At 49.3% G+C, this 55570-nt stretch carries 57 protein-coding genes, 1 tRNA gene and 1 pseudogene (1 of these 59 cut by a window edge); 35 read left to right on the forward strand and 24 right to left on the reverse strand.

Translation table 11 applies throughout. The features are described from left to right. Nucleotides 1–546: 546 nt before the first annotated feature. Complete coding sequence (locus G9409_RS10325) at nucleotides 547–762, forward strand: hypothetical protein (protein ID WP_166808686.1); 216 nt, start codon at nucleotides 547–549, stop codon at nucleotides 760–762. Between the two features lie 117 nt (nucleotides 763–879). Here G9409_RS10325 and G9409_RS10330 read toward each other — a convergent pair. Beyond that, nucleotides 880–953 (reverse strand) — tRNA-Val (locus G9409_RS10330). A 166-nt stretch (nucleotides 954–1119) separates the two neighbouring features. Here G9409_RS10330 and G9409_RS10335 point away from each other — a divergent pair. From G9409_RS10335 to G9409_RS10345, 3 genes are all read left to right on the forward strand, one after another. Beyond that, nucleotides 1120–1356: a hypothetical protein gene (locus tag G9409_RS10335; RefSeq protein WP_166808687.1), complete on the forward strand. Its 237-nt coding sequence runs from the start codon at nucleotides 1120–1122 to the stop codon at nucleotides 1354–1356. A gap of 383 nt (nucleotides 1357–1739) precedes the next feature. Further along, entirely contained in the window at nucleotides 1740–2594 is an 855-nt protein-coding gene (locus G9409_RS10340) for a bifunctional methionine sulfoxide reductase B/A protein (RefSeq protein WP_235923308.1), read from the forward strand. A 306-nt stretch (nucleotides 2595–2900) separates the two neighbouring features. Continuing rightward, complete coding sequence (locus tag G9409_RS10345) at nucleotides 2901–3239, forward strand: Rap1a/Tai family immunity protein (RefSeq protein WP_166808689.1); 339 nt, start codon at nucleotides 2901–2903, stop codon at nucleotides 3237–3239. A 60-nt stretch (nucleotides 3240–3299) separates the two neighbouring features. Here the strand turns inward: G9409_RS10345 and G9409_RS10350 are convergent, their stop codons facing one another. Genes G9409_RS10350 through chlG form a run of 3 tightly spaced genes read right to left on the reverse strand, consistent with a single transcriptional unit; the run spans nucleotide 3300 to nucleotide 5440 of the window. Further along, nucleotides 3300–3839 (reverse strand): LOG family protein, encoded by a 540-nt coding sequence (locus G9409_RS10350; RefSeq protein ID WP_166808690.1) that lies wholly within the window; start codon nucleotides 3837–3839, stop codon nucleotides 3300–3302. Nucleotides 3840–3845: 6 nt separating this feature from the next. Next, nucleotides 3846–4475 (reverse strand): glycosyltransferase family 2 protein, encoded by a 630-nt coding sequence (locus G9409_RS10355; protein ID WP_166808691.1) that lies wholly within the window; start codon nucleotides 4473–4475, stop codon nucleotides 3846–3848. Then, nucleotides 4472–5440 carry a chlorophyll synthase ChlG gene (gene chlG, locus G9409_RS10360; RefSeq protein ID WP_328700141.1) on the reverse strand — a complete coding sequence of 323 codons (969 nt, stop codon included), beginning with the start codon at nucleotides 5438–5440 and terminating at the stop codon, nucleotides 4472–4474. Before chlG ends, G9409_RS10355 begins: the two co-directional genes overlap by 4 nt. Before the next feature lie 783 nt (nucleotides 5441–6223). Here chlG and G9409_RS10365 point away from each other — a divergent pair. From G9409_RS10365 to G9409_RS10380, 4 genes are all read left to right on the forward strand, one after another. After that, nucleotides 6224–7447 (forward strand): TRC40/GET3/ArsA family transport-energizing ATPase, encoded by a 1224-nt coding sequence (locus G9409_RS10365; protein ID WP_166808693.1) that lies wholly within the window; start codon nucleotides 6224–6226, stop codon nucleotides 7445–7447. Between the two features lie 107 nt (nucleotides 7448–7554). Next, nucleotides 7555–8946 (forward strand): B12-binding domain-containing radical SAM protein, encoded by a 1392-nt coding sequence (locus tag G9409_RS10370; RefSeq protein WP_166808694.1) that lies wholly within the window; start codon nucleotides 7555–7557, stop codon nucleotides 8944–8946. A 95-nt stretch (nucleotides 8947–9041) separates the two neighbouring features. Then, entirely contained in the window at nucleotides 9042–10058 is a 1017-nt protein-coding gene (bchU, locus tag G9409_RS10375; RefSeq protein WP_166808695.1) for a bacteriochlorophyllide d C-20 methyltransferase BchU, read from the forward strand. Nucleotides 10059–10183: 125 nt separating this feature from the next. Beyond that, a complete protein-coding gene (locus G9409_RS10380; RefSeq protein WP_166808696.1) occupies nucleotides 10184–11017 on the forward strand; it encodes an alpha/beta fold hydrolase in 834 nt (277 codons plus the stop codon). A gap of 35 nt (nucleotides 11018–11052) precedes the next feature. Here the strand turns inward: G9409_RS10380 and G9409_RS10385 are convergent, their stop codons facing one another. Further along, nucleotides 11053–11262 (reverse strand): hypothetical protein, encoded by a 210-nt coding sequence (locus tag G9409_RS10385; RefSeq protein ID WP_166808697.1) that lies wholly within the window; start codon nucleotides 11260–11262, stop codon nucleotides 11053–11055. A gap of 341 nt (nucleotides 11263–11603) precedes the next feature. Here G9409_RS10385 and G9409_RS10390 point away from each other — a divergent pair, with 341 nt between their 5' ends. The 6 genes from G9409_RS10390 (at nucleotide 11604) to G9409_RS10415 (ending at nucleotide 16178) form a co-directional block, all read left to right on the forward strand. After that, nucleotides 11604–12095 carry a GNAT family N-acetyltransferase gene (locus G9409_RS10390; RefSeq protein WP_166808698.1) on the forward strand — a complete coding sequence of 164 codons (492 nt, stop codon included), beginning with the start codon at nucleotides 11604–11606 and terminating at the stop codon, nucleotides 12093–12095. A 64-nt stretch (nucleotides 12096–12159) separates the two neighbouring features. Next, nucleotides 12160–12786, forward strand: coding sequence for a LysE family translocator (locus G9409_RS10395; protein ID WP_166808754.1), 627 nt, complete (start codon nucleotides 12160–12162; stop codon nucleotides 12784–12786). Nucleotides 12787–12863: 77 nt separating this feature from the next. Then, complete coding sequence (locus G9409_RS10400) at nucleotides 12864–13976, forward strand: Rieske 2Fe-2S domain-containing protein (RefSeq protein ID WP_166808699.1); 1113 nt, start codon at nucleotides 12864–12866, stop codon at nucleotides 13974–13976. A 108-nt stretch (nucleotides 13977–14084) separates the two neighbouring features. Continuing rightward, on the forward strand, nucleotides 14085–14330 hold the full coding sequence (locus G9409_RS10405) for a type II toxin-antitoxin system Phd/YefM family antitoxin (protein WP_166808700.1): 246 nt from the start codon (nucleotides 14085–14087) through the stop codon (nucleotides 14328–14330). A gap of 123 nt (nucleotides 14331–14453) precedes the next feature. Next, complete coding sequence (locus G9409_RS10410) at nucleotides 14454–15845, forward strand: D-alanyl-D-alanine carboxypeptidase family protein (RefSeq protein ID WP_166808701.1); 1392 nt, start codon at nucleotides 14454–14456, stop codon at nucleotides 15843–15845. A 30-nt stretch (nucleotides 15846–15875) separates the two neighbouring features. Further along, complete coding sequence (locus tag G9409_RS10415; protein ID WP_166808702.1) at nucleotides 15876–16178, forward strand: Dabb family protein; 303 nt, start codon at nucleotides 15876–15878, stop codon at nucleotides 16176–16178. Between the two features lie 92 nt (nucleotides 16179–16270). Here G9409_RS10415 and G9409_RS10420 read toward each other — a convergent pair whose 3' ends face one another. The 6 genes from G9409_RS10420 to G9409_RS10440 all read right to left on the reverse strand — a co-directional run bounded on the left by G9409_RS10420 (nucleotide 16271) and on the right by G9409_RS10440 (nucleotide 19472). Then, complete coding sequence (locus tag G9409_RS10420) at nucleotides 16271–16459, reverse strand: 4Fe-4S binding protein (RefSeq protein WP_006366506.1); 189 nt, start codon at nucleotides 16457–16459, stop codon at nucleotides 16271–16273. Nucleotides 16460–16628: 169 nt separating this feature from the next. Then, nucleotides 16629–16817, reverse strand: coding sequence for a 4Fe-4S binding protein (locus G9409_RS10425; RefSeq protein ID WP_166808703.1), 189 nt, complete (start codon nucleotides 16815–16817; stop codon nucleotides 16629–16631). Nucleotides 16818–16850: 33 nt separating this feature from the next. Beyond that, nucleotides 16851–16976 (reverse strand): hypothetical protein, encoded by a 126-nt coding sequence (locus G9409_RS12125; RefSeq protein WP_268896869.1) that lies wholly within the window; start codon nucleotides 16974–16976, stop codon nucleotides 16851–16853. Next, complete coding sequence (locus G9409_RS10430; protein WP_006366504.1) at nucleotides 16963–17922, reverse strand: PhoH family protein; 960 nt, start codon at nucleotides 17920–17922, stop codon at nucleotides 16963–16965. Before G9409_RS10430 ends, G9409_RS12125 begins: the two co-directional genes overlap by 14 nt. 19 nt (nucleotides 17923–17941) lie before the next feature. Then, on the reverse strand, nucleotides 17942–18937 hold the full coding sequence (rfaD, locus tag G9409_RS10435; RefSeq protein ID WP_166808704.1) for an ADP-glyceromanno-heptose 6-epimerase: 996 nt from the start codon (nucleotides 18935–18937) through the stop codon (nucleotides 17942–17944). A 112-nt stretch (nucleotides 18938–19049) separates the two neighbouring features. Then, nucleotides 19050–19472 (reverse strand): RNA polymerase subunit sigma-24, encoded by a 423-nt coding sequence (locus tag G9409_RS10440; protein ID WP_166808705.1) that lies wholly within the window; start codon nucleotides 19470–19472, stop codon nucleotides 19050–19052. 194 nt (nucleotides 19473–19666) lie between these two features. On the opposite strand from G9409_RS10440, the gene hisC reads away from it, so the two are divergent. From hisC to G9409_RS10455, 3 genes are all read left to right on the forward strand, one after another. Continuing rightward, on the forward strand, nucleotides 19667–20734 hold the full coding sequence (gene hisC, locus G9409_RS10445; RefSeq protein ID WP_166808706.1) for a histidinol-phosphate transaminase: 1068 nt from the start codon (nucleotides 19667–19669) through the stop codon (nucleotides 20732–20734). A gap of 2 nt (nucleotides 20735–20736) precedes the next feature. Then, nucleotides 20737–21279, forward strand: a complete 543-nt coding sequence (locus G9409_RS10450; protein ID WP_166808707.1) for an RNA methyltransferase — start codon at nucleotides 20737–20739, stop codon at nucleotides 21277–21279. Between the two features lie 63 nt (nucleotides 21280–21342). Then, nucleotides 21343–22173, forward strand: coding sequence for an alpha/beta fold hydrolase (locus tag G9409_RS10455; RefSeq protein WP_166808708.1), 831 nt, complete (start codon nucleotides 21343–21345; stop codon nucleotides 22171–22173). Between the two features lie 5 nt (nucleotides 22174–22178). Here the strand turns inward: G9409_RS10455 and pth are convergent, their stop codons facing one another. Then, nucleotides 22179–22751 (reverse strand): aminoacyl-tRNA hydrolase, encoded by a 573-nt coding sequence (gene pth / locus G9409_RS10460; protein WP_166808709.1) that lies wholly within the window; start codon nucleotides 22749–22751, stop codon nucleotides 22179–22181. 310 nt (nucleotides 22752–23061) lie between these two features. Between pth and G9409_RS10465 the strand changes: the two genes are divergently transcribed. Further along, nucleotides 23062–25542, forward strand: coding sequence for a sodium-translocating pyrophosphatase (locus tag G9409_RS10465; protein ID WP_166808710.1), 2481 nt, complete (start codon nucleotides 23062–23064; stop codon nucleotides 25540–25542). Nucleotides 25543–25659: 117 nt separating this feature from the next. Here the strand turns inward: G9409_RS10465 and mreB are convergent, their stop codons facing one another. Beyond that, the gene (gene mreB, locus G9409_RS10470; RefSeq protein WP_166808711.1) at nucleotides 25660–26712 is read right to left on the reverse strand and encodes a rod shape-determining protein; all 1053 of its coding nucleotides are present in this window, start codon (nucleotides 26710–26712) and stop codon (nucleotides 25660–25662) included. A gap of 410 nt (nucleotides 26713–27122) precedes the next feature. Here mreB and G9409_RS10475 point away from each other — a divergent pair, with 410 nt between their 5' ends. From G9409_RS10475 to G9409_RS10490, 4 genes are read left to right on the forward strand one after another with little or no spacing between them, the layout of a single operon-like run. Then, nucleotides 27123–27575 (forward strand): LexA family protein, encoded by a 453-nt coding sequence (locus G9409_RS10475; protein ID WP_166808712.1) that lies wholly within the window; start codon nucleotides 27123–27125, stop codon nucleotides 27573–27575. Nucleotides 27576–27581: 6 nt separating this feature from the next. Beyond that, the gene (locus G9409_RS10480; protein WP_166808713.1) at nucleotides 27582–28862 is read left to right on the forward strand and encodes a Y-family DNA polymerase; all 1281 of its coding nucleotides are present in this window, start codon (nucleotides 27582–27584) and stop codon (nucleotides 28860–28862) included. After that, nucleotides 28859–29173, forward strand: a complete 315-nt coding sequence (locus G9409_RS10485) for a helix-hairpin-helix domain-containing protein (RefSeq protein ID WP_166808714.1) — start codon at nucleotides 28859–28861, stop codon at nucleotides 29171–29173. Before G9409_RS10480 ends, G9409_RS10485 begins: the two co-directional genes overlap by 4 nt. A gap of 13 nt (nucleotides 29174–29186) precedes the next feature. Continuing rightward, nucleotides 29187–30161, forward strand: coding sequence for a DUF1848 domain-containing protein (locus tag G9409_RS10490; protein WP_166808715.1), 975 nt, complete (start codon nucleotides 29187–29189; stop codon nucleotides 30159–30161). A 53-nt stretch (nucleotides 30162–30214) separates the two neighbouring features. On the opposite strand, the gene bfr is transcribed toward G9409_RS10490, so the two are convergent. The 3 genes from bfr to G9409_RS10505 all read right to left on the reverse strand — a co-directional run bounded on the left by bfr (nucleotide 30215) and on the right by G9409_RS10505 (nucleotide 31528). Continuing rightward, nucleotides 30215–30682: a bacterioferritin gene (gene bfr / locus G9409_RS10495; RefSeq protein ID WP_166808716.1), complete on the reverse strand. Its 468-nt coding sequence runs from the start codon at nucleotides 30680–30682 to the stop codon at nucleotides 30215–30217. 100 nt (nucleotides 30683–30782) lie between these two features. Next, nucleotides 30783–31109, reverse strand: coding sequence for a nucleotidyltransferase domain-containing protein (locus tag G9409_RS10500; RefSeq protein WP_166808717.1), 327 nt, complete (start codon nucleotides 31107–31109; stop codon nucleotides 30783–30785). Continuing rightward, nucleotides 31106–31528: a nucleotidyltransferase substrate binding protein gene (locus G9409_RS10505; protein ID WP_166808718.1), complete on the reverse strand. Its 423-nt coding sequence runs from the start codon at nucleotides 31526–31528 to the stop codon at nucleotides 31106–31108. Before G9409_RS10505 ends, G9409_RS10500 begins: the two co-directional genes overlap by 4 nt. Before the next feature lie 230 nt (nucleotides 31529–31758). Here G9409_RS10505 and G9409_RS10510 point away from each other — a divergent pair, with 230 nt between their 5' ends. From G9409_RS10510 to G9409_RS11960, 6 genes are all read left to right on the forward strand, one after another. Then, complete coding sequence (locus G9409_RS10510; RefSeq protein ID WP_166808719.1) at nucleotides 31759–34938, forward strand: SUMF1/EgtB/PvdO family nonheme iron enzyme; 3180 nt, start codon at nucleotides 31759–31761, stop codon at nucleotides 34936–34938. Between the two features lie 167 nt (nucleotides 34939–35105). Further along, nucleotides 35106–35462, forward strand: a complete 357-nt coding sequence (gene avd / locus G9409_RS10515) for a diversity-generating retroelement protein Avd (protein WP_235923309.1) — start codon at nucleotides 35106–35108, stop codon at nucleotides 35460–35462. Between the two features lie 52 nt (nucleotides 35463–35514). Then, complete coding sequence (locus G9409_RS12220; RefSeq protein ID WP_166808720.1) at nucleotides 35515–35664, forward strand: SUMF1/EgtB/PvdO family nonheme iron enzyme; 150 nt, start codon at nucleotides 35515–35517, stop codon at nucleotides 35662–35664. Between the two features lie 166 nt (nucleotides 35665–35830). Beyond that, complete coding sequence (locus G9409_RS10525; protein ID WP_166808721.1) at nucleotides 35831–36868, forward strand: RNA-directed DNA polymerase; 1038 nt, start codon at nucleotides 35831–35833, stop codon at nucleotides 36866–36868. A 28-nt stretch (nucleotides 36869–36896) separates the two neighbouring features. Beyond that, the gene (locus tag G9409_RS10530; protein WP_166808722.1) at nucleotides 36897–39815 is read left to right on the forward strand and encodes an SUMF1/EgtB/PvdO family nonheme iron enzyme; all 2919 of its coding nucleotides are present in this window, start codon (nucleotides 36897–36899) and stop codon (nucleotides 39813–39815) included. A gap of 89 nt (nucleotides 39816–39904) precedes the next feature. Then, nucleotides 39905–40267: a hypothetical protein gene (locus G9409_RS11960; protein WP_208019719.1), complete on the forward strand. Its 363-nt coding sequence runs from the start codon at nucleotides 39905–39907 to the stop codon at nucleotides 40265–40267. 262 nt (nucleotides 40268–40529) lie between these two features. Here G9409_RS11960 and G9409_RS10545 read toward each other — a convergent pair whose 3' ends face one another. Both G9409_RS10545 and G9409_RS10550 read right to left on the reverse strand, forming a co-directional pair. Further along, on the reverse strand, nucleotides 40530–40949 hold the full coding sequence (locus G9409_RS10545; protein WP_166808723.1) for a type II toxin-antitoxin system VapC family toxin: 420 nt from the start codon (nucleotides 40947–40949) through the stop codon (nucleotides 40530–40532). Then, nucleotides 40946–41206 carry a type II toxin-antitoxin system Phd/YefM family antitoxin gene (locus tag G9409_RS10550; RefSeq protein ID WP_166808724.1) on the reverse strand — a complete coding sequence of 87 codons (261 nt, stop codon included), beginning with the start codon at nucleotides 41204–41206 and terminating at the stop codon, nucleotides 40946–40948. The genes G9409_RS10545 and G9409_RS10550 overlap by 4 nt, the downstream gene beginning before the upstream one ends. 334 nt (nucleotides 41207–41540) lie before the next feature. Here G9409_RS10550 and G9409_RS10555 point away from each other — a divergent pair, with 334 nt between their 5' ends. The 3 genes from G9409_RS10555 (at nucleotide 41541) to G9409_RS10565 (ending at nucleotide 43848) form a co-directional block, all read left to right on the forward strand. Next, nucleotides 41541–41906: an ArsR/SmtB family transcription factor gene (locus G9409_RS10555; RefSeq protein ID WP_166808725.1), complete on the forward strand. Its 366-nt coding sequence runs from the start codon at nucleotides 41541–41543 to the stop codon at nucleotides 41904–41906. 155 nt (nucleotides 41907–42061) lie between these two features. Further along, the gene (locus G9409_RS10560) at nucleotides 42062–43141 is read left to right on the forward strand and encodes an SO_0444 family Cu/Zn efflux transporter (protein WP_166808726.1); all 1080 of its coding nucleotides are present in this window, start codon (nucleotides 42062–42064) and stop codon (nucleotides 43139–43141) included. Nucleotides 43142–43203: 62 nt separating this feature from the next. Next, nucleotides 43204–43848 (forward strand): CAP domain-containing protein, encoded by a 645-nt coding sequence (locus G9409_RS10565; RefSeq protein ID WP_166808727.1) that lies wholly within the window; start codon nucleotides 43204–43206, stop codon nucleotides 43846–43848. A gap of 67 nt (nucleotides 43849–43915) precedes the next feature. Here the strand turns inward: G9409_RS10565 and G9409_RS10570 are convergent, their stop codons facing one another. The 3 genes from G9409_RS10570 to G9409_RS10580 all read right to left on the reverse strand — a co-directional run bounded on the left by G9409_RS10570 (nucleotide 43916) and on the right by G9409_RS10580 (nucleotide 48226). Next, on the reverse strand, nucleotides 43916–46201 hold the full coding sequence (locus G9409_RS10570; RefSeq protein WP_166808728.1) for a heavy metal translocating P-type ATPase: 2286 nt from the start codon (nucleotides 46199–46201) through the stop codon (nucleotides 43916–43918). After that, entirely contained in the window at nucleotides 46198–46779 is a 582-nt protein-coding gene (locus tag G9409_RS10575) for a DUF305 domain-containing protein (protein ID WP_166808729.1), read from the reverse strand. The genes G9409_RS10570 and G9409_RS10575 overlap by 4 nt, the downstream gene beginning before the upstream one ends. 76 nt (nucleotides 46780–46855) lie before the next feature. Further along, nucleotides 46856–48226, reverse strand: a complete 1371-nt coding sequence (locus tag G9409_RS10580) for an urease accessory protein UreH domain-containing protein (protein WP_166808730.1) — start codon at nucleotides 48224–48226, stop codon at nucleotides 46856–46858. Between the two features lie 12 nt (nucleotides 48227–48238). On the opposite strand from G9409_RS10580, the gene G9409_RS10585 reads away from it, so the two are divergent. Then, entirely contained in the window at nucleotides 48239–48484 is a 246-nt protein-coding gene (locus G9409_RS10585; protein WP_166808731.1) for a hypothetical protein, read from the forward strand. Nucleotides 48485–48496: 12 nt separating this feature from the next. Here the strand turns inward: G9409_RS10585 and G9409_RS10590 are convergent, their stop codons facing one another. From G9409_RS10590 to G9409_RS10600, 3 genes are all read right to left on the reverse strand, one after another. Further along, nucleotides 48497–49852 (reverse strand): sigma-54-dependent transcriptional regulator, encoded by a 1356-nt coding sequence (locus G9409_RS10590; RefSeq protein WP_166808732.1) that lies wholly within the window; start codon nucleotides 49850–49852, stop codon nucleotides 48497–48499. Beyond that, the gene (locus G9409_RS10595) at nucleotides 49849–50967 is read right to left on the reverse strand and encodes a two-component system sensor histidine kinase NtrB (protein ID WP_166808733.1); all 1119 of its coding nucleotides are present in this window, start codon (nucleotides 50965–50967) and stop codon (nucleotides 49849–49851) included. Before G9409_RS10595 ends, G9409_RS10590 begins: the two co-directional genes overlap by 4 nt. 104 nt (nucleotides 50968–51071) lie before the next feature. Further along, complete coding sequence (locus G9409_RS10600) at nucleotides 51072–52682, reverse strand: peptide chain release factor 3 (RefSeq protein ID WP_166808734.1); 1611 nt, start codon at nucleotides 52680–52682, stop codon at nucleotides 51072–51074. A gap of 244 nt (nucleotides 52683–52926) precedes the next feature. Between G9409_RS10600 and G9409_RS10605 the strand changes: the two genes are divergently transcribed. The 3 genes and pseudogenes from G9409_RS10605 to G9409_RS10615 all read left to right on the forward strand — a co-directional run. After that, nucleotides 52927–53682, forward strand: a complete 756-nt coding sequence (locus G9409_RS10605) for a transporter substrate-binding domain-containing protein (RefSeq protein ID WP_235923311.1) — start codon at nucleotides 52927–52929, stop codon at nucleotides 53680–53682. Nucleotides 53683–53983: 301 nt separating this feature from the next. Continuing rightward, nucleotides 53984–54670: pseudogene (locus G9409_RS10610) on the forward strand (amino acid ABC transporter permease); the annotation flags it as partial. Next, nucleotides 54667–55570 carry the 5' portion of an amino acid ABC transporter ATP-binding protein gene (locus tag G9409_RS10615; RefSeq protein WP_166808737.1) on the forward strand. 182 nt of this gene lie beyond the right edge of the window, so 904 of the gene's 1086 nt are visible here — the first part of the coding sequence; the start codon lies at nucleotides 54667–54669; its stop codon lies off the right edge, out of view. The pseudogene G9409_RS10610 and the gene G9409_RS10615, both read left to right, overlap by 4 nt.

The raw sequence follows: 55570 nt of genomic DNA on the forward strand, positions 1-55570 counted from the left end.
AGTAGTGCAGAACAAGGTACTCAGGCATCGTAACCGTTACGGTGGTTGTTCCCGACTGGGTTACTGCTGCTTCGGCTGATTTTGGCATTGCGCTCATAGCGAGAAGTGCTGCACCCAAAGCTATAGTTCTGATTGTTTTAAGGTGTTTCATGGTGTTGCTCCTTTTGGTATGGCCGTTTGTTTTAATTTCTCTGCATGTAATGCATCAACTACCGTGCCAAAAAGATTTCCGGCAAACAATTCCGGCTTCCCATATCGCCCGGTAACCGTTGCTATCTCATTGTTTTGTGTAATATTGCAGATAAAAAAAATCCTGTTTTCAGGTGAAAAAGCACTCAATTGCTCTCCGCCAGAAACCGCGGGTTCAGGCGCAATAATGGAGGAGCGGTTGTCTCATATTGTGATTTGGATGGTTTAATGAGACGCGAAGTGAGATTATGAGACGGAAGATGTTATCCCGGGCCAATCTTTTTGTAAACTTTTTTGCTGCTCACTGCGGTTATGGATAGAGTGATCTATTTTGAACACTTTAAACAGATACATATCATGGCAGAGCAGTCACAATCACCGGATATCGTTAAAAATGTGGTAGGCGTTCTTTTGTTTGTACCCTCAATCGGTATACCGGTTTTCTTTGCGAGTGTGGGTATCAGGATCGCCGGTTTTCTTTTTAATACCGCAGGTTCTGTAGCGGGGGCAGTAGCAGGTCAGGTTTCAACCGTTCTCGGATCCGTATTTTGTTCAGGATCAGCCTCTAAATAAGCTCCCTGTATAGGATGAACGTAACTATTTGAGAAAAGGGTAAAAAGGGTGTACAATGCGCTCTTTTTACGTATTCACCTTTTCGTGCTTATATTTCAAAGGAAGAGCATGGATCGGTGGACAATAAAGGACTCGAACCTTTGACCTCTCGCGTGTGAGGCGAACGCTCTAACCAACTGAGCTAATTGTCCGGTGTATACAGTAAGAGTATAGGATATGAGGGCCGTTTTTGCAACGTAACCGTTAATTTTCCGCCTCCATGAGGCGAGATTACGTCATTAAGCTATATTACACACAGGCAACTATTTCTGCTGAAGCCGATTGTGCCCGGCAGTAAACCGTTCAACTATCGATATCATGGGCTTTAATATTGAGGAGATTCAGGATGCTCTTTTGCAGAGCAAGACACTCAAAGTAGCGGTTCCAACAGTTCTTCTGGCTCCGGTTGCGATGCCTTTTGTTCATGCTCTTGCAGGTCTTGCTGTTGCAGGCCTTACGGTAGCTGCCGCAGGATCGCTTATTGGAAAAGCTTCAGGAGCACTTTCTGATATGATACCTCTCGCCGAAAAGCAGGATGATGCTGAGGATTATTGAATCCTGAATCCGATCCTCTCTTTCTGAATAGTAACCGCCCCCTTGCACAAAGGGGTGAGTACTCTTTTTCCTGACACAGGCCATCCGGCTGGTATCTGGCAGTGATTTTTAACCTTGGTAAACAGACAAGCGTGCATGATGAATTGATTGCGCGTTCAGGGAAACCTTCAGTGTTACCCGGGGGTTCTATTGATGTTGTCTTGATTTTACGGTTAAAAAATATGCGGTGAGCCATGTTTGTCAGCGACCATAAACCTTCGTGTCACGGTATGCAGGCAGTTTTTCTGCTTTGTATACAACTCCTGCTCCTCTACGGGTGTGGAGGTGACAGGCTGTCGCAGGCAGTTGAGAAGCCGCGTTTTACTATTCAAAAGGAGAGTGGTATGAGTTTTAACAAGTTGACTCCTGAAGAGGAGCGGGTGATTGTGCATAAAGGAACAGAGGCCCCTTTCAGCGGGAAATATTACCAGAACAAAGAGAAGGGGAGCTATCTCTGCCGACGGTGTGACGCTCCGCTTTTTTACTCAACTCACAAGTTTGATTCAGGATGCGGCTGGCCGAGTTTTGATGATGCCATTGCAGGGGCAGTAAAAGAGATTCCTGATGCTGACGGGCGGCGAACCGAGATAGTTTGTGCCAAATGCGGGGCCCATCTCGGTCATGTTTTTCTGCATGAGGGGCTTACACCGAAAAATGTGCGACACTGTGTCAACTCGGTCTCCCTGCAATTTCAGCCGGAAGCAAAACTTGAAACAAAAACAGAGAAAGCGATTTTTGCCGGAGGGTGTTTCTGGGGCGTTGAGTACCACTTTGGCAAGGTCAAGGGGGTGCTTTCAGCCAAATCAGGTTACATTGGCGGTTTAACCGATCACCCGACCTACAAGGAGGTGTGCAGCGGAAAAACAGGGCATGCCGAGGCGGTTGAAATTGCGTTTGATCCCGCTCTGGTCAGTTATGAGACCCTTGCAAAACTCTTTTTCGAGATTCACGACCCCGGCCAGGTGAACCGGCAGGGCCCTGATATAGGAACACAGTACCGTTCGGCAGTTTTTTATGCTGATGAGGAGCAGAAACGTGTGGCCGAGAAGCTTATTGCCGAGCTGAAGACCAAAGGGTACAATGTCGTGACCACCGTTGAAAAGGCCGGAACCTTCTGGGAAGCTGAAGGGTATCATCAGGACTATTATGAAAAAAATGGACATCAGCCCTACTGTCATGTCTATCAGAAGCGCTTTTAGTGCTCACGTAGGAAATGGACAACGTGGACGACATGGACAGCGAGAAGATGGATTATCAAACCGCTCACGACGATTTATAGGGGAGCGTGCCCGGTTTTTTGGGGGAAATGGACAGTGAGGAGGAGTGGTTTCAACCCGCCTGCGATGATTTATAGCGGGTCATGTTCGGTATCTCCGGGTGCTTGAGAGATTTCATGGGGAATTTTTGTAATTTTGCGCAGGTTTTTCTAACAAGGGTTTTGCTATGAAGAATTTTCTGATGGTTACAGCCGGAAGAGTTCATACCCGCCAGATGGAATATGTGCATTGATTACCGGAAATGATCTTGTTGGTGTGTGGCGGGAGTACAAGAAATTCGATACCGGTCAACCGGCAAAGGATATCAATGCCGGTGATTTCCGGGGTTATGTTGCGGGGGTCTGTGATGTCTGTAATCGATGGCTTTTTACGACTCCGGACGGTGCAACCCAGGGTCAGGTCTGTGCAACAGTGGGGAAGTGGCTTGAAGAGCATCCTCATCGCTGGACGGAACCGGCCATGTCGCTGGTGATCGAGGCCCTCCAGGAGGCCTTTCCGTTTCGACGTGAAAAACAGAGGCGCAAGCGCTTCCTGCTGTTCTGGGTCTCCCGTCCGGACGCGCCTTGACTGCTTCCCCTTTTTTAGTAATACTGGCTCTGCGGTGCCTGCTGGAAGGCGGAATCGATATCAGCGCAGCAGCAGCCTGACGGCATCCTCAACGGTGGCGCACACCGAGTAGTAGTGCCCATGATCGGCAGTGATCATCTGCTCCTTTGCTATCCGGTCGAAAAAGAGGAGCAGCGGGTTCCAGAATCCATTGATATTGAGCAGAATGACCGGTTTGCGGTGGTGGCCGAGATGTTTCCAGGTAATGACCTCCATCAGTTCATCAATGGTGCCGAAACCGCCCGGCAGCACAAGGTAGGCTTCGCCCCATTCGGCCAGTTTCATCTTCCGTTCGTGCATGGTTTCAACCACATGCAGTTCACTCAGGCCGTAGTGGGCAACCTCGCGCTCCTCAAGAAACCGTGGGATGATCCCCTTGACGTTTCCACCGTGTTCCAGAACGGCATCGGCAACAGCTCCCATCAATCCAACCCGTCCGCCTCCGAAGACCAGACCGATTCCGTTTTGAGCCAGTTGTCGGCCAAGAGCTTCGGCGGCAGTGAAATACTCTCGCGGTGCCTGATTGCTTGAACTGCAATAGACGGTTACGGTTGAGGTCATGGGAGGCTAATAGTTTAGGGTGGTGCTGTCATCCGCACGCCGGTAGACATAGGTTTTCGGATCCTCTATTTTTTTGACCGAATAGCTTGCTGAAGCTCTCTCCCAGAGATCGGTGTCTTCGGCGTAATCAAGCGGCCTGAAGCCTCTCAGCGCTGAAAAGAGCTCTTTTTTTCCGAAAAAAGTGCCGCCAAGAGTACACTCCCTTATGTTGATCAGTTTACCGGGATTTTTGCAGTCCCGGACCATGATGGTGTCGTCACAGAGATAACCACCGGTGATCAGGTCAATCTCCGGCAGACGGGAGATGATCTCCATCCTTGTTTCAAGATGTTCAGGGAGATAGTGATCGTCACTGTCAAGAAAGGTGATATAGCGGCCGAATGATGCCTGGATTCCGGCATTGCGTGAGAGTGCGGCTTTGCGGTTACTGTGTTTCAGATAGCGGATATTTGCATACTTCCGGATAAACGGGTCGAGCGTTTCTCCGGTGTTGTCTGAACTGCCGTCATCAACAATGATGAGCTCCCACTCTTTGTATGACTGTGCAATAACACTCTCTACGGCAGTTTCGAGGTGACGGGCACGGTTAAAGGTTGCCATGATGACCGAAATTTCAGGCGTGAAGCTGAATCTCATGGTTTTGCAGCTTTTATGGCAAAGGCACAGACAAGCATGCCGGCAACAAGGAAGTTCTGTGCTATGGCGTTATAGCGCACGTCCATGGTGGAGGGTGAGCGGACAAGGCTGAACTGCAAAAAAAACTGGGGAATAACGAGCAGGGCAACGATGAGTGCATAGCTGTTCTGACCGACAAGCAGCATGTAGAGAGCGGCAAGAAGCTGCCCGAGATTGATCAGGATTGCCGCAATGAGAGCTGCCCGGGTTTCGCCGAATACAACAGGAAGGGTTCTGATGCCGACCTGCCGGTCACCTTCAATGGACTTGAAGTCGTTGATGGTCATGGTCCCGGTGCTTGAGAGTGTGAAGAGCGCAGCCACGATAAGGGAAGGCTGAAGCGATGTGAGGGTCAGGTTCGGGTTATAGGCGATCTCTCCGGCTATCCAGGGAATGATCAGGTAGGATATGGCGACAATCGAGTTACCAGCCCAGAGCCGTTTTTTCAGCTTGATGGGGTTGGCGCTGTAGAGGTGGGCATTGATGATGCCGATCACAACATAAAAACCGATCAGGGGATGAATCAGATATCCCGTGATGACGGAAAGTACTGACCAGAGTGCGATCAGGAAGGTGGCGTTTTTCAGCGAAATGGCCCCTCCGGGAATGGGGCGGTTGGGCTCGTTGATCTCGTCAAGATCGCGGTCAAAATAGTCGTTGAGCATCTGGCAGGTTCCGCTTGCAAGCGGGCCGGTAAGCAGCATGCCGAGCAGAAATTTTATTCCCGTAATATCATGCCATCCAAAAAAGCCGCTTGAGACAGCTCCGCACAGAAAGCTCCACATGACCGGAATCCAGGTGACCGGCTTGAGGAATCTGATGAAAAGAGCAAGTTTTGAAAGAGGTTCAGTCGAGCGAATGACGGGCGCTACCGACTTGCGGCTGTGGAGTGAGTTGAACAACCCTTTATCGGGGCTTCTCTCCACTCTGTTGTGTTTTGACCGAAACTCGCTCACCCTGTTCGCTTTATGATTAGTTGAAATCCATTCTTCGCAAAAATAACAGGTAAAACTTAAGAAGCGAAGCAGATAAGATAAATAATCAAACGAAGAGACTGTTTCAGTCACCCTGAAAGCTGTTTTGAGACCACTTCGGCTTATGAAGCAGAACCCTGTTCATCTGTTCAGTCGTCAGGCAGAAAGATGCTGCAGGCACTACAGGCTTTTCCGGCAGTTGTGGTGCAAGGAGGGCGTTGGGGTAGGTTTTCCTGTTTCTGTATGCATATAGATACGCAATGTATCGTGTATATATATTGCCCGTTTCTGTTGCAGTATTTTCGTTGTTATCCCGGGCAGAAATATGCGGATGTCAGCTTCTTTGCTGGAATTCCTGACAGGAGGATAAAGAAAAATCTTGGAATAAACTGTTAACTATTAGTACATTGGAGACTTCGCGGAGATAGTATGGATGTAATCCTTTCGCATCCGGATTGCTCTATATATCTCTTTCGTACCAAGTTCAAAATTATAAATCCGGTTTTCTGTAAAAGGTTAGCTGTAATAATTTGTACCCTAAGATCCCCTGCTTGTTATCTCTTGATATCTATGTCTGATGAACAACGGTCAGCCGATCATGCTTTGGGGAAGCTGTGCTGTGTTTATAGCTATTCGTGCTTGCATCTGTGTAAATCGTATAGATAAGCTCCGGGAGGAGCTCGTAAAGTCCGAAAATTAATTTTTCATAGTCCATTTAAATCCAATGTTCGGCTCATGCGTATTTTAACATTTACCGGTAAAGGTGGAGTTGGCAAAACCAGTGTTTCTGCTGCAACTGCGGTTCGGTTGTCGCAACTCGGTTATCGTACCCTTGTCCTTTCCACTGATCCTGCGCACAGTCTTTCGGACTCTTTCAACCTCCCGCTTGGCGCCGAACCCACCAGGATTACGGAAAACCTGCATGCCATTGAGGTTAATCCATACGTTGATCTCAAGGAGAACTGGCAGTCGGTACAGAAGTTCTATACCCGCATATTTATGGCCCAGGGTGTCTCCGGGGTCATGGCCGATGAGATGACCATCCTTCCCGGTATGGAAGAGCTCTTTTCCCTTCTGAGAATCAAGCGTTATAAGGCTTCAGGTCTTTATGACGTGCTGGTGCTTGATACCGCTCCGACCGGAGAAACGCTCCGGCTCCTCTCCCTTCCCGATACCCTTGCATGGGGTATGAAGGCGGTGAAAAATGTTACAAAATATATTGTCCGGCCGCTCAGCAAGCCGCTCTCAAAGATGTCTGACAAGATTGCCTACTACATTCCGCCTGATGAGGCTATGGATTCGGTTGATCAGGTCTTTGATGAGCTGGAGGGTATTCGCGAGATTCTGACTGATAACCAGAAGTCCACGGTGCGTCTCGTCATGAATGCGGAGAAGATGTCCATCAAGGAGACCATGAGGGCACTTACCTACCTGAACCTTTACGGTTTCAAGGTCGATATGGTGCTGGTCAACAGGCTTCTTGATACCAAGGAGAACAGCGGATATCTGGAGAACTGGAAAACTATACAGCAGAAGTACCTTGGCGAAATCGAGGAGGGCTTTTCACCCCTTCCGGTTAAAAAGCTCAGGATGTATGAACAGGAAATTGTCGGTCTGAAGGCGCTTGAGCAGTTCGCAAAGGATATGTACGGCGATACGGATCCTTCCGATCTCATGTATGATGAACCACCGATCAAGTTTGTTCGTAACGGCGATATCTATGAAGTGCAGCTGAAGCTCATGTTTGCCAATCCTGTCGATATTGATGTATGGGTTACCGGTGACGAGCTCTATGTGCATATCGGCAACCAGCGCAAAATTATTTCACTGCCGATCTCACTTACCGGACTTGAACCAGGCAATGCTGTTTTCAAGGACAAGTGGCTGCATATTCCTTTTAATCTTAATAATCATGAGCAGACCAGGCATAAGAAGGAGTATAACAAGGCTCTGAATTGATTGATTCCGGGCCGAAGCAGGCGGGCTATTGCGCCCGATAAGTATGAGTGATCGTTGTTCTGGCAATGTTGTTTATTGAATTACAACCGATATAAAAGATCTCAAGCATGAGTAACCCAGTACCGCACAGCAAAAAATCACTCAGGCTGCTGCTCGTTGCCCCGAAAGGAAGAAAAGACTCAAAATCAAATCAGAAGCCGCTGTTTAATATGGCGCTCGGAGTACTGGTGAGTCTGACGCCGGAGCACCATCATATTGAGATTATCGATGAGCATTTCGGTGATACGGTCGATTACAGTCAGAAATATGACGTTGTTGGCATAACGTCGCGAACGATCGATGCGAAAAGGTCCTACGAAATTGCGGACGAGTTTCGTAAAAGAGGTCAGAAGGTCATTCTCGGAGGGCTGCATGTCTCCTTCAATGCCGAAGAGGCAGCACCCCATGCCGACACGCTTGTCTGCGGTGAAGCCGAGAACCTCTGGCAAACCATCCTTGATGATGTTGCCTCGAACACACTCAAAGCCAGCTACAACTCCAAAGACTTTCCACAGGTTCAGGAGATCGTTCCTCTTGATTACGAGCGTATTGCCAAAGCCTCCAAACGCACAAAGGTGGATGGAACAAAATCCATTCCGATCTACATCACCAGAGGGTGTCCATTCGAGTGTTCGTTTTGCGTTACCCCGAACTTTACCGGCAAGCTCTACCGGGCTCAGAAGCCTGAAGATCTGATAAAGCAGATTGAAACCGCAAAGCGGGTCTTTTTCAAGGCCAAAGGAAAATCATCCAAGCCCTGGTTTATGCTTTGTGATGAGAACCTTGGTGTCAGCAAGAAACGGTTATGGGAGACACTGGACCTTATCAAGGAGTGCAACATAAACTTCAGTGTGTTCTTCAGTATCAATTTTCTTGAAGACAAGGAGACCGTAAGAAAACTTGTAGCAGCAGGCTGTATTATGGTGCTTGTCGGCTTTGAGTCGATAAAACAGAGTACGCTTGAAGCCTACAATAAAGGGCACGTCAACTCCGCCGATCAATTTGCCCGTCTTATTGAGGAGTGCCGTCAGGCAGGACTGAATGTGCAGGGCAATTTTCTTGTCAATCCCGATCTCGACAGCTATGAGGATATGGATGACCTGGTGAAGTTTGTCAGCAAGAACAATGTCTTCATGCCGATATTCCAGATTATCACCCCCTATCCCGGCACCTCGATGTACTGGGAGTACAAGAACAAGGGACTGATTACCGATGAGGACTGGGATCGTTACAACGCCATGAATCTTGTAATCCGCTCGGATAAATATGATCCGGTCGAGTTCCAGCACAAATTCATGACCAGTTACTATAAAGCATACACCTGGAAAAATATTGCCAACAGAGTGAGGCGAAATCCCTATAAACTGCTGAATCTTATCACCAGTCTCGCATTCAGAAAAAACCTGCGAGAACAGCTTGATACGTTTGAAGAGTTGCATCATATCAAGGATAAGCGCTGAATGGATTCGTTCAGCCATCACAGAGCAATGACGGCAATGAAGAAGTTATTATTGTAAGCACCACTATTTTTCAACTTATTATCCGCCCCTGCAACATGAATGACATTGAGTTACTGAAACAAAATCACAGGGCTAATGAACTTATTTTCAAAGGTCTTGTAGAGTTTGGCTGTTTCAAGGCCGCTCTTGAGCTTGATCTTTTTACTCACCTTGCCGGTGAGGCGCAAGATACGGCAACACTTGCTTCTGCAGCCGGGGCAGTACCGCAAAGACTCGTTATGCTGCTTGAAGCCCTTCGTCAGATTGGTATTACCACGGAATCCGGGGGCAAATGGAGCCTGACTCCATCAGCAAGAGAGATGTTTGTTCTGAATCCGGAGCATCCCAATCTCTATATGATTCCTGTAGCGAAAGCGATGGCAAATCTTGCTGATACATTCTATCTGCAAATGGCAGATGCGGTTAAAGGCAAGATTAACTTCAAGGCAGAAGTTGCTTATCCACCGGTAACGCGAGCAGATAACTGGTATTTTGAAGAGATTCATCGCAGCAATGCCCATTTTGCCATAAAGCTTCTTCTTGAGGAGGCAAACCTTTCAGCGACAAAAACTCTTGTTGATGTTGGCGGCGGTATCGGTGATATTTCAGCAGCTCTTCTGAAAAAGTATCCGCAGCTTGACTCCACCATTCTTAATCTTCCCGGTGCAATTGAACTGGTTAATGAAAATGCAGCAGAAAAAGGTGTAGAGGGTCGTCTCAGGGGTGCAGCCGTGGATATTTACAAGGATGCATACCCGAAAGCTGATGCGGTGATGTTCTGCCGTATTCTCTATTCCGCCAATGCGCAGTTGACTGATATGATGTGCCGAAAAGCTTTTGATGCCCTTCCTTCCGGCGGCAGACTGCTCATTCTCGATATGATTATCGATGATCCTGAAAGTCCGAACTTTGATTATCTGAGTCACTATATCCTCGGTGCAGGTATGCCGTTTTCAGTTCTTGGTTTCAAAGAGCAAAGCGCTTATCAGGGTATTCTTGAGCATATCGGCTTCAGCAATGTCCGCATTGTCAGAAAGTATGATCAGCTTCTGTGTGAAGCGGTTAAACCCTGATAAAACAGCAGAGGCGGCCTTTCATTGATGGAAAGCCGCCTTTTTTGTTCCCGGTAGTCCTCAAAATTACGTATATTCACCACCGTTTCTCTTTTGACAGAATTTCTTTTGAACCGTGTTCTTCCATGCTTCATTACAAAACATATGAGTTGGATGACCCCAAAGCTCCCTGGGTGGTGTTTGTACACGGAGCGGGCGGCAGCTCTTCGATATGGTTTCTGCAGATAAAGGAGTTTATCCGTCATTTCAACGTTCTGCTTGTCGATCTCCGTGGTCACGGAAAGTCAAAAGGCATGGCCCTGCACAAGGAGGATCGTCACTACGACTTTGAGGATATCACCCGTGATATCATAGAGGTGCTTGACTCACTGAGGATTCAGAAAGCCCATTTTATCGGTATCTCGCTTGGAACAATTCTTATTCGCAATCTCAGTGAAATAGCTCCCGAAAGGGTATCATCCATGGTGATGGGCGGAGCGATTATCAGGCTCAACATCCGGGCAAAGGTACTGGTTACCCTTGGCAACACCTTCAAGCGTGTTGTGCCCTATATGTGGCTCTATCGTTTTTTTGCGTGGATCATCATGCCGAGCGAGCGCCATAAAAAGTCGAGGCTGCTCTTTGTCAATGAAGCCAAGAAAGTTGCGCAGAAGGAGTTTATGCGCTGGTTCCGTCTGACCAATGAGATAACGCCGCTCCTGAAATATTTTGAGGAAAAGGATACCGCGATACCGACACTCTATCTCATGGGCGATGAGGATCACATGTTTCTTCCTGCCGTTCGCTACATCATAACCCGCCACACCAATTCATGGCTTGAGGTGATCGATAATTCCGGCCATGTCTGCAATGTTGACCAGCCTCTGGAGTTTAATACCCGTGCGATACATTTTTTGAAAAAGATGTCCTCCACAGATGCGTTGACAGCAACTGCGCAACTCCGCCTGGCTACCTGCTGAAACCACCTGCGGTTGCTCTGAACTTTCCGATGGCGTTAATCCGGAATAGCTCTATCCTCTGACTCCGGTATTCCTGACTGAGTTTCCGGGTTTTGCATGATATCTTCAGCCTGTTTCAGTACTGCATCCACAACAAAAAGCCCGGCTCCTCCGACAAGAATTCCTGCAATTCCGTGAAGCGCTATCGGTACGCCAAGAGGTGTAAGCAATAGAGCGCCACCTACCCCTGCCGCTTCTTTAAGCATAGAACTCCTTTATATTTACCGTGACGGTTGCACGTTAGTAGAGACCTCTGAAAATAATCTATTTCACCATCATGGTGACCTTCCGGTCATCTACAGAGGAATATGTATTCAGAGGGTAATATAAACTGCTCTCCTGTCAGGTTCAAGAGGAGGATGGAAAAACCGCTCATGATCTCCTCCCGGCTTGATCCACTGTCTTGGGTTCAAAGCGGAGTGGAGAGAATTTCTGCCGTTTTCGATGTTTTCTGCTCTCTTCAATGTAGATTTAAAGTTGGGGAATGATTTTTTGCATGGCGCAATTGAAGCCTGGCTAAAAACGGTAGCAACTTTTTTTAAGGGATATGAGGATTTCTCTTGAGCCGGTTACGCTCCATGACAGGGAAGCGATTATTGACATATTCAATTTCTATACGGAGTCGGGTTTTGCTGCATATACCGGGAGCCCGCTCTCTTATGAAATGTTCGAATCATTTGTGCAGTTTTCATCGGGATACCCGGCAGTCACCGCCCGGGATGAGTCCGACATTGTCGTTGGTTTCGGAGTGCTTCGCCCCTACAGCTCAATTCCGGCATTTTCCTCTACGGCTGAACTTACCTGCTTTCTGAAACATGGATATACCGGCAGAGGGATTGGAAAACATATTCTCCACTGCCTTGAGCAGAAAGCGCAGGGCATGGGTATTACCTCGATTCTGGTGAGCATCTCGTCCCGTAACCCCGGCAGTATAGCTTTTCATCGAAACAACGGGTTCAGGGAGTGCGGCAGGTTGACGGGAGTCGGAGAGAAAAGAGGGGTGAGGTTTGATGTGGTATATTGTCAAAAAATGATCTGAACAGGGGAAGCTCACGACAATAAACAGAGCCTCCTTTTGTAGCTATTTTTACCATTCGTTTATGATGATCGATACCCATACGATGCTTGCTTTTTTTTCGACCGCGATAATTCTTGCCCTCTCTCCCGGTCCTGATAACCTTTTTGTTATGGCCCAGGCTGTGCAGAACGGGCGTAAGGCCGGTGTTTTTGTGACCTTTGGTCTTGCCACCGGTCTTGTTGGTCATACCGTTGCGGTGGCGTTAGGGCTTGCGGCACTTGTCAACTCTTCGGCGTTTGCCTTCACTCTCCTCAAGTATATTGGAGCAGCTTATCTCATCTATCTTGCATGGCAGGCTTTCCGGGCCGGAGGATCAACGGCGGAGAAGCGAGACGTTCCTCATTTTTCAAAGGGAGAGCTCTACAGAAGGGGGATTGTCATGAATCTCACCAATCCGAAGGTCTCACTCTTTTTTATGGCTTTTCTCCCGCAGTTTGTCGATCCGGCAGGAGGCTCCGTGACGATGCAGTTTTTTCTGCTTGGAGGGCTCTTCATTCTGGCAACCATACTTGTTTTCGGAGCAATAAGTATGCTTGCCGGAGGGGTGGGGGAGCGTTACCGAAACTCTCCCGGTGCTCAGAGCGTTGTAAACAGAGTTGCTGCTGCACTCTTTGTCGGCCTTGCCCTCAAGCTTGTGCTGACGGAGCGGTAACCGGGAACGCAGCCCTGCAAGCAGCCCGTGAAGCAATCAGATTCTGAAGAGAGCTTATGTAACCAACCGTTGATTCCATGCGCCACATTCCACTCATACCGCTGTCGGAGCTGCCCGAGAATACGCATAAATCGGTCCGGTCCGACAACCATACCATTGTGTTGTTTCATTATGAGGGCAGGGTTACCGCACTCGGGAACAGCTGCATTCATGAGGGTGGAGATCTCAGTCAGGGATCCATTCAGCGGCTCGAAGACGGAGAGCTTTATATTGTATGCCCCTGGCATGGCTGGCAGTACAGCCTGAAGAGCGGCAAGGCGCCTCAGGGCTACGGGGACCGTCAGGCGCTTTATGACGTGATTGTCGAGAACGGCATGATCATGGTTTCAGAAGAGCCCTCCAGAGAGGCTTTCAGGGCAGCTCATGATGTTGATCCTCTGGCCGATCTGCGAAAGATGGAGTATCAGACCACAACGAGGAGTCTCAATGTGCTCGGTATTTCCACGACCAATATGAATCGTGATCTGCCTCGTCCCTCCACTTCCGAAACGGCTCTGCAGAGTGCGCTCGATTTCGCGGCATCGGAGTTCGGCGCGGCAACAAAAATGATCAGAATCCGTGACTTTGATTTCCGCCATTGCGAAGGGTACTACAGTCGTCATGAAAATGCCTGTACGTGGCCCTGTTCCATATCGGAAATGGATCCGGAGGACGGGATGAATGCGGTTTACCGTGCCATGGTGTTGTGGGCGGATGCGGTTATTCTTGCTACTCCTATCCGCTGGGGTAACGCATCCTCACTGTTTTACAAAATGGCTGAACGACTCAATACCGTTCAGAACCAGATAACCATACATGACAGGGTGCTGATAAAAAACAAGGTTGCTTCGTTCATTATAACCGGGGGACAGGATAATGTGCAGGGCGTTGCGGGCAATCTCAATGCGTTTTTCAGTGACCTCGGTTTTACCTTTCCGCCGTTTAATTTTGTCGGATGGAGCCGAGGGTGGATTGCCGAAGATACTGAAAATAATTACAACACCTTTTTCAAAAGCCGCTATGTAAAACGCTCCGTCAAAGAGCTGGTGACCAACACGCTTCATCTGGTCATGCAGATAAAGGGCATGGATGTTAGCGATCTTCATACCCCGAAACCAAAAATATCAGAAGCCGGAACTCTTTCGGAATAACTCCTGTAAATCAGCTTCTCACTTCGGAATATTCCGGAAAGAGTTGTTTATTAGTACTTAAATTCGTACAATTATTGGTACAGATAATAGTACTATTTATGGTTTTATATGGGAAGTATCAATCTTGAGGAAGATATAAGGCCGTTGTCGGAGTTTCGCGCAAACACAGCATCACTGGTGAAGCTGGTCAAGAAGACCGGACGACCGCTGGTGCTTACGCAGCATGGCAAAAGTACGGTTGTACTGCTTGATGTCCGCCAGTACCAGTCAATGGTATCAAGTATCGAGCTTTCCGAGAGTGCCGGTGCCGCAAAGCGCGGGTTGATAACTGAGGGGATAAAAAAAAGCAGGTGATTATTTGTGATAAAATAACGGGATTCAGGGTTTGGATATGTACCTTCGGATGAAGTGATTATGCTTTAGAGAGGTTTTTTTACTCCGGTTGACAGTAATTACAAGAATAGTAGACCACTTTCGATGCAAGAACAATCTTCGACAGCCGCAATTTGCCGTCCATGGACGCCGCTTTCCCGTAAAAGCAGGAAACATCTTCCCGTCAGAGCGAGGGTTTTAGCTCTCGGAATCTGCCTCTTTGCCTTTACGGCTTCCATAGCACTCCCTGCATTGCTCCATGCAGAGCCCAATGGTTCCTACCAGATACAGGCTCCGGTAGACTCCTATATTGTCAAGGATTTATGCAGCTCAAGAGTGGTGATGGCAAAGGATATTGACCGGCCGGTCTCTCCTGCAAGCCTGACCAAGATTCTGACCTGTATCATGGCGATTGAAAGCGGAAAGCTGGATCAGGATGTGGTGATTACCCGTGAGTCCACAAATGTAGAGCCATCAAAAGCGGGCTTCAGGGTTGGAGAGCGAATCAGGCTTCTTGATCTTGTCAAGGCGGCCATGGTCAATTCAAGCAATGATGCTGCTTTTGCCATTGCGATCCATCTCTCCGGCAGTGTTGATGCCTTTGTCGCTTCCATGAACTCCAGGGCGAGAGCGATCGGGATGAGGAATTCCCGTTTTACCAACCCGGCGGGTTTTGATAAAGGGATTTATGCCGGTAACACCTCAACGGCTGGAGATTTGTTGTGTTTGACGGAATATTCGGTCAGGAATCCTGTTTTTAATGCCGTAGCGCGCCTTGACCGTGCTGTTTTTGTTGAGCAGTCTACCCGCAAGGTCTACTCCCTTAAAACGCACAACAAGCTTCTGGGCAGATATCCCTATGCAGTCGGAATCAAAACAGGCTATACCGGCAGGGCCGGAAGATGCCTGATCGGTCGTGCCATCAAGGATAACCGGGATATTCTTCTGGTTATGCTGAATTCAAGGACGGATCGCTGGAATGTTGCCGCAGAGATGTTTGATCGGGCGCTGCTCATCCAGAGGGAGGAACCGGTTCTGATTGCACGCGCCTCTTTTCCTCCCGCAGAGCGGGCGGTGAGAGCCGATGCAGGAGAGCGTAAAATAGCGCATGCGTCAAGGTTGCATAACCGGAAAACCAGAAAGGGTGCGGCTGTAGTTGCTGCTTCGGCTAAAAAATCAAAGAATCATGCCCGGCATGCAGTAGCCCTGACAAAATCGCTCAAAAAGTCAAAACAGCACACGGCTCTCATAGCCAAATCCGGAAAAAAGATGAAAAAGGGAGATCCGGTTGTTGCAAAATCCGGCGTGAAGCAGAACCGGAAAGCATTGGTTGCAGCAAAATCTGCCGGGAAGTCGAAGTTACGTGATCTGGCGATTACGAAAAGGGGAAGAAAGCTCGACAGAAAAGGGATTTCTGCAACGAAATCTGCGGGAAAGCTCAAAAAGCGTGATCTTGCGCTGTCAAAATCCGCGAGAAAAAAACAGACAGAAAGTTGATTTTTTACGATAACGCAGAAGGTGCAAAAAATGATCAAGCATATTGTGATGTGGCAGCTTAAGGATGCTGCGCATGGAAACGACAGTCAGACCAATGCCCGGCTGATACAGGAGAAGCTGGAGGCGTTGCGGGGGAGAATTCAGGGGATGCTTGCCATTGAGGTTGGTCTGGATTTCAGTCGAAGCGAGAGCTCGGGTGATGTTGTGCTCTACACTGAATTTGTTGACCGGCAGTCGCTTGATGCCTATCAGATCCATCCTCTGCATCAGGCATTGAAGCCGTTTATCGGTGAGGCGTCCCGGGAACGGAGGGTTGTGGATTACGAGATCTGATTGCCTGTTTTCTGGAGGGAACGGAGCGGAAAATAAAAAAGCGGAAGGTGTGAACCATCCGCTTTTTTATTTATTGAACTTCCTTTTATCGCTTATCCCTGAACGATTGCGTCTGAAGGGCAGACAGCTGCACAGGAAGGTGAATCAGAGTAACCTGAGCATTCCGTGCAGGTAGCGGCATCGATAACATAAAGGTCATCGCCGGCAGAAATTGCAGTAACAGGACATTCCGGTTCACAGGCTCCGCAGTAGGTACATTCTTCAGTAATGTAGAGTGCCATATTAAGTTCCTTGCTTGTTAATGTTTTGAAAACTATGAAAGAACGATTCGGGTCAATTTCGAATAATATAAGATTTTTTTATCACCTCAAAAAAAACGCACCATCCCTTAAGGTTTTATTTTGGCTGTAGATGGTCTCTTCTGTGTTTTTTTTGTGGTTTGTTTCCTCTTCAGACCTTGATGATGCAGTCTACAGGGCAGACCTGGACGCAAGCCGCTTCATCATGAAAGCCGATGCAGTCCACACAGGTCGTCTCATCAATAATATAGGTGTCATCTCCCGCAGTGATAGCATTGACCGGACATTCAGGTTCGCATGCTCCGCAATAGGTGCACTCTTCGGTGATTCTGTGTGCCATTTTGTTTCTCCTCGTTTACTGTTATTGAAAAAATCAGGCAGGGATCTTCAGACAGTTGGCCTCACCCGGATCGGTTACATTCGTTTGAACCGGCCAGGGTATAAGAAAGTTCCACCCTGAAGCGCTCTTTTTACGGGCTGACGTGCTATTTCTGCTCATGTATTTCGTAAGCGTTGATGATATCGCGAACAAGCCGGTGACGAACAACATCGGATTTGTCAAGATAGACAAAGCTGATACCCTTGATATCCTTCAGTACTTCCGGCGAATTGGTGAGTCCCGAATCAGATTGTTCGGGCAGATCAATCTGGGTGACGTCCCCCGTAATGATCGCTTTTGAATTGAGACCAAGCCTTGTCAGACACATTTTCATCTGCTTGTTCGAAGCGTTCTGGGCTTCATCAAGAATAATGAAGGCATTGTTGAGTGTTCTGCCCCGCATATAGGCAAGAGGAACAATTTCTATGATTCTTTTTTCGGTGAGCATTTTGAGCTTTTCTGCAGTCAGCATATCCTGCAGGGCATCGTAAAGCGGCCGAAGATAGGGATCAATTTTCTGGGCGAGATCACCGGGAAGGAACCCGAGGCTTTCACCCGCTTCCACGGCCGGCCTGGCAAGAACAATTCGCTTGACACTTTTGGATTTCCATGCCGCTACGGCTATGGCAACAGCGGTGTAGGTTTTTCCGGTACCCGCCGGACCGATGGCAAACACAATATCATTTGTTTTTGCTTCTGCGACCATTCGCCGCTGTCCGTTGGTTTTTGCCCTGACGACATAGTCGGCTGTTGCGACAATGATATCTTCATCCGCCAGATGTCCGGGTTTCATCTCCGGAGCCGGTGACGAGGCAAGCGTGATCAGCATGTTCAGGTCATTGTCAAGCACTTCGCCGTGCTTGTCGGCCAGAAACTTCATCTCGCTGAAAATCTTCTCGGTTACAGCAATCTCTTCGGGCTTTCCCTTGAGTGTGATTTTTGTTCCCCTGGCGGTGATGAGCAGATCGGGAAATTCCGCCCTTATTTTTTTCAGGTGGGCATCATATGGCCCGAAAAGAATGACCGGCTCAATACCCTGGATCTCGATGATTTTTTCTTTGGTCAATGTGAAGGGTAGTTAGGCATTATGAATTGGTTTTCGCGAGATCAAGCCAGGGGTTGTCGGCAGCGAGATAGTGCTGTACATACTCTTTTACGCCCTCTTCAAGCGAGGTGAATGGTTCATGGTATCCGGCAGAGCGCAGCCGGGTCATATCGGCGCAGGTGTAGTACTGGTATTTGTCGCGAAGGGTTTCGGGCATCGGCGTGTAGTTGATGACGGGCTCCTGGCCGAGAGCCGAGAATGTTGCTTTTGCAAGATCGAGAAAGCTCCTTGCTGTGCCTGTTCCGACGTTGAAGAGTCCGGTTGCTGAAGGGTTGTCGAGCAGCCAGAGCATGATCCGGGTGCAATCCCTGACATAGACAAAGTCTCTCAGTTGCTCGCCGTCACGATAGTCAGGGCGATGTGACCGGAAGAGCTCTACCGATCCTTTTTCACAAATCTGATGATATGCCTTGAAAACGACGCTGCTCATATCCTGTTTATGATACTCGTTCGGTCCGTAAACATTGAAAAATTTGAGTCCCGCGGCATGGGTGAGAATGCCGTTGGCATCTGCCCACCGGTCGAACAACTGTTTGGAGTAGCCGTACATGTTCAATGGCCGGAGCCTGTCAATTTCCGCAATATTGTCAGAGTATCCGTTGGAGCCGTCACCATAGGTTGCCGCACTTGATGCATAGATCAGCCTTGTATCATGAGCCATGCAGTATGAGGCCAACTTTTTTGAATAGCCGTAATTGTTGACCAGAAGGTGGTCGGCATCGGTTTCGGTGGTAGAGCTGTTTGCACCCATGTGGATGATGGCGGAAATATCCCTGAATGCACCGCTCTCCAGCAGGTCGGGAAAAAGGTCTTTCTGGATGAAATCTGCAAAGTGAAGCCCGGAGAGATTGCGCCATTTATTTGTCGTCGTCGAGCCAAGATCGTCAACAATGATGATATTCTTTTCACCATAACGGTTGAGTTCCCAAACCATGGCACTGCCGATAAATCCCGCTCCGCCGGTGAGAATAATCATAGGGTAAAAGAGATTGAAAGGTGCAGGAAAAGCAAATATAAAGAGGCTTGTCCAAAAACAAAAGGCCGCCAGGGATTTAAGCGGCCTTTCACAGGAGGGAGGAGGGTGTTGATTATGCGGAAACTTTCATCATGGTATCATTGACAAGCAGTTTTCGTCCACAGAGAAGCCATAACCTTATGGTCTCAACAGGTTTGCCGACAATTTCGGAGATCTGGCGGTGTTGAAGGCCGGATATTTCACTCAGGAGTACGGAGAGCTTGATGTCTGCCGACCACTGTTTCAGTGAATCGAGGAGATGATGCTGTTGCGTGCAGGGTGCATCAGGGATACAGAAATCAGCATACTGACCGAACCGCTCAACATAGCATTTCCTGAAGGTTCTGAGCAGGTCGCTCTCTTTTGTCTCTTTGTTTGCAGAGCGATAGGTAAGGTTGACAAGGTCTCGCGACTCATCCTCACTGCCGGTCATCCAGTAGGCAAGGCTATATATGTCATTGAGCAGGTCGAGGGGTGTTTTTTTTATGCGGTTCATGATTGCTCCTTGAAATAAGATTAATTTTATCTTGAATTAATTTATAAAAAAATTGAGGATTGTCCAGCTTTTTTTCATGAATTCTGTGAAAAAGATGTTTTTTTGTATGAGTAGTGCAAGCGTTGTCCATATAAGGAGATCGCTCTGCAATTTTTCCTCCTTTACCCATTCACCGCAACAATATTTTGTGCCCTATGCAGAACGATATACAGCGCCTTCTTAATCCCGCATTACAGAATATTGCGACATACCGCGTAGAGGGGGGGCAGCAGGCCGAGGTCAAGCTGAACCAGAATGAGAGCCCTTTTGATGTGCCGATGTGGCTCAAGGAGGAGATTCTCGGTGCGTTTCAGAAGGAGTCATGGAACCGGTATCCTGATATTTTGCCCTACCGGGGTATGCAGGCCTACGCTGATTTTCTCGGGGTTGCACCGGAGTGTGTGATGATGAGCAACGGCTCCAATGAGATGCTCTATACCATCTTTCTTGCCTGCCTCGGTCCGTCAAGGAAAGTGCTGATTCCTGAGCCCTCATTTTCACTGTATGAAAAAATCGCCCTGCTCTTGCAGTCCGGCATTGTCCGGGTGCCGATGCAGTCCGGTCTGGATTTTGACACGGAGGCTATCATCCGGGCGGCCCGGGATGAGGCTGTTCATTTTATTGTGCTCTCTACACCAAACAATCCTACCTCCAAATCACTCGCTCTGGAAGATGTCCGCCTGATTGCGGAATCATGTGACGCCATTGTCCTTGTTGATGAGGCCTATATCGAGTTTTCCCGTCAGCGTTCCGCTCTTGAACTGATTGATGAGCTGCCTAATGTTGTGGTGCTGCGCACCATGTCGAAAGCGCTTGCTCTTGCAGGAATCCGGATTGGTTTTGCGATTGCCAACCCGGCCCTGATGGCTGAGCTTGCAAAACCGAAAATCCCCTTTGCTTCAGGCAGGCTTCAGGAGATCACCATCGAGCGCGTTCTTGCAAACTACTCTCTGGTCACCGATGCGGTATCCTATATTCTGCATGAACGGGCACGACTCTACAGTGAGCTTCTTTCAATTGATGGTGTTGAAGCGCTGGAGAGTGATACCAATTTTCTGATCATCAGGGTTCCGGATGCAGGTTCGGTTTTTCAGGCTCTTCAGAAGGAGGGCATTCTGGTAAGAAATGTTTCCGGCTATCCGATGATGAAAAACTGCCTGAGATTCAATGTCGGTCTTGTTGATGAAAACCGTGCGTTAATCGAAAAACTCCGTTCGATTTGAGCATGCAGGGGTTCAGAAAGCTGCATGGCTCGGAAATGAACCGTCTGAGCCCGGAAGAGTATGCCGGAGCCCCGAAACACCCGATTTATCTGATGCTGCACAATATCCGCAGTATGTGGAATGTCGGCTCAATGTTCCGGACAGCTGATGCTGCCGGAATTGAGAAAATGATTCTTTCGGGTTATACAGCCACACCACCGAGAAAAGAGATTGATAAAACCGCACTCGGAGCCCAGGATAGTGTTACATGGGAGTATCAAGCCGACCCGCTTGTGGCGCTTCTGGAATTGAAGCGTGCAGGGGTGAACATCTGCGGTCTTGAGATTACGGAAGGAAGCCGTCCCTATAGTGCGCTCACTCCCGGTGATTTTCCGCTCTGCCTTGTTGTGGGTAATGAGGTTGACGGCCTTGAAAACGAGGTGCTTGAGCTCTGTGATGAGGTTCTCGAGATTCCGCAGTTCGGTACCAAGCATTCGCTTAATGTCGCTGTGGCATCAGGGATAGCTCTGTTTGAGTTTGTGCGTGTTATCCGGAGTGGAGTGTAACTTTTTACAGGGTGCCCTTGTTCTCTTTTTATTGAGGCTGCAATGTTTTAACACGGTTCCTCCATGCTTCATTACAAGACATACGAGTTGGATGATCCCGATGCATCATGGGTGGTGTTTGTCCATGGAGCCGGCGGGAGTTCTTCGATATGGTTTTTGCAGATCAAGGAGTTTATACGGTATTTCAATGTCCTGCTGGTTGATCTTCGGGGTCACGGCAGGTCGAAAGGTATGCTGCCTCACAAGGAGGAGCGTCATTACGATTTTGAGGATATCACCCGTGACATTATCGAAGTGCTCGACTCGCTCAATATCCGTAAAGCCCACTTCATCGGTATCTCGCTTGGCACCATTCTTATCCGCAATCTCAGTGAAATCGCTCCGGAGCGCGTAACCTCAATGGTTTTGGGTGGAGCGATTCTCCGGCTCAATATCCGGGCGAGGGTACTTGTTGCCCTCGGCAATATGTTCAAGCGGGTTGTGCCCTATATGTGGCTCTATCGTTTTTTTGCATGGATCATCATGCCGAGCCCGCGTCATAAAAAGTCGCGCCTGCTCTTTGTCAATGAGGCCAAAAAGGTGGCGCAGAAAGAGTTCATGCGCTGGTTCAGGCTGACCAATGAAATATCGCCGCTCCTGAAATATTTTGAGGAGAAGGATACCGGAATTCCGACGCTCTACCTGATGGGCGATGAGGATCACATGTTTCTGCCCGCTGTACGCTACATCATTACGCGGCACACCAATTCATGGCTTGAGGTGATCGGCAATTCCGGTCATGTCTGCAATGTCGATCAGCCGGCCGAGTTCAACAGCCGGGCGATACTGTTTTTGAAAAAAATATCTGCGGGTATTCTGCCTGAGCCGGCGGTGCTTCGATGTGCCTCCTCCTGAAGGAGCTATACTGCCGGTTTGTTGAAGTGGTTCATGGCATGATTGATACCGTTCACGGCGAAATCAAGCGCGGCATCCCGGCATACCGGAAGTACACCCGCCATAACCGATCGCTCCTCTTCACTGAATTTTCCAAGCACGAACGACGAAAAAGAGCCCAGAGGCTGATCCTGAGGTTTGATACCTATTCGCAGACGTGCAAACTCATCACTTCCAAGAGATTCGATAATATGTTTCAGGCCATTCTGTCCACCCGCTGATCCTTTGGATCGAAGGCGTATTGATCCTGACGGAAGATTCAGATCATCACAGATCACCAGGATATCGCTCGCTGCGATTTTATAGAAATTCATGGCAGCTACAACCGCGTGGCCGGAGAGATTCATGTAGGTCATCGGTTTGATAAGGATGACCTGCTCTTTTTCATGCCGGATTTTAGCCGCAAGGTATTTGCCTTTACCGGCACTGAATCCTTCCTGAAAAAAATCAGCGATTTTTTCCACAGCTTCAAAGCCGATATTATGGCGGGTTCCTGTGTAGCGGGATTCAGGGTTTCCAAGACCGGCAACAAGTTTCATGGCGAAGAAGCGTAAATCGGTAAGTGATTTTGGTTTACAATTGGACTGTATGCCAATTGCCGACGGAATGAATATAAGAGAGGCCGGGCAGAATCTGTAATAACCAATCATTTTTTGAGCCGGAAACAGAGAGAATTCGGGAAGATCAAAAATAGCGGGGAAGAGCTAAGAAGTTCTGCGAAAAGGTATTGAGATTCATGAAAAAAGTTGCAATTTACGGAGTCCTGTTCTCGACAGGGATATTGCGCGATGGTGATTTTGCTGAGCTACATTCTTTTTTTGAATCAAGAATAACAGTAAAAAAGTTGCAATGAAAAAACCTTTGAATGTTACATGGTTGGCCAGAGCCGGTTCGGTTCTGGGAGGACTCGGGCTTCTGCTGCAGTCGCAGGTTGCGCATGCCAGCGAGGCCGATCTGGTACTGCCGGATCTACACTCGGTCTCATTTCTTGGCGGGATTCCCGGCGACACGCTTTTGTTGTGGGGGCTTGCCATCTGCCTGTTCGGGATGCTCTTTGGTGTAGTACAGTATATGGGCATCCGCAATCTGCCTGTTCACAGTGCCATGAAGGAGATCAGTGAGCTGATCTATGCTACCTGCAAAACCTATTTGATCACACAGGGCAAGTTTATTCTTGTTCTCTGGGTTCTCATCGGAGCAATTATTGTTGCTTACTTCGGCTGGCTTCGTAATCTGGAAACCATAAAGGTTCTTTCCATTCTTGCGGCGAGTCTTATCGGTATCCTCGGAAGCTATACGGTTGCCTGGTTCGGCATGAGGATCAATACCTTTGCCAACTCAAGAACCGCATTTGCAAGTCTTGGCGGAAAACCCTTTCCGACCTATGCCATTCCGCTCAGAGCCGGCATGAGTATCGGTATGCTGCTTATCAGCATCGAGCTTTTCGTCATGCTCTGCATTCTGCTTTTTGTGCCCAATGATTTTGCCGGACCCTGCTTTATCGGCTTTGCCATCGGTGAGTCTCTCGGTGCTTCGGTGCTGCGTATTGCCGGCGGTATCTTTACCAAGATTGCCGACATCGGTTCCGACCTTATGAAGATTGTTTTCAAGATCAAGGAGGATGATGCCCGTAACCCCGGCGTTATTGCTGACTGTGCCGGTGACAATGCCGGTGACTCGGTCGGCCCTACAGCTGACGGTTTTGAAACCTACGGTGTTACCGGTGTTGCCCTGATCTCCTTCATCCTGCTCGCTATCAAGGCTCCTGAAATCCAGATCATGCTGCTTGTATGGATTTTTGCCATGCGCCTTGTCATGATTCTGGCCAGCGCAGTATCCTACTGGGTCAATGCTGCCTATGCAAAGATGAAGTACAGCAATGCTGACGAGATGAACTTCGAGAAACCGCTCATCACGCTTGTCTGGCTTACCTCTATTGTCTCGATCATTCTTACCTACATTGCATCCTATTATCTGATCCGCACGCTTGGTGACGGTACCATGTGGTGGAAGCTTGCTTCGATTATCACCTGCGGAACAATTGCCGGTGCTCTTATTCCTGAACTGGTCAACCGCTTTACCTCAACCGAGTGTGCCCATGTACGCAACGTGGTGCAGTGCACCAAAGAGGGTGGAGCCGCTTTAAATATTCTTTCCGGTCTTGTTGCCGGTAACTTCAGTGCCTACTGGATGGGTCTTGCCATTGTGGGTCTTATGGCAGGCGCTTACGGCCTCAGCACGCTTGGACTCACGACTCTTGGTCTGACGCCTGAGCTGATTGCAGCACAGGGAATCCTTACGGTCGGGCTTGACAAGGTGATCATGCTTGCTCCTTCCGTCTTTGCTTTCGGTCTTGTAGCGTTCGGCTTCCTGAGCATGGGTCCGGTGACCATTGCTGTTGACTCCTACGGTCCGGTTACCGATAACGCACAGTCGGTCTATGAGCTTTCTCTGATCGAAAACGTTTCGGCTAAAGAGATTGAGAGCGAGTTCGGCTTCCAGCCTGACTTTACCAATGCAAAACGCTACCTTGAAGCCAACGACGGCGCTGGCAATACCTTCAAGGCAACGGCCAAGCCGGTGCTTATCGGTACGGCGGTAGTGGGTTCAACGACCATGATTTTCTCGATTATCATGATCCTTACCAATGGTCTTGCCGATGTCAGCTCCATTGCGAAGCTCTCCATTCTCTCTCCTCCGTTCCTGCTCGGCCTCATGATGGGCGGTGCGGTGATCTACTGGTTTACCGGTGCATCCATCAATGCGGTAACTACCGGAGCCTACTATGCTGTTGAATTCATCAAGCAGAACATCAAGCTGGATAGCGGCGCAGAAAAGGCTTCAATTGAGGACAGCAAGAAGGTTGTGGAGATCTGTACGAAGTTTGCACAGAAAGGTATGCTTAACATCTTTCTGACCGTATTCTTTACAACACTGGCCTTTGCCTGTCTTGACTCCTTCTTCTTTATCGGTTACCTGATCTCCATTGCTCTTTTTGGTCTCTACCAGGCTATTTTCATGGCCAATGCCGGTGGAGCCTGGGACAATGCCAAGAAGCTTGTTGAAACCGAGCTCAACGCCAAAGGCACCGAACTGCATGATGCCTCGATTGTCGGTGATACGGTCGGCGATCCGTTCAAGGACACCTCTTCGGTTGCCCTGAACCCGATCATCAAGTTCACCACGCTGTTCGGTCTGCTTGCTATCGAGCTGGCTATCGAACTGCCTCCGCAGCTGGCATTGACCCTGTCCGCAATCTTCTTTGCCCTCTCGCTGGTTTATGTTCATCGCTCCTTCTTCTCCATGAGAATCAAGGTTGACGAACATTAAGTCGCTCTTTCTTGACATAACAACAAAAGCCGCAGTGATGCGGCTTTTGTTGTTACATGACCTTTTGAGAGGAGATGCATTACCGGAGAGCGTTCGCCCTCACAGGGAGAGGGGGGGTTAGCCCGGGATTCTCAGAGCATAGCGTTTGCTCGAATGGAGCACCGGGCGGTATTTTTCGATATTTTCAAGGATTTCACCTGTTCCTCTTGCAACAGCGGTCAGCGGATCTTCGGTGATATGGACGGCAAGTTTGGTCTCTTCGTAGATTTTTTTGTCAATACCCTTGATGAGTGCTCCTCCTCCTGCAAGGAAAATGCCGCGATCAAGAATGTCCACCGAGAGTTCCGGTTTCACGACCAGCATCTCAAGGGTTTTTTTTATCGACGTAATGATCTGGCCGATCGGGGTGGAAATGGCCTCCCTGATGGTTACAGAATCGACTTTCATCGCTTCGGGAAGCCCGGATTTGATGTTGACCGCCTTTACGGTCATGGTCATTTCCGTGTCGAGCTTGTAGGCCGAGCCGATCTGCATTTTTATCTCTTCAACGGTACGTTCACCGATGGACATGTTGTATGTTTTCCTGAAGTGCCGGATAATCGAGTTTGTTATATCAGTTCCTGCAACCCGCAGAGACTCTCCGGATGCAATACCTCCAAGTGAAATAACGGCGATATCTGTTGTGCCGCCACCGATATCGACAATCATGTTTCCTCTTGCCTCATTGAACTCAAGTCCAATGCCGATTGCAGCGGCTATCGGTTCCGATACCAGATAGATCTCTTTGGCTCCTATATGCTCGGCGGCATCATGTACGGCTCGTTTTTCAACCTCGGTGATTCCTGACGGAATTCCGATAACCATTCGGCGGATACCCAAGGAGAAGCGGCTCCTTGTTTTTTTGATCAAACCCTTTATCAGCTCCTCCGTTGCTTCATAGTCGGCAATGACCCCATTGGCCAGAGGCCGGATGGTGATGATGCCGGGATGGGTTCTTTCATGCATGAGAAGAGCTTCATTGCCGATGGCAACAACCTTTCCTGAATTTCGTTCGCGGGCAACTATTGACGGCTCATTTAATACAACGCCCTCGTTGCGTATATATATCAATGTATTTGCTGTTCCGAGATCAATAGCGATATCCCTGAACAGGTTGCTGAAAAAACTCATGTTATGATGGTTCTGTGTAATCTCATGGGGGTAGCAGTAGCTTGTGAAACCGGGTTTTGTTTTCCTCTTGAAAATACCATTGATCTCTCCTTCCGGGTTATGATCAGCGGTGCCACTTTTCTGAATGCGTCAAGTTACACAATGCTTTAGCTCACTCCCAAAAAAAATCACAGGAACACTCTCAATGGAGTAGCAAATTTTTTTGACCAACGTAAAGGTGTTCAGAAATCAGGGGGAAATGCAGTTGATTCTGTTTATGTTTACCGAGAGACAACGAGGGTGTTCCGGTTGCCGTACGGCAGGATATCTGCACGCTTTTTGTATACGTTATATATTTATTTGCTTGTACTTGCGGGTGGCTCTTTTTGATTTCACCTGCCTGCCATTGCCGTCAGAATGGATGAATACCTATGAAACTGACCAGAATCTATCAGAGTAGTGTGATTGACTTTTACTCGCCGGATCTTTCGACCGAACTGCGGCTTCCGTTTGCCGAAACCGGCGTCTCTGCCGGGTTTCCCTCTCCAGCTGATGATTATATGGAGCTCAGCCTTGATCTCAACAAGGCTCTTGTCCGCCATCCGGCCGCCACCTTTTATGCCAGGGTAAAGGGCTCCTCCATGATTGATGCCGGGATTCTGGAAGGAGATATTCTGGTGATCGACAAATCACTGGACCCTAAGGATGGAGATATTGCCATCTGTTTTCTGGACGGTGAGTTTACGGTCAAGAGGATTATGCAGCAAGCTGACGGGCTTCTCCTGATGCCGGCCAACGAGGAGTTCACTCCGATCCGGATCACGGAGGAGAATGATTTTCTGGTATGGGGTGTTGTAACCTATATCATCCACAAGGCAAGGTAGAGTGTCATGTTTGCCCTGATTGACTGCAACAACTTTTATGTGTCGTGCGAGCGGCTGTTCAACCCCGGATTGAGGGGTCGTCCGGTTGTGGTGCTCTCCAACAATGATGGCTGTTTTATCTCCCGGTCGGAAGAGGCCAAGGCTATAGGTCTCGGTATGGGTGAACCGGCATTCAAATGCAGGGAGCTGCTTCAGCAGCACCGTGTAGCCATCTACTCGGCCAACTTTCCGCTCTACGGTGATCTTTCCGCACGGGTGATGAGGACGCTTGCCGATTTTGCTCCCGATATTGAGATCTACTCCATCGATGAGTGTTTTCTTGACCTCAGCGGTTTCGGTCGTTTTGATCTTGAGCGCTATGCCCGTCAAATCCGGCGGACCGTGGAGAAGCATACCGGCATTCCTGTCAGCATCGGTATCGGTGCCACCAAAACCCTTGCCAAGGCGGCAAGCCGTATGGCCAAGAAAAACGCATCTCTCGGCGGGGTCTCTCTTTTGAGGACGGATGTCGGGATCCGCGATGTTCTCTCCGGCATGGAGGTTGAGCATATATGGGGAATCGGTGGCCGTTACGGCGCGCTCCTGCACCGGCACCGGATTCATACCGCGCTGGATTTTGCCGCAGCTCCTCCGCCCTGGGTCCGACAGAACCTCCATATTACCGGGGCAAGGGTTCAGGAGGAGCTGAATGGCCGCTCATGCCTTCCTCTCGAACTGGTGCGGCCACCAAAGCAGTCGATCTGTACATCCCGTTCGTTCGGTACGCCCGTGATTGCAAAGGAGGAGCTTCAGCATGCCGTGGTGCATTTTGCTTCCAAATGCTCGTTCAAGCTCCGCCGGGAAGAATCAAGAGCTTCGCTGGTTACGGTTTTTGCCTGTACCAGCCCGTTTGCTCCAAAGGAGAAGCGGTACTGGGGAACCGAGACCCTTTCGCTTCCGGCACCCTCAAACGATACCCTGCTTCTGCTCAAGGCGGCAACGCTTGCGCTTGAGCGTCTCTACCGGAGGGGATATGAGTACAGAAAAGCCGGGGTTATTCTGAGCGGGATCGGTTCCGTGTGCGAACCGCAACAGACTACGCTTTCGCTCTTCGACACCGATCCGCTGCCGGAAAAGCAGGGGAGGGCGCCAGGCCTCATGGAGGCGCTTGATGCTCTGAACTTTCGTTACGGACCGGGAACACTCCGCATTGCTTCCGACTGCGCATCGGGATGGAAGCAGCGGCAGGAAAACCTCTCTGCTGCTTACACAACCCGCTGGAGTGATATCATTGAGGTGAAGCCATGAATCCCGCAAAGGTATCAAGAGACAGGCTCAAAGAACTGACCGATCTGCCGAACATTGGTGCATCCCTGGCACGTGATCTCCGGTTGATTGGTATTTTCCGGCCGGAGCAGCTTGCGGGCCGCTCGGCGTTGGAGATGTATCACGATTTGTGCCGCATAACCGATACCCGTCAGGATCCCTGCGTGCTTGACGTCTTCATGTCGCTCACCAGCTTCATGTCGGGCAGTGAGCCGCGCACCTGGTGGTCGTTTACCGAAGAGCGGAAGCGGCTGCTCAGCCAGGAGAGAGCAGGAGGGGAGGGAACAAATTAATAAAGGTGCCATTATGATTATCAGCGCCAGCCGTCGCACCGACATCCCCGCCTTCTACGGTGAGTGGTTTGTGAACCGCCTGAAGGCCGGTGAGGTTCTGGTGCGCAACCCCATGCAGCCGAAACAGGTGAGCAGAATTATGCTGACCCCGGCAACGGTTGATGCCCTTGTCTTCTGGACCAAAAACCCTGCACCCTTTCTTTCGCGTCTGCCGGAAATTGATGCGATGGGATATGCATACTATTTTCTTTTTACCCTTACGCCCTATGACTCCGTGCTGGAGCCCGGTGTGCCGGAGAAGGGTTCTCTTGTTGAGGTGTTCCGGCGGCTCTCTCGACTTGTCGGTCCTGAAAAAGTGGTGTGGCGGTATGATCCCGTTCTCATCACCGATCAGTTTACCCCGGCCTGGCATGCGGATTCTTTTCAAAAGCTCGCAGAACAACTTTCAGGTTATACCGGGCGCTGCATCATCAGTTTTCTTGACGACTACCGCAAGGTGAGGAACCGTATGCGCAATCTCCGCTACACCCTGCCTGACAGCGCGGAGATGGGTGATCTGGCGGCTCTCTTTGCCGATATCGCCGCAAAACGGGGCATTGCACTCTGTACATGCAGTCAGGAGGTTGATCTTTCCCGTTACGGCATCATGCACAGTCGCTGTATTGATGGCGGGCTTGTCGAGCGCATCTCCGGTCGAAGGATGACGGTAACCAAAAAAGACAGCAGCCAGCGCCACGCCTGTGGCTGCATCGAGAGCCGGGATATCGGCAGCTATGATACCTGCCCGCACGGCTGCCTCTACTGCTATGCTGTTGCCAGCCAGGCAAAGGCAGGCAAAGCTTTTGAAGCATACGAGCCATCATCACCGATGCTCTGCGACAGCCTGCACGGAGACGAAACAATCACAACGCCTGCACCCCGCAAGCGAGCTGCTTCAGCGCGAACACTATCCGATGCCGGATTGCATCAGGGCGAACTGTTTGGATAGAATAAAATCACCCGGGAGGTCCCGGGTGAAGAGTAATGAGCGTTGATGCCGGTTTATCCCAACTGTTCGACAAGGTAATTCTGTATCCCCATCTGGCTGATCTGGTCGATTTGAGCCTCAAGCCAGTCGATGTGAGCCTCCTCATCGCGGAGGATTGATTCAAGCAGTTCACGGGTGCCGTTATCTCCGAGTTCGACAGCAAGCTTGATTCCGTCATTGTAGGATGCGATAGCTCCATCTTCCGAATGCCGGTCGTTTTTGTGCTGGGCGGCCACGTCAGCTCCTATCTTTATCTTTTTGAGGTCGCTGACTACCGGAATACCTTCGAGAAAGAGGATTCGTGCGATGAGTTTTTCGGCATGTTTCATTTCATCAATCGCACGTTTTTCATCAGCGTTGTGGAGTTTTTCATAACCCCAGTTGCTGCACATCTCCGAATGCACAATGTACTGGTTGATTGCTGTCAACTCATCAGCGAGCAGGCTGTTGAGCTTTTCGATTATTTTCGGATTTCCTTTCATCGGTCTCTCCTTGATTCGTGTTGATAATGGAATCTTTCATATAGGCACTTCGTATAATAAAGCTGATAATCCGCAATCCAGCAATATCTTTTCCGCCAAATCATGAAAGCTGTGAAATATTGTGATTCCGTGTATAGAAAATAACACCGATGCGTTTGATGTGTTCAATAATACCCGGATCGTCGATATCGGAAAAAATGGAGAGGTCAATGGTATAGGGCAGATGCAGGTTGTCAATCTCTTCACTGATCTCAAACAGTGTTTTGGTGGTTAATGCCGTGCCGCAAAGTGTCAGGTCAATATCCGAGCCGTTTTTATGCGTTCCTTTTGCACGGGAACCATAGAGGATAGCCTGTTCCACCTGAGGGTAAAGAGCAATGACCTTGTGTATTTTCCGGATTGTTTCATCCTGCAGACCGTACATCATGGTGTCGTTTCTGTTTTCAGCTTTTCCAGTTTTACCAGAAGTGATTCAAATGCAGCGAAGTAGTCGTTGAGAATAGCGGACGATATGTTGGCCGCTGTGGTTTCGTCATAGGTGTGGGTCGTCAGGTTTCGACTCAGAATCATCTCCATCCAGGTCTCTCCTTTTTCAATCAAACCAGCCTTGAAGGCGGCACGTGTAGTGTCTTTGGAACCATATAAATCAGCAACACCCCGATTTTCAAGAAAATCCTTCAATGTTTTCCACGCCAGTTCATGGGTGTACTCAAATGACTGGATCAAACCCTGCTCTTCAAGTGTTGAAAGTTTGCGTTGTTGAGCCAGTTCAACTGCCGCTTTCAATTGTGAAAAAGCTTTAAGGAAGTTGTTGAAACGCTGAACCCATCGGATATCTGTCATCATAACGAAGCTCCAGAAAAAGAATATGATCACATATTTCAAAAGTATCAGGTACCGGACGCCAGTAATTTACAAAACATTTAAAATCACCGCACACTAATCCATAAATCCCCCGAAGCGGGTTCGGATTTCTCTTTTGCCATCGTCGCATACTCCGGATACTTTCCCGTTTCGTAGAGAGTACACTATATTGTCTTTCTTACTCATTCGTTAACCCTGGTTAATCCATTCACATGGCTGTTACACCCTTGCGGACATTGCAACCTGTATACGCTGCTTCGGATAGCGGAATAAAAAAGGTAAAAATTCTTGTTGCTTCGCCGGGTGATGTCGATAAGGAGCGAAAGATTGTTGAGGAGGTCATACAGGACTGGAATATCCGTAATGGTGATGAGCGGAATATGGTTCTCGAAGCAGTGCTTTGGGAAAAACATGCAGCTCCGGAAAACCGGGGCAATGACGAGGGGCCACAACCTCAAATTACCCGCCAGATAGTTGATGACTGTGATTGTGCGATAGGGATTTTTTGGAATCGTATAGGAACACCTACGAAAATTGCTCCCGGTGGAGCAGTTGAAGAGGTGCAGCGGATGCTGACCGTGCTGAAGCGTCCGGTTATGCTCTATTTTTCCGATATGCCCATTAACCCAAGCAAGATCGATTCTGAGCAGAAAGCAAAGCTTGATGAGTTCAAGGTGGCGATGAAGATTGATGGTCTGGTATGGGAATACAACAGCAGAGCAAAGTTCCGTACCCATTTATCCCGTCATCTTGACTTGAAAATACGGGAATGGTTCTTCACTTCCGGAGTTAAAACGACAAAGAAATCCATTCCAACTGATGAGGTGTTACGCCGTTATCAGGCAATACTGAAAGAGGAGCAGGGATATATCCGCATGCTTGGGATGCCGGGAGTAGAGAGCGTCAAGGTTAACCTGAATGATGACACCTTTGTGCCGCTTCGCCTTTCCGGCAAGTATGATTCAGAGAAGGTGTTTTCTGAAAAGAGAGCCTCTCAGGAGAGCGAGCATATTTTTTCTCCCGACGAAATCATGAAGCGGGCATTTCATGATCGCAGGGGTCTGAGAATGCTCCTTGTCATCGGTGATCCCGGAGCCGGTAAGACGACACTGCTCAAGTACTATGCCCTGTGTGCAATGGAGGATTATACCCGGCTTGGCTTTGCCTCTCCGGTCAGTGTGTTTTACCTGCCGCTGCGCGAGCTTTTGCGTGATGAAAAGGGCGATTTTTCTGATTCACTGCCAGTAAACCTTGCAAGCTGGTCAGCCAAGCATCATCAAACCATTCCGGAGGGGATTTTCGGAGAATGGCTGAACAGTGATGCTCTCGTCTTGCTTGACGGCCTTGATGAAATCAGTGATACGGAAGAGCGCAAAGCGGTGTGCGACTGGATAGACCATGCTTGGAGCGGATTCCGCAAGGCCCGCTTTGTGGTTACGTCACGGGCGACAGGCTATAACAAGGAGGAGGGCATCGAGCTTGCCGCCGACTACGAGCGGGCTGATGTACAGGACTTTACTTCGGAGCAGCAGGAGCGGTTTCTCTCAAACTGGTTCACGGCTGCTTTCCTGAAAGAACCCTGTGAAAAGGGATTTGACGAAGCTGGCTGGCAAATAAAGCAGAGAGCGGAAGCCCATGAGAGAACCATAGCTATTATGGCGCACCTCAAGATCCCGAAAAACAGGGGATTGCGTCAACTTGCGGCCATACCGATGATTTTGCAGATTATGGCTATACTTTGGAAGGATCGTGACTATATGCCTGAAAGTCGGGTAAAGCTCTACGAAGCAGCGCTTGATTATTTGCTTGAATTTCGCGACAAGCGCCGAAAGATAGTTCCGCTTCTTTCAGCCTCGCGTGCCCGCCAGGTGCTCGGGCCGGTTTCGCTCTGGATGCAGGAGCGGCTTGAAAAAGATGAAGCACCAAAAGCAGAGATGCACATCGAAATGCAGGAGAGGCTTGATACGCTTGACAATCCGCCAACAGCGGAGGTGTTTTGCGACTATCTGGTTAAACGCGCGGGCTTGCTGGTTGAGAGTGCGGGCAAAGAGTACCTCTTCCGGCACAAATCATTCCGTGAATATCTTGCAGGCGTTCAACTCAAGGAGGATCGTTCTGACGATATGCTCAATACTCTCGTGACCCACTTCGGAGAGGACTGGTGGGAAGAGCCGCTCCGCTTTTTCATTGCTTCGGTTGACGCCAATGTTTTCGATGCCTTTATGCAAAAGTTCTTTGATGCACCGCAGAGCGAAGCACTGACACAAAAGCAGCAGATACTTTTGATGACGCTCATCGAAGAGGCAAAGGGGAAAAAGATTGACGCTCTAAGCAAAAAACTGCTTGATCCTGCTACTACAGTCGAGCGTCAGCGGGTGATTCTTGACTGCCTCAAGACTGTTGGCAAGAGTTCGGCGTTGAAAGCAATTGGGCAGTTTAAAACAGAGGGTTTGGCCAAAAACAGTGATGTTGCTGACCGGACAACAGATGTTATGTTCACTTTGCTATTCGGTTTAGATGCAAAGTATTTAATAAAGCAAAACCTCTCATCGGTTACGACTGTGCCTACGATTATCACGCCGGAAAATCTCCCGGAATCATTTCGCAATCCGAATGAGCACAATGCAGAGTATATCCTGATAAGAAAAGGGAGCTATCTTGACTCGGAGACAAAAGAGAAAAGGAATGTGAAAACTGATCTCTATTTCGCCAAATATCCTGTTACCAACAGGCTTTACCGATCATTTATTTCAGGCTTTGGTGAATCAAAAGCGTTCAGGGAACGTCTGGATGAAATTGCAGGAAAGAGCGAGTGGGATGCAGGATTTCAAAAATATCTCAGCTCAGGGAAAAAGGATCTTGCTAAGTTGTTTCGTTCCGGTTATGATGAAGACCGCAAATTCGGCGGAGATGATCAGCCTGTTGTTGGTGTGAACTGGTATGCCGCAAAAGCATACTGCCTGTGGCTTTCGCTGCTTGAGGGCACAGCAGACGCTTACCGCTTGCCGAATGAAGTTGAGTGGCAGTGGGCCGCAGGAGGCAGGCAGGGAAAGAGAGAGCGGGTAGTTCGAGACTATCCCTGGCCTGAGGCGAAAGGCGAACCAAACCCGAAACTGGCCAATTATGGTCAAAATGTTGGTGCAACCACTCCCGTCGGGAGCTACCCTGAAGGGGCGACACCAGAGGGACTGTACGATATGGTCGGAAATGTGTGGGAGTGGACGGATAGTATACACGAAAAATACGCTCCTGCCCGTTCTTTGCGCGGGGGTTCGTGGGGCGCTGAACCTGAGGATCTGCGCTGTTCGGTCCGGGGCGACTTCGATCCCGGCGACTGGGGCGTCGATATCGGTTTTCGAGTAGTTCGTTCCAGTCCTCTTTACTCTTCCTGAATTTCTGATCCTCTGTTCTCTGGAAATCTGGAAAGAAATGTGATGAGTGATGGGTTATGGGCGATGAGTGGGTGAGGAAGAGTATGAATTTCGAGCAGCGTCATCCCGAACGGAAGAGAGGGATCATGGTTGCGAGGAGAAAAAGTAACGGATTGAGGAATATTTTTATGGCCGGTCATGACATGCTGATTGCGAAAAAGGCCTATGATTTTTCAAAATGGCTACTGCTGCACACTGGAAAATTCCCTAAAAGCTATCGCTTCAGCATTGCTCTCCGTCTGGAAAATGGTGTGCTGGAGTTTACCGAGCTTGTTGCGATAGCCAATATGCGGGAGAAGAAATCAGATCTCTTGCATCAGGCTGATGAGGTGTTGACACGGTTACGCATACTGTTTCGCCTGAGTTATGAACTGAAATTTATTAGCATAACCTCCTATGAATTTGGAAGTTGCCAGATTACCGAATTGGGAAAGATGCTTGGCGGCTGGTTGAAAAAAATTGAACAAGTCGCTGAAAATTCATAACTATCGTTGTTCAGAATAGAGGAAAAGAGTCGCTAAATGAGCTGCCCGTTCTTTGCGCGGGGGTTCGTGGAACAATAAACCTGAAAATCTGCGCTGTTCGGTCCGGAACAACAACAATCCCGACAACAGGAACAACAATATCGGTTTTCGAGTAGTTCGTTCCAATCATGCCTTTTTCAATGCGCGTAAACGCCCATTATGATGCCGTTATTTCAAGGAATAACGGACAGTTTTTTGGGCATGACATCCGGCTTTTTCTCCTGAGGCTTGTTTCCGGTTACCTGCCGGGGCATGCACAAACAGAACAGATAAGGCAGGCTGCTTGAGTAAGTAATTGAAAAAGCTGTCTGCTTTTTTTCTTATACAGCATGAAACGCAGCAAAAACCTCTTTGACTGCATTATTTCTTTTGAAAATATGCTATCAGCCGCCCACAAAGCGGCAAAAGGGAAGCGTGAAAACCTGTCGGTGCTATGTTTTTTTGCTCATTTTGAAGAAAATCTCTGGGAAATTATTGCTGAGCTCAAGAATAAAACATATCAGCCCGGTTCATATAAAACCTTCAGCATCTATAAGCCAAAGCCCCGGCAGATCAGTGCGGCGCCATTCAGGGACCGGGTTGTACATCATGCCTTGATCGCTTTTGTCGGGCCTATTCTTGAACGTACCTTTATTTTTGATACCTATGCCAACAGAACAGCCAAGGGGACTCACAAGGCAATAGAGCGCTACCAGCACTTCCTGAAAAAATATCAATATGGGTTGAAGTTTGATATCAGAAAATATTTTCCGTCGATTGATCACAACATCCTCAAAACTTTATTGCGGAGAAAAATATCGTGTGCTGATACGCTGTGGCTGATTGACCTGATTATTGACAATAGTAACGCGCAAGCGGAGCATAGTCACTATTTCCCGGGAGATACTCTTTTTACTCCCTATGAAAGACGGCGCGGGTTGCCTATCGGTAACCTCACCAGCCAGTGGTTTGCCAACTACTATCTGAGCTTCCTTGATCACTATATCAAAGAGCAACTGCGATGCAGAGGGTATGTTCGATACGTTGATGACGGGGTATTGTTTTCCAATGAAAAAGTTCAGTTATGGGCATGGAAAGAGGCAATCGAAGAGTTTTTGCAACAATACCGGTTGATACTCAATCCTCAAAGAACGGAACTCTATCCATCAACTGAGGGCAAGTGTTTTCTTGGCCAAAAAGTGTATCACTCATACCGAAAGCTCCCTTCCGAAAACGTTCGGAGAGCAAAAAAAAGAATCCGGAGTTCAGTGCTTGCTGACCCCGTCACTCTCCGGCAGAGTCTTTCAGGCTGGGTTGGTCATGCCCGGCAGGCTGACACCCGCAATCTTTTGCACTCGCTTGGTTTATTGCCGGAAAGTGAGTGTTAAAATCATTAACAAATCATCGAGCAGCGCTATGCGATTTCAAAGCATCACCTTGAAGGCCCGAATTTTCTGGTTTGTTCTGCTTCTCATTGCAGCCATTCCCGATATCGTTATTGCGAAAGTTGAGGCTGCAAGGCCGCCGGATGTTGAGAATACTTCGGCGCAAGGAAACTCAAACCCCGGCAAAAAGATTGTACCGGATTCGGAAGCTGTGAATAAAAAAATGGAAACACAGTTTAGTTGGATCAGTTATGTTCCTGTTGGAGCGCTGGTTATAGCAGCACTGGCGTTAGTGGTTACTCTTTATGTTCGTAGTCGGAGACTTTATGATGTAAAAGAAACGGAACAAGTGAAGAACGGTGTTGGAGATGAGCATGAAAGGGAAAAAGAAAGAGAGAAAAAAGAACAACAGCATAAAACTGATGCCGAGCGCTACAGTGATCGGTTGATAGAGGAACTTGGTAAAAACACAATATTCGGAATGCCGGGTATTGATGGTGCAAGGGAAGCTGTTGATCTGCCGGAGACCTTTGTCCCCCCTGATATTTCAGTTAATGAGCAGCATCAACAACAGGGGACTTATGCAAGAACACCGGAAACAAAAACATCAGATGTTACTCCAATTGCAGCGCTGAATTATGTCGTAGAAAGATCGCGCATGCTGGTGATCATAGGGGAACCTGGTTCAGGAAAAACAACCATCATCAAGCATTTTGCGCTCAGCAGCCTCAGGTTGGCGGGATTTACTTTTCCTGTGCCAATACTCTATATGCCATTGAGTAAAATGGCAGCTCAAGGGTCTGAGCAGAAATCGTTTTCCGAAAAACTGGCAGACTGTTTTCAACCGAACCTGAAGATATCCGATACTTTTTTTGAGAATCGCCTGAAAAAGCAAAGGTCGCTTGTACTTCTTGACGGTCTTGATGAAATAAGCGACAGTGAGCAAAGAAAAAAGGTTTGTATCTGGATTTCGGATGCCTCCAAAAACTGGAAACAAGCTTTTTTTGTGGTGACCACACGTGACAAGGGGTATGGTGAAAATGAGCAAACCGCACTCCAGGTTGATAAACTACCCGCATACGTCAAACGATTTACCGTTGATCAACAGCGCGATTTTTTGCAGAAATGGTTCCGCGCTACTTTTTTACGTGACCTCTATCGTGACGAAAAGGGTTGCAGTAAGGTCAGGATAGCCGAAGTTGAAAAGGTTGCAGGAGAAAACGCCAGTGCGGTTGACACCTATCTTTCACAACCGGAAAACGAGGGAATGCGCAAGGACCTCGCAGGTATACCGCTGCTCCTGCAACTTATGGCAATTCTTTGGAAACAAAGCAAGGCTATACCCGAAAACCGTGAAAAGCTCTATAGCGTCGCATTGGATTATCTGCTTTTTTATCGGGAAAATGAGAAAGGAATTCCTCCGTTTCTTCCTGCAACCGAGTTCAAAAAGTTATTGGAACCGGTCTCTCTCTGGATGCAGGACATGAAAAAGGATTCGGCCGATATGGAGAAGTTTCATGATAGAATGCAGCAGGACGTTGATATTCTGGACTACAAGTATAGAAGCAAATACAGGGCTGAGGAGATTTGCCATAACCTTGTTTCACGAGCCGGTGTTCTTGGGATATCAGGTTCGACCTATGTTTTCAGTCATAAGACATTCCGGGAGTATCTTGCCGGTTTGCAGCTCGTTAGAAGTGTTACATCTGAACCTGATCGAATAGAAAATCTGGTTGGGCAGGTAGGAGACGAATGGTGGGATGAACCTTTGCTTTTTTTTGCTGCGCAGGTTGATTCATTCTTGTTCAACAAGTTCATGCTGGCATTTTTTGATTCACCAAAAAGTGATTTTCTTGATCCGAAAACATTGAATTTCTTGCAGAAATTAATCCGCAAGGCACCGCAAACTGTAGATGCTTTTCGTGATAAACTGCTTCATCCTGACACACCACGCAATAAACAGTATTACCTTCTGGAGTGCCTGAAAACCGTAGGTACCCGACAGGCGGTTGAGACTGCACAACGGTTCAAGACACTGAGCCCGTTGGCTGATACGGAGCTGCTCAGAAAAGCTGATGAAGTGATTGTAACCGATGAAGTCGCCGTACCTGCTGTTAATCCGGCAGACTTGGATCAGCCGGGTGATGGTGTCGGGGACGAGCATCCAGAGGTGCTTTTTAGTGCTTTTGAACAAAATGCACAGTACATCCTTATCAGAAACGGCCGCCACTCCGTAGATGGTAAAGAGCAAGTGGGGGATCTCTATGTTGCCAAATATCCTGTTACAAATAAGTTGTATCGAAATTTTATTACCTATCTGCAATCCGCAGACAATGCCAAAGCTGACGATATTCTGAGTGACAGGCTTTTTAAACTTGCCGGTACCGTACCGGGATTCCTGAAATATCTGGATGAAGAGCCACTTCTCTCAAAGAGGTGTTGTTCAAAATATGACGATGATCGGCGTTTTAACGAGGATGATCAGCCGGTTGTTGGAGTGAGCTGGTATGCTGCCCGAGCCTACTGCCTCTGGCTTTCGCTGCTTGAGAGCAAGGGTACTGATCCTGATCGTTATCGTTTGCCAAAAGACAAGGAGTGGGAGTATGCCGCCGCTGGAAAAGATGGTCGTAAATATCCCTGGAGTAAAGAGAAGGGAGAGCCAACGTCAAAGCTGGCGAATTATGGGGAAAATGTTGGCGCAACTACACCCGTCGGGAGCTACCCGGAAGGAGCAACACCGGAAGGATTGTATGATATGGCCGGTAATGTGTGGGAGTGGATGGATAATTTATATGACGAAAAGAAAGAGTACCGTTCTTTGCGCGGGGGTTCGTGGAGCTTTAAACCTGAGCTTCTGCGCTGTTCGGTCCGGAACTACTTCAATCCCGACAGCTGGCTCAACCTTATCGGTTTTCGAGTAGTTCGTTCCAGTCCTCTTTCCTCTTCCTGATTTTCTGATCTTCTGTTCTCTGGAAATCTGAAAAGGAATTTAATTCATGGAATGGTCGCCGGAGGCGGCCCGAAATATGTTTGGCAGGAGTGGAGAAGGTTTATTTCCGGGTAAACAATGTTTATACTGTAAAAGGCAGTAGATGCAGCACGTTTATTAAAAACAAAATTGCTTATGCTGTACGTGTTACTGTTTGTCAGGGGAAATTTGAGATTAACATTTTGCAGGCGGGAGATATTATCATGGAACTCCATTTACGTGATGAAAAAACCAAAGAACTGCTTGCGGAAGTTGTAGTAGATCTTTTAAACACGAAAAAAAGCCTTTTCTATGACATTGTGATAGAGGCTTTGGAGGATGTTGGGTTGGCAAATGCTATTGCCGAAGGGAGAAAAAATGAATGTGTCTCAGAGGATGAAATTTTTGCCATTCTTGATGGCAATGCACGGTAAATGTTTTTTTTGAACATGGATTTGCAAAGGAGCTTCAAAAGCTGCGGGATAGCAGGCTGTTGCCAAAAATCAGGGAAATTATTCTTGAGTGCAAGGAAGCTGACAGTTTGACCGAAATCAGAAATCTGAAAAAGCTTCAAGGTTACGATACCTTTATCGTATTCGTGTGGGAGATAATCGGATAGGGATAGAGTTTGCCGCGAATGAACTTGTTTTTACCCGCCTTTTGCACAGGAAAGAGATTTATAAACATTTTCCGTGACTACTCCCATGGGTCAAAAAGAGGTGCCCCGGATGCGGTCATGTCAGATGTGTTGCGGGTGACCAGAGTTAACCCGTTAGTTATTGCTGTTGCAGCAATGAGAGCGTCGATGACGGGGAGTGCCTTTCCTTTTTTTTCTGCATCTCCGAGTATTCCTCCCCATTGGAGTGCAACTTCGGTTGTGACTGTGAGGATTCGTCCATTGAACCGTTCCGGCAACTCATAAGCAAGCCATGCCTGCAGTTGCGTTTTTTTCTTGCCGTCTGCGAGTTTTGAAATCCCTTTTTCGATTTCACCAAGAGTAATAACGCTCAAAAAAAAATCCTGCTCATCACCACGGTCAATCCACTCCATAACTTTTGGTGAAGGGAGCGGTCTGACCAGTTCAGATATTACGCAGGTATCCAAAAGGTATTTCATAGTATCACCTCACTCCGGCCTGTATCTTTTGAGCGCTGGAGGTCAATACAGGCTTTCCTGAGCGGTGAATTATGAAAAAAGCCTGAAAGTGGCTCTGTTGGTTTGGCGGCCTTCACCGACCTGGTGTATTCGTCAAATGAGAGAACAACAGCAGCAGGTGTGCCGTGAAGGGTAATGGTCTGCGGCCCGTCATGAAGCGCGTTTCTGACAACTTCGCTCAAATGATTTTTGGCCTGTTGCAGTTGCCATGTTTTCATCTGTTTCTCTCCAATAATAACGTTGGCTATATTCTGGCTACCGATAGCCAGAATATAGCCAACAACAGGCTCGTTTTCAAATTCGTTTCCAGGGACCTCTTCGTGAGAGTAAATGTTATTGCATTATTTTACAAATCACCTCTTTTTGTTATTATATGAGTGGTTGTTCATATAAGGGCGCCTCTATTTATTGTCGTGAGAAGCCCGAGGACAAGGCGGATGGAGCACAGAAACCGGAGTGTACACGGAGTACATGAGGATTTCGAGCACCACCCAACGCAGTAATCGGGTTTCGGAATAAATAAATAGAGGTGCCCATAATAGAGTCAAAAATATGCAGGAACATCGAGCTGAGGGTTGTCAGGAGGAGTGTTTTCATCCGGATGTTGTTGCGCGTGTTCGCAAAGAGATGCCGGGGGAGCCGCTGCAGGAGGAGCTTGCACAGCTTTTCAAGGTGCTTGGCGATCATACCAGAATACGGATTCTCAATGCGCTTTGTCTCTCGGAACTCTGTGTTTGTGATCTCACCTCTATTCTCGGCATGAATCAGTCCGCAGTTTCACATCAGTTGCGGGTGCTGAGGGATGCCAAGCTCGTGAAGTCGCGCAAGCAGGGAAAGAATGTGCTCTACACTCTTGACGACACCCATGTCTCAACCCTTATCCGGACCGGTTCCGAACACATCAGGGAAGGGAGGTAAAGCGGCTCTTTTTTTTTGCTTAAAACATGAACATATAATCATGTGAGAATATGTGACAGGCTAAAAGCGCAGCTCCTGCGGAGCGAAATATTGGCAGAGGGATAAGGTCGCCTCCTGATAACAGTTTTACAGATAAGCCTAAATGAGGTGTTGATATGCATGATTTTTATACCCTTTTCCTGAGTGTTTTGGCCGCATCCTGGAGTGTGCTTCTCGAAGCCGCCCCTTTTGTGCTGCTCGGTTTTTTTATTGCCGGAGTGCTCAAGGCATTTGTTCCTGATGATTTTGTTGCCACCCATCTTGGGGGCGGGGGAATGGCGAGTATTTTCAAGGCGTCATTATTTGGCATTCCCATTCCCCTGTGCAGTTGCGGAGTGCTTCCGGCTGCAGCAGGCCTGAAGAAACAGGGTTCCGGGAATGGTCCTGTTGCAGCGTTTCTTATTTCAACACCCGAAACCGGGGTGGACTCCATTGCGGTCTCCTGGGCGCTGCTCGATCCGCTGATGACCGTTATCCGGCCGGTTATTGCGCTTTTTATGGCTATTGCAACCGGTATTGCGGTTTCATTTGCCGGAAAGCAGAGCGCAAACGATGTTGCGGCTGACGCAGATAAACCGGGGGAGAGTGCCTGTGCATCTTCATGCTGCTGCGGTCATAAAAAGCAGGAAAAACTGACGGTTTCCGGAAAATTCAGGGAGGGTATGAGCTTTGCCTTCGGCGATCTCTTGAACGATGTCGGGCTCTGGCTCTTTATCGGTATCCTGCTCTCCGGCCTCATCTCGGTTTTTGTTTCAACGGAAGTGGTAAGCCGCTATTTGTCGAATGAATATCTTTCGATGCTCGTGATGTTTATCGTTTCCGTGCCGCTCTATGTCTGCGCTACAGCTTCGACTCCGATCGTTGCCGCTCTGGCTCTGAAAGGCATATCCCCTGGAGCCGCCCTTGTGTTTCTTCTTGCCGGTCCGGCAACCAATGCGGCATCGCTCCCGGTGATTTTCAGAATGCTTGGCAGAAAATCGGCTCTCATCTATCTGGCGAGCATTGTACTCATCGCTCTCATTGCGGGAGTAGTGGTCAATGACCTGTATGGATACCTTGGCTACGATATCACCCATTGGGTCAGTAAAGGGGCTCACGAGGAGGCAGGCATTGTTTCCATTGCTGCATCTGTTGTGCTTCTCCTGCTTGTGCTGAAATCACTGCTGCCAAAAAAACAGCGTGGTCATTCCCATTAAGAGTGTAATTCATCATATTTACGTTATATTTATGGCGTATTTATTTTTATGGATATGCTAAAATGATGATTCAGGGTATGGTCAGTTTGTTCCGCTCGCTTGCAGGGATAGTGCTTCCTGTTGCTCTCCTCATCGCTCACTCTGTTACTGCTTTTGCTGCAGATGGATCTCCATATGGCGGTGACGCAGAGATCCTTCAGGCTTCGCATGGAGCGGGAAAGAGTTCAAGGGTGTCGCTTTCGGATGAAGAAGCCCAGCTCTACCGTCTGCTTATGGATTACCGCAGGAGTGAGGGGAAGCCTCCGATTCCTGTTTCACCAAACCTTTCGCGTGTTGCCCGGTTGCATGTTCGTGACCTTGAGGCACACCCTCCTTCAGGCTCATGCAACCTGCACAGCTGGTCGGAATATGGGTCGTGGCAGCCGGTCTGTTACAACGGAGGAGAGAGTGTACAGAGGATGTGGAGCAAGCCGAGGGAGCTGACCTCCTACAACGGAAACGGCTTTGAGGTTGCGGCCTGTACGAGCAGCGGAAGGATGCTGCCATCACATGCGTTATCGCTCTGGGAGGGATCGTCAGCACACAATGCCGTAATCACCAACTCGGGAAAGTGGGAGCGGCTTCAGTGGAATGCGGTCGGGGTGGCCATCTCCGGTTCATACGCCGTTGTCTGGTTCGGAGAGGAATCCGACCCTTCAGGCAGATAGCCTTACCTGCCGGTTCCAACGTATGGGGATCAATGCCGCATCCTCACTCACTCCCATCTTTATGTGCTTATCGATCCAGCTTTTTTGCTTTCAGGCGCAATGAGTTGCTTACTACCGAGACGCTGCTTCCGGCCATCGCAAGTCCTGAAAATACCGGGTTCAGAAAGATTCCCCAGAAAGGGTAGAGTGCACCTGCAGCAAGCGGTATGCCGATGATGTTGTAGATAAAAGCCCAGAAGAGGTTCTGGCGTATAACATTCATGGTGGCGCGTGAGAGGGTGATGGCTTGAGCAACCTTGTTGATATCGCCCTTCAGCAGGGTTATACCGGAGGACTCTATGGCAATATCGGTTCCCGTTGCCATGGCAATGCCGACATCGGCCTGTGCAAGGGCCGGAGCATCATTGATGCCGTCACCCGCCATGGCAACCTTCCTCCCTTCAGACTGAAGCGCCTTTATTTTAGCCGCCTTTTCTGTGGGGAGAACCTCAGCAATCACCTCATCTATGCCGACCTGACCAGCCATGTAGTTCGCCGCAGCACGGTTGTCGCCGGTCAGCATGATGACCTTCAGCCCTCTCTTGTGCAGTGCCGCTACGGCCGCCTTTGCCTCGGTTTTGACGGTGTCACTGAGCGCAATCAACCCCAGAGCGATCCGGTTCTCTTCAATCATGACGACGGTCTTTCCCTCTGCCTGAAGCCTCCTGACTTCGGCCAGTTCTCTTTCAGCCGCCACAGGTTTGCGGATAGTAACCGGCAGTCCGGCAATGGTTGCCGACACCCCCATCCCCTCAAGTGCTTTGAATTCCGAGATATCCCTGAGGGTGATCGAGCGCCTCTTTGCCTCGTCAAGAATAGCCTCTGCCAGAGGGTGTTCGGAGCGGTTTTCAACACTGCCCGCGATCTGCAGCAGCGACTCGGGAGTTGTTCCTTCACAGAGAGGGGTGACATCGGTAACCTTCGGGCTTCCGGTGGTAATGGTGCCGGTTTTGTCAAACACAACGGTATCGATCGAGCTGAGTTTTTCAAGGCTTTCGGCGTTGCGGATAAGGATGCCGTATTCAGCCCCTTTGCCGATGCCCACGATGATGGCGGTCGGGGTTGCAAGCCCGAGTGCACAGGGGCAGGCGATCACAAGAATGCCGACCATGCCCGATATGGCGTAGGAGAGTGCAACTGAAAAACCGAGGTATGAGGAACCGACAGTGATCCAGATCAGGAAGGTTGCAGCCGCAATAATGAGCACAACGGGCACAAAAATCCCTGCGATTTTGTCGGCAATCTCCTGTATCGGCGCTTTTGACCCCTGCGCCTCTTCAACCATCCGGATGATGCGGGCCAGAACCGTGTCGGAGCCGACGTTTGATGCCCTGAAGGTGAAGGAGCCCTGTTTGTTGATCGTGCCGCCGATAACTTCATCCCCGCTCTTTTTATCAGCAGGAATGGACTCTCCGGTCACCATCGATTCGTCTATTGCGGAGAACCCTTCAATGATGATGCCGTCTACCGGAAGTTTTGCCCCGGGTTTGATGATAACCGTATCGCCTTTTCTGACCGCTTCAGCCGCGATCTCCATCTCTTTTCCCTCCCTGAGCACAATGGCGGTTTTGGCCTGAAGATTAATCAGCTTTTCAATGGCTTCACCGGTTTTCATCCTTGAGCGGGCTTCAAGATATTTGCCGAGCAGAACAAAACCGATCACGACAATGGTAACGTCGAAGTAGGTGTAGTCGGGCACGCGCAGCAGCTCCCGCAGTGAGGGGATAAGGGTGATAAGTGCACTGTAGACGTATGCCGTGAGGGTACCGATGCCGATGAGGGTGTCCATGCTTGCGGCTCCGCTCTGCAGGAACATGACGATGCCGTGCAGGAATGGTGCTCCGATCCTGAAGACAAACCAGGTGGCAAGAACCATGGAGATAATATTGAAGAGCTCCATAGGAATCGGCAGGTTCGGCACACTCTCGATAAACCTTGAGCCGATATCCCACATCATGAGGATAAAGACAAGCAGGGCTATCGGCAGGGCAAACTGCACTTTTGCTTTCTGATCAAGAAGCGCCTGCTCTTTCTCCTCCTTCAGGCGGATAGCTCCGGAGGCTGCGATTTTCTGCATTTCCCCGGCGCCTGTGGCTCCCGGCTCAGCCGCAATGGCATAGCCATATCTGCTGACGGCATCATTGAGTGCTTCAACCGGAAGGGTTTCATGGTCGAAAGCAATGGTGACCTTCTCTGTGGCAAGATTGACATCTGCGCGGGTGATTCCCTCAACCTTTGAGAGCTTTTTGGTGATGATGGCTGCACAGCTTGCGCAGTGCATCCCTTTCACGCTGTATGTTCCGGTCGTTGTCATAGGTAGGGATTTGTGTCAATAACGTTATACCACTCTTTTCTCCACTCCCTGAGCATGCCAAGCCCCCCCTTGAGGAACTGCTCCACAGCATCGGCATTGTCGAGTACTTCACTCCGGCTTGACTTCAGGCGGATCTCCCTGGTCATGCGGACGCCATTTTCATGATGAGCTATCAGAGCATTAAGGAATCGCAGCTCCAGCTTGCTGTCACTGCTGCCGAGGTTCGCTACCTCCGGGTCCCGGACCTTTCGCTGGTCCCCATACCACTCCTTTTTCCATTGGTAGAGCTCGGCTATGGCCACCGGCTCGTTTTTCAGGATCTCCTTGCACAGATTTCGGATCTCCGTCCGCTGGCTTATCGAGGCCTTTTCAGCAAGCAGGATTGCTCCCCGGTGGTGGGCGATCATGCCGTCAAGGTAGCGCAGGTCAACCCATTTATCCGCCTGACCAAGATTCATGGTGTTTTTGTCATACATGGAGAGGGAGTACTGGGGAGTGAGCCAGTACCCCGCACCGATGCCGATTACTGCCATGACTATACTCAGCGCAACGGCCAGGGAGAGAGAGATGTTTTTCATTGATTTTCCAGGAAAAGATTGAAACCAGTTGTGGCAGCTTTATAAATCGAGTGAGAACAGATTAACAGAGTTGCCCTTATTTCACATTGATAACACCCCGCGGCACACCCATGGCGCAGGTGATTTTATAGCTTCCCGGATTTTTTGCAGTGAACTCCATAATAACCGGTTTGCCTTTTACCAGAGACTGCGGTTTTTCGTAGAGACCGGGAATCATGATGGTGCTCATGCATCCGGAACCGCTGTCGCGGGTGTCAACCACAACTCGTACCTTCTGGCCTGCTTTGACCTGAAAGGCGGAGGGTGTAATATCCTCATTTTTGGTATAGATAGTTCTGACAACAGTTGTGTTGTCACCGGAGAGTGAAGCTTCTGTCTGGTTTGCTACAGCAGCCACTGCAACACGGTCAGAGGTCCCGGGAATGGAGCTTCCGGCTCCGGTGAACGTCGTGATGACAGGAAACCGGTCATTCAGATTGTAGAGTGAGAAGAAGATGATGAGCATTCCGGCAGTTTTCATATAAAGTCTGGATGTGCGGGCGCTGCTGCCGAGTTTCATGCTTGAAAAACCGATGATGAAGAGCGGGAGTGTGGTGCCGAGTACAAAAAAGAGCATGATGAGCATTCCAGCCGATGCTGAGCCGGAGAGTACTGCTGCGCCTTCAGCTGCCATGGTGAAGCCGCATGGTACCGCTATGGTCATAACCCCGGCACCGGCGGCCTGCAGTGGAGTGGATTTTCTGTTTGCGGCTTTTGAGGGTCGAGCTTTTTTCGGCAGAGCAATGCTGAAACGGTTAAAGAAGGTAAAGCCGAGCATCTGCAGCGCAGGTACAATCATCAGGAGTGAAATGGTTACGATCATAAACGATGTAAATGCGGGCGAGAGACGGATGGTTTCGCCAACAAGCCCGAGCAGCGCACCGAAGAGTGTATAGGTTGCAATACGCCCGATGTTGAAAAAGAGATGGGGTTCAAGTTTATGAAGGAGCGATTCATCTCCCTTGTATTGTGCCATCCATCGCGAAGAGAGCGAAAGAAGCACTCCGCTGACGAGTGCAGCGCAGCTCGAAAGCCCCGCAAGAAGACCGAAGAGAAAGAGCGCGCCAAAGGAGCTTGCCGTGCCGATTGCCGGGATACTTTGCAGTCCGGAATAGGAGATTGTGGTAACAAATCCTGTTATGATCAGCGCTACGGCAGCAGCTTTCAGGAGATCATCAAAACTGTTCTTTGGTGCAGGGGTGTCGGAAAAGGTATAGGCTCCGTTGGAAAAGAGTGCGTTCAGCTCCCCGGCTGTAACGTTTTCGCCCTCATAGCTCACCCTTACCGTTCCCTTTGCCATGGATGCTTCGGCCTCGGTAACTTTTCCTGACTCAAGCAGCGTCTCTTCAATAATCTCTTTACACGCCGGGCAGTACATGCCTTTGACTGTATAGGTATGGTGCTTCATAATCATATGGTAATGGATAGATTTACTGCAAGGTTTATAGATGTATCAGCTATTACCTGTAGTGAACTGGTAAAGGTTCCATTGCCGGGTTCTGCCAGCTGTATAGAGAGTAACAGATATCGTGCCAAACCCGGCGAGGCCTGTTCCAGGCGGGAGGGCGTTCTCTGTATGATGAAAGATATGGAGAATATTCTACACTCAGGGTTGACTATTCTCCAGTTGCCGGAGGGGAAGTGCGACGTGAAGAGCAGGGCATAACGCCGGATCCGGTTATTTCCCGGACTGTTCGATACCATACTTCTCAATCCGGTAGATGAGGGTATGGCGGGGTATTCTGAGAAAACGGGCAGCGGCGGTCTGGTTCCAGCCATTGCGTTCAAGCGCTTCAACCACAATTTCCCGTTCCAGTTGCTCAAGCGGGTACCCCTCTTCCGGCAGCCGGAGTATGGCACGGCCAGCCGTTCTCTTCTCCCGGAATTTGGAGGGCAGTTCATCCGCGGTTATGGTATCGCTGTTTCGCATGATAAGGAGTCGCTCGACGGTGTTTTCAAGCTCACGCACGTTTCCGGGCCAGTCATACTGCTGCAGCAATGCAAGCGAGCTCTTCTCAAAGGTGACCGCTTCTCCTCCATGTTTTGATGAGAAATAGCGGACAAGGAGCTGAATGTCATCCCGTCGTTCGCGAAGCGGGGGAAGATGGAGAGGGATGACGGCGAGCCGGTAGTAGAGATCTTCGCGGAAGGAGCCTTCTGCCACAGCCCGGTCGATATCAAGATTGGTGGCTGATATGACCCGGACATCAAGTTTTTCAACCTTTGTGCCCCCAACCGGTTCAACCTCTTTTTCCTGCAGTGCCCTGAGGAGTTTCGGTTGCAGTTCAAGCGCGAGTTCGCCAACCTCATCAAGGAAGATGGTTCCGCCGTTGGCAAGCTGGAATTTTCCGGTTTTCTCCTTTATCGCCCCGGTAAATGCACCCCTTGTATGGCCGAAGAGCTCGCTCTCAAGCAGGTCACGGGGAATTGCTGCACAGTTTATGGTAACAAACGGGCCATCCCTGCGTGAACTGGCGGCATGGAGGGAGCGGGCGACAAGCTCTTTTCCTGTGCCGGATTCACCGGTGATGAGTACTGAAGCCTCGGTGTCAGCCACCTTGCGGATCACCGCAAAGAGATCTTCCATCTCTTTTGAAGAACCGATGATGGTGCGGAAATCCTCTCTGTCGGAGAGTACCCGTTTGAGTCGGCGGTTCTCTTCGCTCAGGCCGGAAAACTGCAATGCTTTTTTGACCGTAAGGCGGAGCGAGTCGCGGTTGAAGGGTTTGGTGATATAGTCGTAGGCTCCGGCCTTCATGGCTTCAACGGCGGCATCAACACTTCCGAAGGCGGTTATGATGATCACCAGCGTTTCCGGAGAGCGCTCCCGGACGCTTTTGAGCACCTTCATGCCATCCATTCCCGTCATTTTCATGTCGGTGATGACCAGGTTCGGCCCGAACACCTCAAGGCGCATCAACCCCTCTTCACCCGAGGCGGCGGCCTCTACTTCATATCCCTCTTCAAGCAGGTTATATTCAAGGACTCTGCGGAGTGAGGTGTCGTCGTCAATGACAAGGATTTTTGCTTTCACGTTGCTTCTCCCGGCTGAGGCAGTTGTAACGGGAGTCTGATGGTTACGGTTGTGCCATTTGCCGCTTCACTCTCAACCTTCAGCGTCCCTTTATGGTTTTCAATGATGTTTTTCGTGATCGCCAGTCCCAGTCCGGTTCCGTCAGACTTGGTGGTAAAAAAGGGCTCAAATATTCTTTCCATTGCCGCTTTTTCAACTCCCGGTCCGCTGTCGCGGAAACGGATCTCGCAGAAAGCATGCTCTGCAATTGTCGTGGATATGGTGACGCGCCCGCCCTCCGGCGTTGCCTGCAGGGCGTTGATGATGATGTTCAGGAATGCCTGGCGCAGCTTTTCGCTGTCGGCCATAACGATCATCGCAACAGAGTTTGGCTGAAGCTGTAGTGCAACCTGCCGTTTGCGGGCATCGTTCATCACCAGGGTTACGATTGTCTCCAGCTCATCCTGAACCCAGCAGGGCTTCATCGCCATCGGCTGCTGGCGCGCCATGTGCAGAAACTCCTCCACCACACGGTTCAGTCGTTCGGTCTCGCGGATTTGTATATCGATGAACTCATGTTTGGGGTTGCCGGTTGGGTAGTCGTCCCGGAGAATTTCGGCGGTTCCACGGATGGAGCTGAGCGGGTTGCGGATTTCGTGCGCAAGAACTGCCGCCATCTCTCCGAGGGTAGAGAGTTTTTCCGCCCTCCGTAACTGCTCTTCAATGATGATGGTCTCTGCTGACTGTTCCTGCAGTTTGCGATAGGACTCGGTCAACTCGCGGCTGCTTTTCTGAAGCTCTCCGGTTCTTTCCCGTTCCCGTTGTGACAGCATCCCGGTGACGGTTCCGACTGTATTGTAAAGCAGTATCTCAAGGTATTTTTCCATCTCCATGCCGGGGTGGCCGCCCCACTGGTAGAGTATGTGAGGGGCATAGAGGATGCTGACGAAGAGTGAACAGAAGAGACCGCCCCGGAAGCCGAACCAGAGCCCCGACAGGATGATCGGCAGATAGTAGAGCCGCTGGAAGATGTCGTGAAGATAGGGAAGCTGGAGCGGCGTCAGGTAGTGCAGCAGGCTGATGGCGATAACCGAGGCTGCCAGTGAGAGCGTCCGGATGCGTGTTGCTGTTTCCATGTGTTCCGACCTCACTCTATTGGCATGGTTCAGGGTTCAAACGAACGGTGTTCGCACTAAATATACCCTTTTTCAGCATGGGCAGTTCCCCCGAAAACATCTGTTTACTTCATTTCTTTCGAGCCGGTACCTTCGGTTTTGAACTCCGAGGTGGTATGGAACTCAAGGTCGGGATAGTCCTCCCGTGCGGTTTTCATCATCCATTCACTCTCGGCAAAAAAGACCGGATGATCCTCCTTGTCGAGCGCAATGGCGTTCCATTTGCGGCGCAGAAACTCGTCAAGCATCTCCTTGTTGCTGCCGGTTATCCAGAATGCCTTGTGGAAGCGCAGGGGAGTAAAGTCGCACTGGGCACCATACTCGTGTTCCAGACGGAATTTGATGACGTCGAACTGGAGTTCGCCGACGGTGCCGATGATTTTGCGGGCTCCGTGCTGGATGAAGAGCTGGGCGACCCCCTCTTCGGTGAGCTGGCGTATCCCCTTGTCGAGCTGTTTAGCCTTCATCGGGTCGCGGTTTTCGAGCGCCTTGAAGATCTCCGGGGAGAAGCTCGGGATACCGCGGAAGTGAAGCTCCTCGCCTTCGGTAAGGGTATCGCCGATTTTCAGTGAACCGTTGTCATAGAGGCCGATCACATCTCCGGGAAACGACTCGTCAACCACACTTTTTTCATTGGCCATGAACTGGGTCGGGCTTGAAAAGCGGATTTTTTTCTGCAGCCGGGTGTGGTAGTAGAACTTGTTGCGCTCAAAACTGCCCGAACAGATACGGAAGAAGGCGGTGCGGTCACGGTGGTTCGGGTCGAGATTGGCGTGGATTTTAAAGACAAATCCGCTCATCGCCGGTTCCGAAGCCTTGACAATTCGCTCTGCCGCTTCACGTTCATCCGGGCTCGGGGCAACGGTAAGAAAGGTTTCAAGCAGCTCCTTGACGCCGAAGTTGTTGATGGCACTGCCGAAAAAGACCGGAGCGAGCAGGCCGTCACGATAGGTCTCCTCATGAAAGGGCTCATAGACCCCTTCAATCAGGGCAATATCTTCGCGAAGCTTCCGGCAGAAGCTCTCCGGAATCCATTTTTCCAGTTCGGGATCGTTCAGATCGCTGACCTTGATAATGCTTTCGCTGATTTTTGTGGTATTGGCTTCGAAGAGGTTGAGCCCTTTTTTGTAGAGGTTGTAGACCCCCTTGAAGCTCTGCCCCTGGCTGATCGGCCAGGTGAGCGGCCTGACGCTGATCTGAAGCTTTGCTTCAAGCTCATCAAGCAGTTCAAAGGGGTTGCGCCCCTCTCGGTCCATCTTGTTGATGAAGATGATGACCGGGGTGTGGCGCATGCGGCACACCTCCATCAGCTTCTCGGTCTGCTCTTCAACACCTTTTACGCAGTCCACGACGAGAATAACGCTGTCCACCGCCGTCAGGGTGCGGTAGGTATCTTCAGCAAAGTCCTTGTGGCCGGGAGTGTCGAGAATATTGACCCGCTTTCCGGCATATTCAAACCCCATGACCGAGGTGGCAACCGATATTCCGCGCTGCTTTTCGATCTCCATGAAGTCACTGGTGGCGGTTTTGCGGATCTTGTTGCTTTTTACAGCACCGGCAGTCTGGATGGCGCCCCCGAAAAGCAGAAATTTTTCGGTCAGTGTGGTTTTACCTGCATCCGGGTGGCTGATAATGGCAAACGTTTTCCGCCGGGCGGTTTCCTTTATTAAATCCATTGCTTGTTTCTGAGTGTTCTTCCGTTGCCGGAATGAGAGCATTTCTATGAGTGGCGCAAAGATACAAAGATAGGGTTTAAAAACAGAATCTTCGGATTCCGGAACAATTCCTCCGGAGATTATCATGCAATACCTTATTTTTCACCTTCATAGAGCCGCAGCAGGTTGGATTATCGGCTTCCGGTCACGAAGTATTAACTGAAAAATGAAAATTATTATGAGAAGCTACAGGTTCAGCGTTATCATGGCACTGTTTTTTTGCTCCTTCCTGATCCTATCGGGATGCAGTGAAAGAGAGAAAGTCACCTCACTTAAACAGCTTGACGGCAAAGAGTTCGCCATTCCGACCGGAACGGTTGCAGATCAGCTGGTGCTTTCAACACTGCCGAACGCAAAATTCAAATATTTCAACAGCGTCATGGATGCAGCACTTGCCGTTAAAGCCGGCAAGGCAGATGCTGCGGCTTATGATGAACCTATCCTGAAAAACATTGCCGCAAAAAACAGCGGTCTGGTCGTTCTCAAGGATATGATTACGGTCGATAACTACGGGTTTGCTGTCCGGCTTACAGACAGGGAGTTGAAAAAAGCTATAGACACGGTTGTCAGTGACCTGAAAAAAGATGGAACAACTGACAACATGTTGAGCCGCTGGTTCCCCAAATCGGGAAACCCGGCCTCTATGCCTGAAGTCACTTCAACCGGCAGCAAGGGTGTATTGCGGCTTGGTACATCAAGCGTAACCGAGCCCTTTTCGTTTGTCGATGGTTCCGGAAAAATTGTAGGGTATGATATCGAACTGGCACGTTATATCGCCAAAAAGCTTGACAGAAAACTTGAGATTGTCAATATGGATTTCGGTGGTATGATACCGGCGCTGATTTCGGGCAAGGTTGACATGATTGCAGCCTGCATTACCATTACCGATGAACGCTCAAAGCAGGTTCTTTTTTCTGATCCCTATTATGTCGGCGGTATTGCAGCACTTGTCAGAGAGTGAATGCTACCGCTATTAATTTGTTCCGCGATTCGATCAGTTCGTAGAGCGGTGCTCGAAATCCACTCCCGGCCCCGAACGGTTCGGGACTGTGCTACCAATATTTCGCCCCTCCGGGGCTTGAACAATAAACCGCTTAAGACAATTCATAGCGGAAGTCTGAACGCTTTCGGGTTGGTTTTTGGATTACACTATTTCCTGAACGGGTTGTCGCGGGATGTTTGCCTTGCCGGTAAACATCCCGTTCATCCAACTGAATAAGGCATCTATGGAGCAAGGTGGATTATTGTCACTGGTTACATCATTAGCCAGTAGTTTTCATAACAACATTATTCAGGATAATCGTTATCTGCTCATTCTTGACGGCCTGAAAACGACCGCCGTGATCTCGATTTTTGCAACACTCTTCGGTACTCTGCTCGGGGCGCTCATCTGTTTTATGCGAATGTCCCGGAACAGATTGCTGAGTCTTGCTGCAAAGGCCTACATATCGGTTTTGCGCGGAACACCGGTGCTGGTGTTTTTAATGCTGATGTTCTATGTTGTTTTTGCTGCCGTTGACATTGATCCTGTTATTGTCTCCGTTATTGCATTCGGGATGAATTTTGCCGCCTATGTTGCCGAGATCTACAGAGCGGGTATCAACAGTATCGACAAAGGACAGTCGGAGGCAGGGATTGCCATGGGCTTTACCAGGGTCAACACCTTTATCTATATTATTCTGCCTCAAACGGTCCAGCGTATTCTTCCGGTGTACAAAGGTGAATTTATTTCACTTGTCAAAATGACCTCAGTTGTCGGCTACATAGCAGTGCAGGATTTGACAAAGGCGAGTGATATCATAAGAAGTCGTACGTTTGATGCTTTTTTCCCCCTGGTCATGGTGGCAATTCTCTATTTCCTCATATCCTGGGTACTCATGCTTTCACTTGAGTATATCGAACGACGGGTGGATCCGAGATCAAAAATAAAGCAGATTGAAGGCGCATGATAAAGGTAGAGCATCTTTCGAAAAAATTCGGGAACCTCGTTGTACTTAAAAATGTCAATCTTGAAGTCCGCGAAGGAGAGGTTATTTCAATAATCGGTCCCTCCGGAACCGGCAAGAGTACCATGCTGCGCTGTATCAACCTGCTTGACCGCCCGACTGGCGGTTCAATTATTATCGATGGCGAAGATATACTCGATTCGCGTACGGACGTGCCGAAAATCCGCCAGAAGATGAACATGGTTTTTCAGTCGTTCAATCTCTTTGCCCACCTCCCGGTTATCGACAATCTGACCATCAGCCCCATCAAACTGCTTGGCCGGAGTAAAATCGAGGCTGAAGAGAACGCCATGAGGATTCTCTCTTTGGTAGGGCTTGCTGAAAAAGCGTCCAGTTTTCCGGATGAACTTTCCGGCGGTCAAAAACAGCGGGTTGCCATTGCCCGGTGTCTGGCTATGCATCCTGAAATTATTCTCTTTGATGAGCCGACCTCATCACTCGATCCGACCATGGTCAGCGAAGTGTTGTCGGTTATTCGACGTCTGGCAAAAGAGGGGCTGACCATGCTCATTGTTACCCATGAAATGGATTTCGCCCGGGATGTATCCAACCGGGTCATGTATATGGATGAGGGGATCATCTACGAGGAAGGGACACCGGAGCAAATATTCGATAATCCGCAAAAGGAGAAGACCAGGGCATTCATCAACAGGATACGAAGCATCCACTATCATATCACATCCCCGAGATATGACCTTTTTACCATGAATGCCGAGATAGAGCTGTTTTGTGAAAAGCAGATCCTGCCATTAACAACCCGCCAGAATCTGCCTTTGCTTGTTGAAGAGCTGCTCCGCATCTACACCCCTCTTCTTCTTGCCACACCGCTGGATATAACCCTTG

The sequence above is a fragment of the Candidatus Chlorobium masyuteum genome (genome assembly GCF_011601315.1).
In the GTDB taxonomy this organism is placed as follows: domain Bacteria; phylum Bacteroidota; class Chlorobiia; order Chlorobiales; family Chlorobiaceae; genus Chlorobium; species Chlorobium masyuteum.

Excerpts from the sequence above, each read along its gene's own strand:
- G9409_RS10325 (WP_166808686.1), top strand. The coding sequence starts at position 547 with ATGGCAGAGCAGTCACAATCACCGGATATCGTTAAAAATGTGGTAGGC.
- G9409_RS10335 (WP_166808687.1), top strand. The coding sequence starts at position 1,120 with ATGGGCTTTAATATTGAGGAGATTCAGGATGCTCTTTTGCAGAGCAAG.
- G9409_RS10340 (WP_235923308.1), top strand. The coding sequence starts at position 1,740 with ATGAGTTTTAACAAGTTGACTCCTGAAGAGGAGCGGGTGATTGTGCAT.
- G9409_RS10350 (WP_166808690.1), bottom strand. The coding sequence starts at position 3,839 with ATGACCTCAACCGTAACCGTCTATTGCAGTTCAAGCAATCAGGCACCG.
- G9409_RS10355 (WP_166808691.1), bottom strand. The coding sequence starts at position 4,475 with ATGAGATTCAGCTTCACGCCTGAAATTTCGGTCATCATGGCAACCTTT.
- G9409_RS10365 (WP_166808693.1), top strand. The coding sequence starts at position 6,224 with ATGCGTATTTTAACATTTACCGGTAAAGGTGGAGTTGGCAAAACCAGT.
- G9409_RS10370 (WP_166808694.1), top strand. The coding sequence starts at position 7,555 with ATGAGTAACCCAGTACCGCACAGCAAAAAATCACTCAGGCTGCTGCTC.
- bchU (WP_166808695.1), top strand. The coding sequence starts at position 9,042 with ATGAATGACATTGAGTTACTGAAACAAAATCACAGGGCTAATGAACTT.
- G9409_RS10380 (WP_166808696.1), top strand. The coding sequence starts at position 10,184 with ATGCTTCATTACAAAACATATGAGTTGGATGACCCCAAAGCTCCCTGG.
- G9409_RS10385 (WP_166808697.1), bottom strand. The coding sequence starts at position 11,262 with ATGCTTAAAGAAGCGGCAGGGGTAGGTGGCGCTCTATTGCTTACACCT.
- G9409_RS10390 (WP_166808698.1), top strand. The coding sequence starts at position 11,604 with ATGAGGATTTCTCTTGAGCCGGTTACGCTCCATGACAGGGAAGCGATT.
- G9409_RS10395 (WP_166808754.1), top strand. The coding sequence starts at position 12,160 with ATGATCGATACCCATACGATGCTTGCTTTTTTTTCGACCGCGATAATT.
- G9409_RS10400 (WP_166808699.1), top strand. The coding sequence starts at position 12,864 with ATGCGCCACATTCCACTCATACCGCTGTCGGAGCTGCCCGAGAATACG.
- G9409_RS10405 (WP_166808700.1), top strand. The coding sequence starts at position 14,085 with ATGGGAAGTATCAATCTTGAGGAAGATATAAGGCCGTTGTCGGAGTTT.
- G9409_RS10410 (WP_166808701.1), top strand. The coding sequence starts at position 14,454 with ATGCAAGAACAATCTTCGACAGCCGCAATTTGCCGTCCATGGACGCCG.
- G9409_RS10415 (WP_166808702.1), top strand. The coding sequence starts at position 15,876 with ATGATCAAGCATATTGTGATGTGGCAGCTTAAGGATGCTGCGCATGGA.
- G9409_RS10420 (WP_006366506.1), bottom strand. The coding sequence starts at position 16,459 with ATGGCACTCTACATTACTGAAGAATGTACCTACTGCGGAGCCTGTGAA.
- G9409_RS10425 (WP_166808703.1), bottom strand. The coding sequence starts at position 16,817 with ATGGCACACAGAATCACCGAAGAGTGCACCTATTGCGGAGCATGCGAA.
- G9409_RS12125 (WP_268896869.1), bottom strand. The coding sequence starts at position 16,976 with ATGAGCAGAAATAGCACGTCAGCCCGTAAAAAGAGCGCTTCAGGGTGG.
- rfaD (WP_166808704.1), bottom strand. The coding sequence starts at position 18,937 with ATGATTATTCTCACCGGCGGAGCGGGATTTATCGGCAGTGCCATGGTT.
- G9409_RS10440 (WP_166808705.1), bottom strand. The coding sequence starts at position 19,472 with ATGAACCGCATAAAAAAAACACCCCTCGACCTGCTCAATGACATATAT.
- hisC (WP_166808706.1), top strand. The coding sequence starts at position 19,667 with ATGCAGAACGATATACAGCGCCTTCTTAATCCCGCATTACAGAATATT.
- G9409_RS10450 (WP_166808707.1), top strand. The coding sequence starts at position 20,737 with ATGCAGGGGTTCAGAAAGCTGCATGGCTCGGAAATGAACCGTCTGAGC.
- G9409_RS10455 (WP_166808708.1), top strand. The coding sequence starts at position 21,343 with ATGCTTCATTACAAGACATACGAGTTGGATGATCCCGATGCATCATGG.
- pth (WP_166808709.1), bottom strand. The coding sequence starts at position 22,751 with ATGAAACTTGTTGCCGGTCTTGGAAACCCTGAATCCCGCTACACAGGA.
- G9409_RS10465 (WP_166808710.1), top strand. The coding sequence starts at position 23,062 with ATGAAAAAACCTTTGAATGTTACATGGTTGGCCAGAGCCGGTTCGGTT.
- mreB (WP_166808711.1), bottom strand. The coding sequence starts at position 26,712 with ATGAGTTTTTTCAGCAACCTGTTCAGGGATATCGCTATTGATCTCGGA.
- G9409_RS10475 (WP_166808712.1), top strand. The coding sequence starts at position 27,123 with ATGAAACTGACCAGAATCTATCAGAGTAGTGTGATTGACTTTTACTCG.
- G9409_RS10480 (WP_166808713.1), top strand. The coding sequence starts at position 27,582 with ATGTTTGCCCTGATTGACTGCAACAACTTTTATGTGTCGTGCGAGCGG.
- G9409_RS10485 (WP_166808714.1), top strand. The coding sequence starts at position 28,859 with ATGAATCCCGCAAAGGTATCAAGAGACAGGCTCAAAGAACTGACCGAT.
- G9409_RS10490 (WP_166808715.1), top strand. The coding sequence starts at position 29,187 with ATGATTATCAGCGCCAGCCGTCGCACCGACATCCCCGCCTTCTACGGT.
- bfr (WP_166808716.1), bottom strand. The coding sequence starts at position 30,682 with ATGAAAGGAAATCCGAAAATAATCGAAAAGCTCAACAGCCTGCTCGCT.
- G9409_RS10500 (WP_166808717.1), bottom strand. The coding sequence starts at position 31,109 with ATGATGTACGGTCTGCAGGATGAAACAATCCGGAAAATACACAAGGTC.
- G9409_RS10505 (WP_166808718.1), bottom strand. The coding sequence starts at position 31,528 with ATGATGACAGATATCCGATGGGTTCAGCGTTTCAACAACTTCCTTAAA.
- G9409_RS10510 (WP_166808719.1), top strand. The coding sequence starts at position 31,759 with ATGGCTGTTACACCCTTGCGGACATTGCAACCTGTATACGCTGCTTCG.
- avd (WP_235923309.1), top strand. The coding sequence starts at position 35,106 with ATGGCCGGTCATGACATGCTGATTGCGAAAAAGGCCTATGATTTTTCA.
- G9409_RS10525 (WP_166808721.1), top strand. The coding sequence starts at position 35,831 with ATGAAACGCAGCAAAAACCTCTTTGACTGCATTATTTCTTTTGAAAAT.
- G9409_RS10530 (WP_166808722.1), top strand. The coding sequence starts at position 36,897 with ATGCGATTTCAAAGCATCACCTTGAAGGCCCGAATTTTCTGGTTTGTT.
- G9409_RS10545 (WP_166808723.1), bottom strand. The coding sequence starts at position 40,949 with ATGAAATACCTTTTGGATACCTGCGTAATATCTGAACTGGTCAGACCG.
- G9409_RS10550 (WP_166808724.1), bottom strand. The coding sequence starts at position 41,206 with ATGAAAACATGGCAACTGCAACAGGCCAAAAATCATTTGAGCGAAGTT.
- G9409_RS10555 (WP_166808725.1), top strand. The coding sequence starts at position 41,541 with ATGCAGGAACATCGAGCTGAGGGTTGTCAGGAGGAGTGTTTTCATCCG.
- G9409_RS10560 (WP_166808726.1), top strand. The coding sequence starts at position 42,062 with ATGCATGATTTTTATACCCTTTTCCTGAGTGTTTTGGCCGCATCCTGG.
- G9409_RS10565 (WP_166808727.1), top strand. The coding sequence starts at position 43,204 with ATGATGATTCAGGGTATGGTCAGTTTGTTCCGCTCGCTTGCAGGGATA.
- G9409_RS10570 (WP_166808728.1), bottom strand. The coding sequence starts at position 46,201 with ATGACAACGACCGGAACATACAGCGTGAAAGGGATGCACTGCGCAAGC.
- G9409_RS10575 (WP_166808729.1), bottom strand. The coding sequence starts at position 46,779 with ATGAAAAACATCTCTCTCTCCCTGGCCGTTGCGCTGAGTATAGTCATG.
- G9409_RS10580 (WP_166808730.1), bottom strand. The coding sequence starts at position 48,226 with ATGAAGCACCATACCTATACAGTCAAAGGCATGTACTGCCCGGCGTGT.
- G9409_RS10585 (WP_166808731.1), top strand. The coding sequence starts at position 48,239 with ATGGATAGATTTACTGCAAGGTTTATAGATGTATCAGCTATTACCTGT.
- G9409_RS10595 (WP_166808733.1), bottom strand. The coding sequence starts at position 50,967 with ATGGAAACAGCAACACGCATCCGGACGCTCTCACTGGCAGCCTCGGTT.
- G9409_RS10600 (WP_166808734.1), bottom strand. The coding sequence starts at position 52,682 with ATGGATTTAATAAAGGAAACCGCCCGGCGGAAAACGTTTGCCATTATC.
- G9409_RS10605 (WP_235923311.1), top strand. The coding sequence starts at position 52,927 with ATGGCACTGTTTTTTTGCTCCTTCCTGATCCTATCGGGATGCAGTGAA.